Origin of the sequence: Pseudomonas sp. 67(2021) (assembly GCF_017491835.1) — a bacterium.
Lineage (GTDB): Bacteria > Pseudomonadota > Gammaproteobacteria > Pseudomonadales > Pseudomonadaceae > Aquipseudomonas > Aquipseudomonas atacamensis.
The window spans coordinates 1-50,183 of record NZ_JAFGYL010000029.1 but is presented as its reverse complement, the minus strand read 5'-3'; the positions used below and the strand labels follow the sequence as shown (position 1 = coordinate 50,183).

General features: G+C 61.8%; 47 protein-coding genes. 16 read left to right on the top strand and 31 right to left on the bottom strand.

The window, feature by feature from the left end:
- Window positions 1-339, top strand: a 339-nt coding sequence (locus tag J5M66_RS24725; RefSeq protein WP_207817507.1) for a DUF6124 family protein, incomplete at its 5' end; no start/stop codon positions are given.
- A 110-nt stretch (window positions 340-449) separates the two neighbouring features.
- Here J5M66_RS24725 and J5M66_RS24720 read toward each other — a convergent pair.
- The 8 genes from J5M66_RS24720 to cpaB are packed head-to-tail and all read right to left on the bottom strand — an operon-like array spanning window position 450 to window position 7,897.
- Window positions 450-722: a DUF3613 domain-containing protein gene (locus tag J5M66_RS24720; RefSeq protein WP_016771842.1), complete on the bottom strand. Its 273-nt coding sequence runs from the start codon at window positions 720-722 to the stop codon at window positions 450-452.
- Window positions 723-731: 9 nt separating this feature from the next.
- Entirely contained in the window at window positions 732-1,454 is a 723-nt protein-coding gene (locus J5M66_RS24715) for a tetratricopeptide repeat protein (RefSeq protein ID WP_016771841.1), read from the bottom strand.
- Window positions 1,455-1,477: 23 nt separating this feature from the next.
- Window positions 1,478-2,362: a type II secretion system F family protein gene (locus tag J5M66_RS24710; RefSeq protein ID WP_024011441.1), complete on the bottom strand. Its 885-nt coding sequence runs from the start codon at window positions 2,360-2,362 to the stop codon at window positions 1,478-1,480.
- A 1-nt stretch (window position 2,363) separates the two neighbouring features.
- On the bottom strand, window positions 2,364-3,248 hold the full coding sequence (locus J5M66_RS24705) for a type II secretion system F family protein (protein WP_207809452.1): 885 nt from the start codon (window positions 3,246-3,248) through the stop codon (window positions 2,364-2,366).
- Window positions 3,249-3,265: 17 nt separating this feature from the next.
- Entirely contained in the window at window positions 3,266-4,534 is a 1,269-nt protein-coding gene (locus J5M66_RS24700; protein WP_039763729.1) for a CpaF family protein, read from the bottom strand.
- On the bottom strand, window positions 4,531-5,721 hold the full coding sequence (locus J5M66_RS24695) for a pilus assembly protein (RefSeq protein WP_123443887.1): 1,191 nt from the start codon (window positions 5,719-5,721) through the stop codon (window positions 4,531-4,533). Before J5M66_RS24695 ends, J5M66_RS24700 begins: the two co-directional genes overlap by 4 nt.
- Window positions 5,718-6,935 carry a type II and III secretion system protein family protein gene (locus J5M66_RS24690; protein ID WP_123443886.1) on the bottom strand — a complete coding sequence of 406 codons (1,218 nt, stop codon included), beginning with the start codon at window positions 6,933-6,935 and terminating at the stop codon, window positions 5,718-5,720. Before J5M66_RS24690 ends, J5M66_RS24695 begins: the two co-directional genes overlap by 4 nt.
- Before the next feature lie 20 nt (window positions 6,936-6,955).
- A complete protein-coding gene (gene cpaB / locus J5M66_RS24685) occupies window positions 6,956-7,897 on the bottom strand; it encodes a Flp pilus assembly protein CpaB (protein WP_207809450.1) in 942 nt (313 codons plus the stop codon).
- 329 nt (window positions 7,898-8,226) lie between these two features.
- Between cpaB and J5M66_RS24680 the strand changes: the two genes are divergently transcribed.
- The 4 genes from J5M66_RS24680 to J5M66_RS24665 all read left to right on the top strand — a co-directional run bounded on the left by J5M66_RS24680 (window position 8,227) and on the right by J5M66_RS24665 (window position 10,264).
- Window positions 8,227-8,442 (top strand): Flp family type IVb pilin, encoded by a 216-nt coding sequence (locus J5M66_RS24680; RefSeq protein ID WP_130911677.1) that lies wholly within the window; start codon window positions 8,227-8,229, stop codon window positions 8,440-8,442.
- Between the two features lie 112 nt (window positions 8,443-8,554).
- Window positions 8,555-8,767: a Flp family type IVb pilin gene (locus tag J5M66_RS24675; RefSeq protein ID WP_110603764.1), complete on the top strand. Its 213-nt coding sequence runs from the start codon at window positions 8,555-8,557 to the stop codon at window positions 8,765-8,767.
- Between the two features lie 71 nt (window positions 8,768-8,838).
- A complete protein-coding gene (locus tag J5M66_RS24670) occupies window positions 8,839-9,246 on the top strand; it encodes a response regulator (protein WP_207809448.1) in 408 nt (135 codons plus the stop codon).
- A 523-nt stretch (window positions 9,247-9,769) separates the two neighbouring features.
- Window positions 9,770-10,264, top strand: a complete 495-nt coding sequence (locus J5M66_RS24665; RefSeq protein WP_207809446.1) for a hypothetical protein — start codon at window positions 9,770-9,772, stop codon at window positions 10,262-10,264.
- Here J5M66_RS24665 and J5M66_RS24660 read toward each other — a convergent pair.
- The 5 genes from J5M66_RS24660 to J5M66_RS24640 form a co-directional block, all read right to left on the bottom strand.
- The gene (locus tag J5M66_RS24660) at window positions 10,230-10,592 is read right to left on the bottom strand and encodes a DUF6124 family protein (protein WP_041479635.1); all 363 of its coding nucleotides are present in this window, start codon (window positions 10,590-10,592) and stop codon (window positions 10,230-10,232) included. The two genes, J5M66_RS24665 and J5M66_RS24660, sit on opposite strands and share 35 nt — an antisense overlap.
- Window positions 10,593-11,112: 520 nt before the next feature.
- Entirely contained in the window at window positions 11,113-12,783 is a 1,671-nt protein-coding gene (locus J5M66_RS24655; protein ID WP_125926214.1) for a POTRA domain-containing protein, read from the bottom strand.
- 134 nt (window positions 12,784-12,917) lie between these two features.
- Entirely contained in the window at window positions 12,918-14,492 is a 1,575-nt protein-coding gene (locus J5M66_RS24650; protein ID WP_122751749.1) for a collagen-like triple helix repeat-containing protein, read from the bottom strand.
- Window positions 14,493-14,795: 303 nt separating this feature from the next.
- Window positions 14,796-15,650, bottom strand: a complete 855-nt coding sequence (locus tag J5M66_RS24645) for a MaoC/PaaZ C-terminal domain-containing protein (protein WP_123443881.1) — start codon at window positions 15,648-15,650, stop codon at window positions 14,796-14,798.
- Between the two features lie 2 nt (window positions 15,651-15,652).
- Window positions 15,653-17,005, bottom strand: a complete 1,353-nt coding sequence (locus J5M66_RS24640; protein ID WP_207809444.1) for a 3-oxoacyl-ACP reductase — start codon at window positions 17,003-17,005, stop codon at window positions 15,653-15,655.
- A gap of 257 nt (window positions 17,006-17,262) precedes the next feature.
- On the opposite strand from J5M66_RS24640, the gene J5M66_RS24635 reads away from it, so the two are divergent.
- The 3 genes from J5M66_RS24635 (at window position 17,263) to J5M66_RS24625 (ending at window position 21,145) form a co-directional block, all read left to right on the top strand.
- Window positions 17,263-18,540 (top strand): acetyl-CoA C-acetyltransferase, encoded by a 1,278-nt coding sequence (locus tag J5M66_RS24635; protein WP_207809441.1) that lies wholly within the window; start codon window positions 17,263-17,265, stop codon window positions 18,538-18,540.
- Window positions 18,541-18,872: 332 nt separating this feature from the next.
- Complete coding sequence (locus J5M66_RS24630) at window positions 18,873-19,769, top strand: PA4780 family RIO1-like protein kinase (protein WP_016771829.1); 897 nt, start codon at window positions 18,873-18,875, stop codon at window positions 19,767-19,769.
- A gap of 167 nt (window positions 19,770-19,936) precedes the next feature.
- Window positions 19,937-21,145, top strand: coding sequence for an MFS transporter (locus J5M66_RS24625; protein ID WP_207809439.1), 1,209 nt, complete (start codon window positions 19,937-19,939; stop codon window positions 21,143-21,145).
- On the opposite strand, the gene cueR is transcribed toward J5M66_RS24625, so the two are convergent.
- From cueR to J5M66_RS24610, 3 genes are all read right to left on the bottom strand, one after another.
- On the bottom strand, window positions 21,099-21,512 hold the full coding sequence (gene cueR / locus J5M66_RS24620) for a Cu(I)-responsive transcriptional regulator (protein ID WP_016771827.1): 414 nt from the start codon (window positions 21,510-21,512) through the stop codon (window positions 21,099-21,101). The two genes, J5M66_RS24625 and cueR, sit on opposite strands and share 47 nt — an antisense overlap.
- On the bottom strand, window positions 21,509-23,902 hold the full coding sequence (gene cueA / locus J5M66_RS24615; RefSeq protein WP_207809437.1) for a heavy metal translocating P-type ATPase: 2,394 nt from the start codon (window positions 23,900-23,902) through the stop codon (window positions 21,509-21,511). Before cueA ends, cueR begins: the two co-directional genes overlap by 4 nt.
- A gap of 238 nt (window positions 23,903-24,140) precedes the next feature.
- Window positions 24,141-24,524: a hypothetical protein gene (locus tag J5M66_RS24610; protein ID WP_207809435.1), complete on the bottom strand. Its 384-nt coding sequence runs from the start codon at window positions 24,522-24,524 to the stop codon at window positions 24,141-24,143.
- Window positions 24,525-24,672: 148 nt separating this feature from the next.
- Between J5M66_RS24610 and J5M66_RS24605 the strand changes: the two genes are divergently transcribed.
- Entirely contained in the window at window positions 24,673-24,870 is a 198-nt protein-coding gene (locus J5M66_RS24605) for a cation transporter (RefSeq protein ID WP_125926206.1), read from the top strand.
- 87 nt (window positions 24,871-24,957) lie between these two features.
- On the top strand, window positions 24,958-26,154 hold the full coding sequence (locus J5M66_RS24600; protein WP_024011460.1) for a multidrug effflux MFS transporter: 1,197 nt from the start codon (window positions 24,958-24,960) through the stop codon (window positions 26,152-26,154).
- A gap of 17 nt (window positions 26,155-26,171) precedes the next feature.
- Here J5M66_RS24600 and J5M66_RS24595 read toward each other — a convergent pair whose 3' ends face one another.
- From J5M66_RS24595 to J5M66_RS24585, 3 genes are all read right to left on the bottom strand, one after another.
- Entirely contained in the window at window positions 26,172-26,345 is a 174-nt protein-coding gene (locus tag J5M66_RS24595) for a hypothetical protein (protein WP_168772664.1), read from the bottom strand.
- 152 nt (window positions 26,346-26,497) lie between these two features.
- Window positions 26,498-27,511: a zinc-binding alcohol dehydrogenase family protein gene (locus J5M66_RS24590; protein ID WP_207809434.1), complete on the bottom strand. Its 1,014-nt coding sequence runs from the start codon at window positions 27,509-27,511 to the stop codon at window positions 26,498-26,500.
- Window positions 27,512-27,543: 32 nt separating this feature from the next.
- Window positions 27,544-27,837 (bottom strand): putative quinol monooxygenase, encoded by a 294-nt coding sequence (locus J5M66_RS24585; protein ID WP_207809432.1) that lies wholly within the window; start codon window positions 27,835-27,837, stop codon window positions 27,544-27,546.
- A 119-nt stretch (window positions 27,838-27,956) separates the two neighbouring features.
- On the opposite strand from J5M66_RS24585, the gene J5M66_RS24580 reads away from it, so the two are divergent.
- From J5M66_RS24580 to J5M66_RS24570, 3 genes are all read left to right on the top strand, one after another.
- Complete coding sequence (locus J5M66_RS24580) at window positions 27,957-28,886, top strand: LysR family transcriptional regulator (protein WP_016771820.1); 930 nt, start codon at window positions 27,957-27,959, stop codon at window positions 28,884-28,886.
- Between the two features lie 317 nt (window positions 28,887-29,203).
- Window positions 29,204-29,938 carry a helix-turn-helix transcriptional regulator gene (locus J5M66_RS24575; protein WP_207809429.1) on the top strand — a complete coding sequence of 245 codons (735 nt, stop codon included), beginning with the start codon at window positions 29,204-29,206 and terminating at the stop codon, window positions 29,936-29,938.
- Between the two features lie 127 nt (window positions 29,939-30,065).
- Window positions 30,066-31,448 (top strand): MFS transporter, encoded by a 1,383-nt coding sequence (locus J5M66_RS24570; protein ID WP_207809427.1) that lies wholly within the window; start codon window positions 30,066-30,068, stop codon window positions 31,446-31,448.
- A gap of 131 nt (window positions 31,449-31,579) precedes the next feature.
- Here J5M66_RS24570 and J5M66_RS24565 read toward each other — a convergent pair whose 3' ends face one another.
- From J5M66_RS24565 to J5M66_RS24555, 3 genes are all read right to left on the bottom strand, one after another.
- A complete protein-coding gene (locus tag J5M66_RS24565; RefSeq protein ID WP_207809425.1) occupies window positions 31,580-32,533 on the bottom strand; it encodes an adenosine deaminase in 954 nt (317 codons plus the stop codon).
- An 80-nt stretch (window positions 32,534-32,613) separates the two neighbouring features.
- Complete coding sequence (locus tag J5M66_RS24560) at window positions 32,614-33,579, bottom strand: 2-oxoglutarate and iron-dependent oxygenase domain-containing protein (protein ID WP_207809423.1); 966 nt, start codon at window positions 33,577-33,579, stop codon at window positions 32,614-32,616.
- Window positions 33,580-33,723: 144 nt separating this feature from the next.
- The gene (locus J5M66_RS24555) at window positions 33,724-34,797 is read right to left on the bottom strand and encodes a BMP family ABC transporter substrate-binding protein (protein WP_016771815.1); all 1,074 of its coding nucleotides are present in this window, start codon (window positions 34,795-34,797) and stop codon (window positions 33,724-33,726) included.
- 287 nt (window positions 34,798-35,084) lie between these two features.
- On the opposite strand from J5M66_RS24555, the gene J5M66_RS24550 reads away from it, so the two are divergent.
- Window positions 35,085-36,176, top strand: coding sequence for a calcium:proton antiporter (locus tag J5M66_RS24550; RefSeq protein ID WP_056787779.1), 1,092 nt, complete (start codon window positions 35,085-35,087; stop codon window positions 36,174-36,176).
- Between the two features lie 124 nt (window positions 36,177-36,300).
- Here J5M66_RS24550 and J5M66_RS24545 read toward each other — a convergent pair whose 3' ends face one another.
- From J5M66_RS24545 to J5M66_RS24505, 9 genes are all read right to left on the bottom strand, one after another.
- Window positions 36,301-37,659 carry an 8-oxoguanine deaminase gene (locus tag J5M66_RS24545; protein ID WP_207809421.1) on the bottom strand — a complete coding sequence of 453 codons (1,359 nt, stop codon included), beginning with the start codon at window positions 37,657-37,659 and terminating at the stop codon, window positions 36,301-36,303.
- Between the two features lie 256 nt (window positions 37,660-37,915).
- A complete protein-coding gene (locus J5M66_RS24540; protein ID WP_130887050.1) occupies window positions 37,916-38,602 on the bottom strand; it encodes an SDR family oxidoreductase in 687 nt (228 codons plus the stop codon).
- Between the two features lie 277 nt (window positions 38,603-38,879).
- Window positions 38,880-39,806, bottom strand: coding sequence for an ABC transporter permease (locus J5M66_RS24535; protein ID WP_207809419.1), 927 nt, complete (start codon window positions 39,804-39,806; stop codon window positions 38,880-38,882).
- The gene (locus J5M66_RS24530) at window positions 39,806-40,912 is read right to left on the bottom strand and encodes an ABC transporter permease (protein ID WP_207809417.1); all 1,107 of its coding nucleotides are present in this window, start codon (window positions 40,910-40,912) and stop codon (window positions 39,806-39,808) included. Before J5M66_RS24530 ends, J5M66_RS24535 begins: the two co-directional genes overlap by 1 nt.
- 12 nt (window positions 40,913-40,924) lie before the next feature.
- A complete protein-coding gene (locus J5M66_RS24525) occupies window positions 40,925-42,472 on the bottom strand; it encodes an ABC transporter ATP-binding protein (RefSeq protein WP_207809415.1) in 1,548 nt (515 codons plus the stop codon).
- 534 nt (window positions 42,473-43,006) lie between these two features.
- Window positions 43,007-43,588 (bottom strand): YigZ family protein, encoded by a 582-nt coding sequence (locus J5M66_RS24520; RefSeq protein ID WP_207809413.1) that lies wholly within the window; start codon window positions 43,586-43,588, stop codon window positions 43,007-43,009.
- A gap of 7 nt (window positions 43,589-43,595) precedes the next feature.
- Window positions 43,596-44,246, bottom strand: coding sequence for a TetR/AcrR family transcriptional regulator (locus tag J5M66_RS24515; protein WP_016771809.1), 651 nt, complete (start codon window positions 44,244-44,246; stop codon window positions 43,596-43,598).
- 88 nt (window positions 44,247-44,334) lie between these two features.
- A complete protein-coding gene (locus J5M66_RS24510; RefSeq protein ID WP_207809411.1) occupies window positions 44,335-45,723 on the bottom strand; it encodes a nucleobase:cation symporter-2 family protein in 1,389 nt (462 codons plus the stop codon).
- 115 nt (window positions 45,724-45,838) lie between these two features.
- Complete coding sequence (locus tag J5M66_RS24505) at window positions 45,839-46,759, bottom strand: LysR family transcriptional regulator (RefSeq protein WP_016771807.1); 921 nt, start codon at window positions 46,757-46,759, stop codon at window positions 45,839-45,841.
- Between the two features lie 137 nt (window positions 46,760-46,896).
- Between J5M66_RS24505 and J5M66_RS24500 the strand changes: the two genes are divergently transcribed.
- Together J5M66_RS24500 and J5M66_RS24495 are read left to right on the top strand one after the other, a co-directional pair.
- On the top strand, window positions 46,897-48,246 hold the full coding sequence (locus J5M66_RS24500) for an aspartate aminotransferase family protein (RefSeq protein WP_016771806.1): 1,350 nt from the start codon (window positions 46,897-46,899) through the stop codon (window positions 48,244-48,246).
- A 74-nt stretch (window positions 48,247-48,320) separates the two neighbouring features.
- Window positions 48,321-49,814 (top strand): CoA-acylating methylmalonate-semialdehyde dehydrogenase, encoded by a 1,494-nt coding sequence (locus J5M66_RS24495; RefSeq protein ID WP_207809409.1) that lies wholly within the window; start codon window positions 48,321-48,323, stop codon window positions 49,812-49,814.
- Window positions 49,815-50,183: the final 369 nt, after the last annotated feature.

Below are 50,183 nucleotides of genomic sequence, written 5' to 3'. Positions count from 1 at the left end.
CCCTCATCCCCCGCCACCCCGCTCGAAGACGCCATGCGCGCCGACGATCTTGTGAAAAACCGCGAAGCGATAAAACGCGCGCTCGATTTCTATCTCTGCCCCGAACCCGCAAAACCGCACCCGCCCAGCGCGCTGTTCATGGTGGTGCCCAATGTCGATACCGAAAGCTTGTTGGCGCATGCCTGTGAGTCGCTGGCGTCAGCGAGTGCGATGGCGAGTAATTTCGCTGGCGAGTTGAGCGGGTTTCAGCGCAGCACGGCGTTGGCGATTCAGCAGATTGTCATGCTGGCCGAGCTAGCCGTGAATCGAGCGCTGGATCGGGTTGATCCGCAGACCTGACCTGCGACGGCGTTATCGTTCTTCGCGAGCAGGCTCGCTCCCACCGAAAGCACGCGGTCGACTGTGGGAGCGAGCCTGCTCGCGAAGGGGCCTTCAAGGGCTCCACCAGACTAATTCTTGCTCTCGATCTTCCCGCCCGCATCCGGATCGTAAAAATCCGGGATCTCGTACTGGTATTTCTTCAGCCAGCGCTGCATCGCCAGTTCGCGTTCGGTGGCTGTTGCACTCTGAGGTTTCGGCGAGGCGGCTTTGTTGCGGCTTTGCAGGACCAGCCAGCCTTCGGTTTCCTGTTGTTGCGCCGAGGCCGGGCCGGTGTCGATGGCGTGGGCGGTGAGGGGCAGGGCGAGCAGGGTCAGGTAGCACAGGCCTTTGCGGATGGTCATGGCTGTCTCCTATTCGAGCGTCGGCGGTAGCGGGTCGATGAAGGCGGCGACGCGGTCGCCGGGTGCGGCTTTGGCGTGGGCCGGGGCTTTGAGTTTTTCTGCGCGTTGCTGCGCTTCGGTGAATTGTTCCGGGGTCAGTTTCGAGCGGCTGACGATTTCCGCAGCTTGCGGCCAGTCGTTCTGGTAGAGCAGCAGGGTGACCATGTTCAGCGTCGCCAGTTGATTGTTCTGGCTCAGCTCGATGGCGGTGAGGAATTCGAATTTCGCTTCGTTGAGGCGCAGTTGGTTGAGGTAGACCACGCCGAGGTCGTTGCGAATTTTCTCGTCGGTGGGTGCCAGGCGCGCGGCGCGTTGCAGGTGGGCCTGGGCCTGGCCGTTGTCGCCACGGGCGGCGTAGACCTGGCCCAGGCCATGTTCGGCCTGGGCGGTGAGGCAGCCGCCGAGCAGGCTGCGGTAGAGCGGCTCGGCTTCGCTGCGACCGAGCAGGCGATAGACCTTGGCTTTGCGCAGGCGCACTTCGCTGAGGTTGTCCGGCAGGCTTTGCAGGTTGGCCAGGCTGGCGTGGAGCTTGCCGTCGCTGGCCAGATCATCGGCGAGGTTCAGCGACAGTTCCTGCTCCGACGTGAGTTTGCTGCAGCTGGACGGCGACAGCAGCGAGGTCCACGGCGCCTGGCCATCCGTGGCGCAGCCGCTGAGCAGCAACAGACTTGCCATGACTATCAGTACTTTCATCAAACGCTCTCCATGAGCCAAGGTCAGTTTGCGAACGCGCGGGCAATGGCGGTGAAGCCCGGGCCGGCCAGTACGATCAGCAGGGCGGGAAACAGAAACAGCATCATCACCACCGACATCTTCGCCGACATTTTCGAGATGTATTCCTGCAGCCGGGTCAGGCGTCGGTCGTCCAGTAATTGCTTGAGCGCCAGCAGTGATTTCATCGCACCGCCGCCCTGGTGGATCAGTTGCTGGAGGATCACGCAGGTGTCGGTGAATTCGTCCACCGCGAGCATCACCGCGGTCTTGTTCAGCTCCTGACCCAGCTCCAGACCCGAGTCGACGCGGCTGAGGATCAGGCGCAGTTCGCTGGTCAGCTCCGGCAGCAGTTTTTGCGCTTCGACGCTGAGCACGCGCAGCGCTTGTTCCACGGCCATGCCGGATTCAAAGAGGATGCGCAGCAGCGGAATGAACGTGGAAATTTCCACGGCGATGGTTTTCTGTCGGCGGGCGGCGGCGTAGGCGAGCAGGCGTTTGGGCAGTAGATAGCCGCCGCCTGCGGCGAACATCGGCGCCATCCAGCGGTGGCTGGTCTGCGGGAAAAACACTTCCTGCAAAAAGATCGCCAGCCCCAGAGCGAGCAGCGGCGTGCCGATCTGGCAGGCGGCGAAGAGCGCGCGTTCGTTGGCGCGGCGCCAGCCGAGGCGGCCGAGCAGGGTCTGGGTTTCGCTGTCGATGCTCACCGAGCCCCGGCCGAAACGGCTGTTGCCCAGCGCGCGCAGCCAATGGCCGAAACGGTTTTCCCGGACCAATTGGCCATGCAAGCGCTGATGCACCTGACGCACGCGGCGGCGCTCGGTGAGCAGGTGATTGCCCAGCAATAACAGCGAACCGAGGAACAATAACAGCGCGGCGAGCCAGACCATTTCAAACGCTCCGCAACATGCGCCACAGCGCCAGACTGCCCAGCACCTGCAACGCGGCGGCGCTGAGCAGCATGGTCTGGCCGCTTTCGTCGTGCCACATGCCGAGCATGTAGCCGGGGTTGGTCAGCATGAAGTAGCTCACCAGAATCAGCGGCAGCAAACCCAAAACCCAAGCGGTCATGCGCGTTTCCCCCGTCAACGCGCGCAGCTGTCGAGCGCCCTGATCGCGCTCGCGGATCAGTTTGATCAGATTCTCCAGCAGCTCACTGGCATTGCCGCCGTAGCGGTGATTGACCTTCAGGCCGAGGGCGAACATGCGCAATTCGTCCTGCTCGTAGAGTTCGGCAAAGTCGCTGACGGCGTCAGGCAAGTTCACCCCCAGTTGCACGTTGCGCTGTACCCGGCCCATGGCCGCTTTCAAGGGATCTTCACTGGCCTCGATGCCGCCCAGCACCGCATCGCTCAGCGTGCGCCCGGACTTGAGGCTGCGCACGGTGTGGTCGAGCAGTTGCGGCAGTTGTTCGATCATGCGGCGGATCCGCCGTCGGTAGCGAATGGCGATGTACAGCCGCAACGCCACGGGCGGGACGAGCAACATGATCAGCAAACCAACCCAGCTCCCGAGCAGAAATCCCAGGCCCATGGCCGCCGCCCACAGGCTCAGCCACAGGCCGAAACGCTCGCTCGGCCGACCCAGTCCTGCACGCAGAAACATCCGTTCCAGCCCCACCCACCTGGTCTGATCGACGGCCAGTTGCGGTTGCCCGGCGGCGAGTCGATTGAGGACTTTTTCCGTCGCGGTCTTGCGCAGGCCTTGCAGGAACAGATAGATCGACAGCCCGAGCAGCATCAGGCAAATGGCGATAAGAATGATCGGTCCCAGCATCTGCGTGCTCCTCGCCGTCAGCCCAGGTGAGCGTCTTGGCGCAGCTTGTCGCCGGCCGGGTTGACCGCTTCGCGGACAAAGCCGAACCCCGTGCGGCGGTCGAGGCGGAACAGGGTGTTGGTGACGTAGACGTCCTCGCGGATGCCGACCACTTCCACCACTTCGCTGACGCAGCGCCGGCCATCGGGCATGCGCGTCAGTTGAATGATCACGTCGAGGGCGGCGCAGATCATCTGGCGCAAGGTGCGTTCGGCGATCGAGCGCCCGGTCAGGCCGACCAGCGTCTCCAGGCGCAGCAACGCGTCCTGGGCATTGTTGGCATGCACGGTGCTCATCGAACCGTCGTGGCCGGTGTTCATCGCGGTGAGCACGTCGACCACTTCGACGCCTCGGATCTCGCCAAGAATGATCCGGTCGGGACGCATGCGCAGGGCGTTGCGAATCAGGTCGCTGGCCTTGACCTCGCCATGACCCTCGGCATTCGGCGGACGGGTTTCCAGACGCACCACATGCGGATGGCCGAGTTGCAGTTCGGCGACGTCTTCGATGGTCACCAGCCGCTCGTGCGGGTTGATCAACTGGCTGAGGATGTTCAACAGCGTGGTCTTGCCGGTGCCGGTGCCGCCACTGATCAGGATGTTGCAGCGCCTGCCCACGGCGTTCTGCAGGAATTCGAAAATCGCCAGATCGATGGTCTGCATCGCCATCAGGTCGGTGCTCTTGAGCATGTCCTTGCGGAACTTGCGGATCGACAGGCATGGGCCGTCGAGGGCAATCGGCGGGATGATCGCGTTGACCCGGCTGCCATCGGGCAGGCGCGCATCGACCATCGGCGAGGACTCATCGAGGCGGCGCCCGAGCGGCGCAAGGATGCGCTGCATGACCCGCTCGACGTGATGCGCATCGATAAAACGCAGATCGCTCTGATGCAAAACGCCGTCGCGCTCGATGAACACCCGGTGCGGGCCGTTGACCAGAATTTCCGTCACCGACGGGTCGCGCAGCAGGACTTCCAGTGGGCCGAATCCGGTGAGTTCGTCGACGATTTCTTCGCCGAGGCGCTCCATCTCGTAGCGCGAGATCGCCAGGTGCAAACGCGCGATGTATTCGGCAACCTTGTCGGTGACGAACTGCGCCAGTTGCTGGCGTGAACCTTCCAGCAGGTTTTTCCCTGACTCCTCGATGGCGTCGATGATGTAGCGGTGCAGGACCAGTTTCAGGCCTTCGTGATCGCTGTTACCGATCGCTCCGCGTGGCGTCGCGCCAAAGAGTTTTTCTGCGCTCATGAGTGACCTCGCAGACGATCAAACCAGGTGACTTTTGGTTTGCTCAAGCCTTCGGAACGCTTGGCCAAACGTTCGCCGAGGGCGCGCAGGCTCTGGGTGAGTTTCTCTCGCGGCGCCAGTTCGAACAGACTCACGCCCTGGTTTTTCGCGTTCAGGCGCACATCGGGACTGAACGCCAGCACGGCGATGACTTCCAGATTGAAGGTCTTGCCCAGGGTATCGGCATCCGGCGCAACGTTGCTCAGGTAGCGATCGATCAGTAAGCGCCCGTGCTCGAGTTTCATGCCTTTCTCGCGCCACTGGTTGAGCACGGCGAGGTTGCGTCGGCAGTTGAGTACGTTCTGGTCGGTGTACCAGAGCAGTTTGTCGCAATGGCTGACGAAGGTGCGCAACGCTTCACTGTCGGCCTGCCCGGTGAGGTTCACGACAATGTGCTGGAAGTGCTGGCGCAGGGCGCTGAGGAGCATGTACAGCTCGGCGGCACTGGTGGATTCCAGCGGCTCGTCGCTGTTGGCGTAAGCAAGAATTCGCAGGCCGTGCTCGGCGCTGGTGAAAGCGCTGTCGATCAGCGTGGCGTCGAGGCGGCGCAAATGACGCAGGGCATCGCCGAAGTGAAACGAACTCTCCAGACCCAACAGCGCCAGACTATCGCCACGCGGCAGACCGAGGTCGAGCAGCAGGGTTTGCTGGCCGCTTTTCTGCACGACCATGGCCATGTGATTGGCGATCAAGGCGCCGTCCGACGCGCCTTGCACACCGTACAGAACGGTGAGGCCGCCGAGCTGGGTGCTAGGTGTAACGGCCGGCAGACGCTTACTCAGGCGCCGCACCAGTCCGGCGACTTCGCTGGAACGCGAGCCATAGGCCACGAAATCCCGTGCGCCGGCGCGCATCGCATTGAGCACCAGCTGATTGTCCATGCCGTCGCCGAGAGCAACGATCGCCAGCATCGGCTTGGCTTCCAGCGCACCTTCGATCAGCGCGCTCTGCGCCACGACGTGCTCGCGATCAAGGCCGACGAAGACCAGATTGGCGAACGTTACATCGACCAGTGCGAGCAATTCGTCGAGGCTGCCGGCACCGGCGCTGATGACCTGGCCGAGTGGCGCGAGAGCGCTTTGCAGCCATTCCAGATCGGTGCTGTTGCGGGTGATGGCGAGGAAGGTCTGGCTGAGATTCTGGTTCATTGCGACAACCCGCTGCGCTTGTCGAAGTTGCCGTTCTCGAGGAAGAACATGCGATAGAAATTCGGGTCGTAATTGCGCAATTTCTCTCCCGGCAACGACGGCAGTCGCGCGTCCGCCGCCAATGGCTGGACCAGGTGCGGGGTGACGATCATCAGCAGTTCGCGCTCTTCGCGCTTGATCTGCGAACCCTTGAAAAACGCGCCGAGGATGGGAATATCGCCCAGGCCGGGAAACTTGTTCACTTGCGAGCTGTTGGTGGTGCTGATCAAACCGCTGATGACGAAACTTTCGCCATCACCCAGTGACACGCTGGTATCGGTGCGGCGGATGGTCAGCGCCGGAACGGTGGTGCCGGCGATGTTCACCGCGTTGGCAAAATCCAGTTCGCTGACCTCCGGGGCGACTTTCAAGGCGATGCGGTCGCGGCCGATGATGGTCGGCGTCAGGGTCAGGCGGATGCCGAACTCCTTGTACTCGATCGACACGCTGTCGCTGCCGGAACTGGGCACCGGAATCGGGATTTCCCCGCCGGCCAGGAAGCTCGCACTTTGCCCGTTCAGTGCCACCAGACTTGGTCGCGCCAGGGTGTAGGCGAAGCCGCTGGTTTCCAGGGCGTTGATGATCGCCATGGTCTTGCCGCCGACCCAGGAGAAGTTGAACAGCGAGTTATCCACCGGCAGGCGCGGCTGCGGTACGCCGTCAATCGGTGGCAGCGTGCCGGGCGAGCCGAACAGGAAATTGCCGCGCGTGCCGATCAGCGACGCCGTGGCTTCCTTGAGTTTGGTGCGGCTGACTTCGACGAAACGGATGTCGGTCTGCACCTGCGATGGCAGGGACGGATCGTCCGACGGCACGCTGCTGGTCAGCGCCGTGGTCGCCGCGCCTTGGACGAAGACCATGGCTTGTTGCGGCTGCGCCGAGCAGGCCGTCCAGACCATCAGGCTGGTCGCGCCGGGGCCGACGCCCGTGAGCAAAAAGGACGAACCGCCATTGGCATGCACGTCGGCAATTTTCGGATCGCCCACTGCCAGCCGAGTGATTGCCACCGGTGACTGCATGTCCTGCTGGAAGCCTTCACCGATTTCGATCACCGAGGGCAGGCGCGGCAGTGCCGAGCAATTGCCCACCGCCGCGAGGGCGGTATTCATCGTCAATGCCAACAACAGCAAGGCCCGGAGCGCCGGTTTCAATGTCGGTCTGAGTCGACTCTGCATGCACGTGAATCCTTGCGCAGTCATGGGGTTTGTTGGCTGATCTGGTTGCCGCGAATGATTTCCACCGCAGGCCTGGGCGCCGCGCCGGCACTGGCGGTGGCAGGTGTTTTTTGCGCGCTGCCCAGGGCGAGTTGAGTGAACTGGAAGAGCTGGCTGTTGGCGCGATCCAGATGCGCGGGCGATTGCGCTTCGCCGGCCCAGTATTTCGCCAGCCGTTGTTCTTCGCTGCTGCGCACCGCGAGACGCAAGGTGCCGACTTGAGTGGCGAGCATCAGGCGGCTGAGCAGTTGTTCCGGCACCGCCAGCACCACGGTGCGTGCGGCGATGCGGCGCTGGTCCTGTTTGAGTTTTTCTTCGGCGCTGAGGTTGGGGGAAACCGGTTGGCCGTCGTTGGTCAGGCCGTACTGATCACCGATCCCGAGCACGCGCAAAGCCGGAACGGCGATCTGCGCCGACTGCTGCAGATTGCTCGCGTCCTCGCGCAGATACAGCAGCACATCAACGTAATCGCCCGGCAGCAACTGCCCGGCGGCACCGATCACTTCATCGACGGCCACGGTCAGTGCGCGCTCGTCGCGGCGAATCATCCGCGCCAGCGCACCGCCAGCCTGGAAGCTTTCGTCATTGAGCCAGGTGCCGGCGCTGAGGTGGCGCCAAGGCGTGCGGCCGACTGCTTGTTCAATGCTGGTCAGGCTGCCGGCCGGTGCGCTGCGCAGTTTTTCCACGGTCACATCGGCGGCGGTCAACGGCGTGAACGGCGCTACATCGTGGAGCAGCACCACCACCGGTTGGCGGGTCTGGTCTTCGGCAATCGCGACAGTCTGTTCAATGCTGACCGCTGGGGCGACGGGCGCCTCGGCGACCGGGGCCGGCTGACGACTGAGCACCAGCCCCCAGTAACCGACAAAAACCGCGCCGAGCAACAGCAGCGCGGCAAGGCCCATGGTGACGCGACTGTTCATGACGGCTCTCCCTTTCCTGCTGCACAACCGACGGCATTTGCTTGTGAAGGGCTTACTCATTCGGCAGCTATGAACATGCAACTATTTCGCTATTTCCAAGCTAGCTGATCCAAGCAAAAGCGCCATTAATGACAGGCAAATAACCCACCAAAAGTATGAGTCCTGGCCAATTTACGGCAGGAAGTGGCCGAGACACATTGGCATTAATGCTTTGTGATTAATGCGTTCTTACAGTTGTTGGGCGGGGGTTTGTTGACAATGCTCAAGTGGCCCGGTGGAACCTTGCCGCGGTGGTGATGTCGGCGCCAGAGGCGCGAAGGAGTGGAGCTATGTTTGGTGTAACTTTCGATTATCTGCTCGCCAGGGCTCGCGCGTTTGCCCGCAGCGAAGAGGGTGCTTCAGCGATTGAGTATGCGATTGTGGTGGCGATGGTGGCAGTTGTTGTCGTCGTGTTCGTGACGCCGATCGGCGCGAAGGTACTCGCGATATTCAACTCGGTACTGACCTCGCTGGGCGGTACAGCGCAAGTGCGTCCGACCACTTGATGGCTATCTCTTCTTCCTGTTCGGTGTCTGTGCGTAAGTGACAGGTGCGCCCAGGCATTGACAGGACCTCCGTTTGCCAGCGTCCGACCATGTCGGCGCGAGGAGAATGTCCATGCTGCTTGATTATTTGCTGACGCGGGTTCGAGCATTTCTGGCTAGCAGTGACGGTGCCTCTGCCATCGAATATGCGATTGTCGTGGCGATGGTTGCCGTGGTGGTTGTGGTGTTTGTGACACCGGTTGGCGCGAAGGTACTGGCGATTTTCAACAGTATCCTGGTGTCGCTCGGTGGCACCGCGCAGACGGCTCCGGTGCAGACGCCCTGATTGAAGTGCCGGTCGCGTCTGGCCAACGGCGCGCTACACTGAGATTTACTTTCAGTATTTCGGGGCTGCCCATGAATTCTCCCTCGCTGCCGCGCCAACAGTTGCTTCTGGTTGACGATGAAGAAGACGCGTTGCTGGAGTTGGCGGAGTTGCTGGAGGGGGAGGGGTTTGTCTGTCATACCGCGACGTCGGTGAAGCTGGCGTTGCATCTGTTGACCCGGCATCCGGATATTGCTTTGGTGATTACTGATCTGCGTATGCCCGAGGAGTCGGGCATGTCGTTGATCAGGCGGTTGCGTGAGCATACGTCGCGGGCGCATTTGCCGGTGATTGTGATGTCGGGGCATGCGGATATGGAGGATGTCAGCGATATGTTGCGGTTGCAGGTGCTGGATCTGTTTCGCAAGCCGATTTATCACGTGAGGTTGTTGGAGACCCTGGATAATCTGTTTCCCAAGCCTCGGGTTCAGGCTGGGTGAACTCGGCGGCCTTTGGGCCGACCGTGTTCTTGGGGGGTGGGTGAATATCCGTTGCTGCGGGTGTGGCGGCTGGCGGTTTCGCCCTTACGGCGAGTCACCTTTTTCAAACGCCAAAAAGGTAACCGAAAAGGCTTGCTCCTACGTTCGGCCCTCGCAGGCTCGGGTTCCTTCGCTCCGGGACTGATCCGGGCGCAGCGGCTACGGTTTGCTTCGCTGCACCTCCTTCCGCTGTGTTCGACTGCGTCGAACGGTCGCTGCGCTCCCACGCCCGGATCAATCCCTCCACTCAGCCTTCCGACGTCGCCGGTGGATCAAGATCAAGAGCACTCGAGCTTGCGCTCATTGTTGAGTGGTGCGGCTTCGCCGCGGGCAGCTGCGCTGCTTTGCTTTTGCTTTTGTGGGAGCGAGCCTGCTCGCGAAGGCGGCCTGATAGCCGACCTGTTTCTCACTGAACGCACCCGATCAAACTGTGGGAGCTGGCTTGCCAGCGAAGGCGGCCTGCCAGCCGACCTGTTTCTCCCTGATGTACTCGATTCAAACTGTGGGAGCGAGCCTGCTCGCGAAGGCGGCCTGCCAGCCGACCTGTTTCTCGCTGATGTACTCGATTCAAACTGTGGGAGCGAGCTTGCTCGCGAAGGCGGCCTGCCAGCCAACCTGTTTCTCACTGAACGCACCCGATCAAACTGTGGGAGCGAGCCTGCTCGCGAAAGCGGCCTGCCAGCCGACCCATTTCTTCCTGATGTACATCAATCCTGTGGGAGCTGGCTTGCCAGCGAAGGCGGTCAGCCAGCCAACCTGTTTCTCACTGAACGCACCCGATCAAACTGTGGGAGCGAGCCTGCTCGCGAAGGCGCCCTGCCAGCCAACCCATTCCTGCCTGATGTACATCAATCCTGTGGGAGCTGGCTTGCCAGCGAAGGCGGCCAGTCAGCCAGCAACGCTCTGCCTGACTCACCACCTGCGCAATCAACCTCTTGCTCTTGTCACTCCGGCACAAGCCTGTCCAGTACGCGGTTGACCGCCAGTTCGCCCAGCATGATCACTTGCTGTATTCCCAACAGGGAGCTGCGCTGTGGTCCATCGATAAATCCGGCGAGGTCGCTGGCCATGATGCTTGCCGAGGCCAGTGATTCGCAGGCATGGACCAACAGGGTTTCGTTGTCCGCAGCCGGGTCGACGATGAACAGGGTGCTGGGTTTGCGCGGTGCGGCAGGGTCTTTGATGAGGCGGGGGTTGAGGTAGTAATCGATGGCGCGGTCGGCGGCTTCCTTGAGTTTTTGCGCTTCGACGAGCGGGTCGGCGAAAGTCGGATCGGCAAGGGGTGGATCGGGCGTTATCTTTTTCACGGGCTCAGTCTCCTGATGGAGTAGGGCCGCAACCCGTTCGCGACTAAACGAAAGGGAGGCAGCTGCACGCAGGTTAGTCGACCGATGAGCCACGAAATCGGCGCGCCCGAAGGCGCCCTGCGCACAGCCACCATCAAGTGCAGGTATGCAATACCTGGCTGACAGGAACCTGTGCGTCGTGGACAAGCGGGCGACTAAACCCGACCACTGATGAGCAGTGGCAGACAGACGATAGAACCCGCGCCCCAGGCGCACAAGCCGGCGGATTCTGGCGTAGCCGTAGGCAACGGCGCAAGGATTTGTGGGCTGTTGCGAGGTAACGGGGCGTGTGTTTAAACGGCTGGTTTAAGCGCTGCGATAAATCGGTTGAATAGCCGAACGCTTTCGCGAGCAGGCTCGCTGCCACAGGGACGGCGGTTGTGCTCAGACACCATGAACACCGCCGAATCTGTGGGAGCGAGCCTGCTCGCGAAGGCGGTGCGTCAGTCAAAAAAATCCTGACTGACACACCGCTCGGCCCTTACAACTGGTAACTGAAACTGATGCTGTAGCGAGGCTTGCGATTCAACGTGTCCAGCGCTTCATCGGACATGGCCTTCGCCACTTCCAGGGCGACGTTGTAGTACTTGGCATCGCCGAACCTCAGCCCGACGGCTGTCGATGACAGGTTGTTGGCCTGCACCGGCAGTTGGTTGAACCAGCTGCGCGAGCGGTCGACGACGACGTAGGGTTGCAGGATGCGCACCCAGTTGCCGTCGCGGTTGAAGCTGTAGTTGACCTCGTAAGCGACGCCCCAACCCTTGTCGCCCGAGGCCTGGTCGTCGGGGTAGCCACGGCCGAAGTTCTGCCCGCCGAACACGGCGCGTTCGCTGTCGGGCAAGGTGTCGTCGCTCCAGTACAGCGCCGCCGAGAGCACGCCTTGCCAGTTGTCGAGGAACTTGTCGCTCTGCACGCCGGACAGTCTGACGCGGAAGAAATCCAGGTCGATGTCGTCGTAGTTGGTGTGCGCGCCGAGGCTGTCGAAGCCCTGGTAGACGCCGGCACTGAGGATGCGCAGTTGGCGGGCGTCGGCCTTGCGCCAGTCGCCTTCGAAAGCCAGGGCGCGGACGTCGGTGCGCAGTTCGGTGCTGAAGGGAAAGTTGATGCCGTCGTAGCGCGTCTTGTCGTCGACCGCATACAAGCGCGAGCCGGCGGTCAGCAGTTCGTTGGCGGAGGCGATCAGGGGCGTGCTGAATCCGATCGAGTAGCGATCGTTCTCGCGGTGGGTACTCAGGCGTCCGCCACCGCCGACCAGCACTTCGGTGTCCGGGTCGGCGCGGTAACGCGAGGCCGAGACGTTGAGTTGCGTGCCTTCGGTATCGAGGAACTGGCTGTAGTCGAGACGGTAGTAATGTTCTTTGTCGTCGCCCGGTGGGAACAGGCCGCTGAGGCTCAACTGTTCGCCCATCGACGTCTGCGAATTGCTGCTGATACCGAGCAACGCCTGCGGGCCGTTGCGGTTGTCTTCGGTGGTGCTCAGGGTGCTGGTGAACGGTTTGCGACTGGCCTGGGCGACCAGTGTGGTCGCGCCATCGGTGGTGCCCGGTGGCGGCACTTGCGCTTGAATGGTGACGCCGGGAATGCGGCTCATCAGCGTGGTGTAGCGCTCGAAGGTCTTGCGCGTCAGCGGGCGTTCGGCCTGGATTTTCGCGGCGAGTTTGTCGAGCAGACTTTTGACCCGGCCGATGTCGCCCTGCATCTGGATATCGCGCACGTAGCCCTCGACCAGTACCACCCGCGCCACGCCGTCATCGAAGTTCTGTTGCGGCAGGAACGCGTAGGACAACAGATAGCCGTCCTGCTGATAGCGGCGGGTGATGTTGCGCGTGGCTTCGATCAGTTCGGCAAGGCTGGCCTGGCGGCCGATCAGGGGCTTGTAGATTTCCGCGAGTTCGTTGAGCGGGTAGATCGTGCCGCCTTCGATCTGCACGGTCTTGAGGTCGACCTTGGTTTCCATCAGCAGTGGCTGTGCGGCGGTCGCACCCGGGTCCGGCACTTGCAGCGGCGCCGCGCTCGGCCGATAGGCGTCGGCGGGCAGGTTGGGTACGGGGAGGTTGCGGATGGTTTCGTTACTGTTGAGAAAGCTGGGCAAGGTGTCGGCGAGGGCAGCGGAACTGAGGCTCAGGCACAGCAGGGATGCCAGTACGCGCATAGGACACTCCATGGTCAGAACACAGCACAGGGCAAGTTTTTCCTTAGAAAAAAGGCGGAAGACTCGTGGGAATCTTCCGCCCTCAACCAAGCGTAGGCGCTGTAGGTAAGGCCGTCGAATCGGCCAGGTGCAATTCAGCGTTTGTTGCCGCCCAGCGCGCCGGTCAGGCCGCCGAGTACCCCGCCCAGACCGCCAGTTGTGCCGCCAGTGGCAGTGCCGCCGTTGACCAGGCCACCGACCGCTGCCACGGTGCCGCCGACGTTGGTAACCAGACCGCCGACAGCAGTGGTGACCGGATTGTTGGTGGCGGCAATCGCTCCGCCGAGATTGCCGACGGCGGCGCCCACCTGATTTGTAAGACCAGCGACCGGAGTGCCGAGACCGGTAGCGGCGCCGACCTGTTGAGTGACAGTGGTGACCGCGCTGGTGACCGGATTGAGGCCCGCACCGACTGCGGCGCCGACACTGGCCAGCGGCGACGTGGTTGCAGTGATCGGTGTGCCCGAGCCGCCGAGTACGGTGTTGATCGACGCAATCGTGTTGCCCAGCCCGCCAGCGGTGACGCCGCCGGCACTGACCACGCCGCTGGTGCTGCCGGCATTCAGACCGCTGCCGACGTTAACCACCGCACCACCGACAGTTTGCAACAGACCGGTGCCGCCCAGCCCGCCACCGATGCCACCGATGCCGCCAGTACCCGAGCCAGTGCCATTGGACACCAGGCCGCCCGCTTTGCCGACCGCCGTGCCGGTGTTGCTCAGGGCGCCGCCGAGGGTGTTGGTCAGGGCATTGCCGCTGCCTGCGTCGGTGACTTTGCCGCCAAGGCTGTTCACCGTGCCGCCCACTTTCGAGATCACCCCTTTGAGCGGATCACCCAGACCGGTGGCATCGCCGAGTTTGTCAGTGGTGCTTTCGACCATGGCGATCACCGGCACCAGGCCGCTGCCGACCTTGTTGGTCAACTGGCTGGTCGGGCCGCTGCTCAGTGAGGTGTTGAGGGTGTCGCCAAGCATGGTGACTTTTTCACCGATGCCATCAACCAGCGGCGCCACGCGGGTGACTACGCCGCCCACGACGGGAACGCTACGGGTCGCGGTGTTGAGTTTGACGCTGAGGTCCGACACGCCGTCGCCAACATCGGAAACCACGCCGCCAACCGAGGCGACGGTGGTGGTCAGGCCATTGGGGTCAGTGGCCAGTTTGCCGATGCCATCAGTGACGCCATCGCCCAAGGTGCTGACCACGTTGCCGGTGGTGTTGGCCACGCTTTGCACGATGCCGCCAGCGACCGGAACAGTACTCAGTGAATCGCCGATCTGGCCGACGCCATCGCCGACACCGCTGACGGTTTTGCCGACATCTTGAACAAGTGTTGTGGTCACCAGCGAAGGTGCAGCGGGATTGGTCGGGTTGGTGGGATCGGTCGGGTCTGTCGGATTGGTTGGGTTGGTCGGATCGGTGCCACCGCCGGTACCGCCAGTGCCACCGGTTCCGCCGCCAGTGCCGCCGGTGCCACCAGTGCCGGCAGTATCGCCGCCGGTTCCGCCGCCCGCGCCACCGCTGCCATCGGTGCCCGCCGTGCCGTCCGCCGTCGAGCTGCCCGAACTGCTGCGATGACCGCCACCGCCGCTGCTGCAGCCGACGAGGCCGACCGAAAGAATCAGTGCCAGCGCGATTGCCGATTTGGACCACATCACTTGAGTTTTCATGATTGAGATTCCTGCACCTGTCACAACGTTACGTTGCCTTCGATGGCTCGCCGATCTGTCGTCGGCGATGCCTCGTCCGTGGCTGTAATCTCAGTCGACGGCAGGTTTTTCACCATTCTCAAGTTGGTATTAACCCCTTTATATAGAGGGCCCGGCGCAATGCCGAAGGACTAATACCCAGGTAATAAACGGGCAAAAAAAAGCCTTGATATTCAAGGCTAGTTTTTTTGCAGAGCGGCGGGCAGGGGGCGGAAAAACTTAAGTGATATATACACAATTAACGGGTTTTTCCGCCCCGCCAGATCAGGCGATCGGTTGCCACTGACCGACCATATGTTCCAGGTCGCCGGCACCGATCAGGCGCAACTCACCGCTGGAACCCGCGGCACTGGCCAGCAATGTCACTTCACTGGGCAGGCGCACCGGTTTGCGAAAGTGCACGGCGATTTCCAGGTTGGCTTTGGGCAGGTGATCAGAGAGTGCCGCCAGTGTGCGCGCCTTGTTCCAAAGTCCGTGCGCGATCGCGGTGGGAAACCCGAACAGTTTGGCGCTCGGCGCACTCAGGTGAATCGGGTTGTAGTCGCCGGAGACTTTCGCATACTGGCGACCGATATCGGCCGGCGCAGTCCAGCGCGCCACTTCGAGCAAGTCCTGTGACGGCTGCCATTCCTGAGCCAGCGCTTCGCCCTCGTGTTTTACCCCGCGACAGAGCATCCGGCTTTCGGCTTCCCACAGCGGCCCGAGCTGATCGTCGAGGGTGGTCAACAGATCGAACGTCGCGCCCTTGGCATGCGGTTGCAGATTGTGCACACGCACGCTGACTTGCGCGCGACTGATCGCGCCCATTGGCCGCAACACGCGGATGCGGTTGCTCAGGTGAATCAGCCCCAGCAGCGGGAACGGAAAGTCCCTGGCCGTGAGCAATTGCATCTGCAAGGCGAAGGCGAGGATGTGTGGATAGGTCGGCGGCAGCAGGCCGTCATCGACGAAGCCGCAGACTTTGCGATAGGCCGCCAGTCGTTTGCCGTCGATATCGACCCAGCAGCGCAGGCCGCTGTCGGGCAGTTGCGTACCGGTGATTTTGCGTCGCGTCGCTGCGCGCGAGTACAGCGCGGGCAGACTCGGTTCGCGATCCAGCGTGTGCCATTCAATGCTCATGCTCAGGCCCCCAGAACACTTTGGCCGCAGACCCGCAGCGCTTGGCCGGTGAACGCGCCCGTGCCCGGTTGCGCCAGCCACGCCACGGCTTCGGCGACGTCCTGCGGCAAGCCACCCTGGCCCAGCGAACTCATGCGCCGCCCGGCCTCGCGCAGGCCGAACGGAATGTGCGCAGTCATTTGCGTTTCGATGAAACCGGGGGCGACGGCGTTAATGCTGATGCCGCGTTCCAGCAGCGTCGGCGCCCATGCCTGGGCCAGACCGATCAGGCCAGCCTTGCTCGCCGCGTAGTTGGTTTGCCCGCGATTGCCGGCGATGCCGCTGATCGAGGCGAGCAGGACCACCCGTGCGTTGTCGCGCAGGGTGCCGCTGTCGAGCAGCGCCTTGGTCAGCACTTGCGGGGCATTGAGGTTGACGGCCAGCACCGCGTCCCAGAATTCCGGGGTCATGTTGGCCAGGGTTTTGTCACGAGTGATGCCAGCGTTGTGCACGAGGATGTCGAGGCCGTCGGGCAACTGTTCGATCAATTGCGCGGCGGCGTCATCGGCGCAGATATCGAGGGTGATCGCACGGCCGCCGAGGCGCGCGGCGAGGGCTTCGAGATCGGTCTTGGCCGGCGGTACGTCGAGCAGAATCACCTCGGCGCCATCCCGGGCGAGGGTTTCGGCAATCGACGCGCCGATTCCGCGTGCAGCACCGGTGACCAACGCCTTGCGCCCGGCCAGCGGTCGGGTCCAGTCAGTCACTGGCGTGGCGCACGCGGTCAGGCGAATCACCTGGCCGGAAACGAATGCACTTTTCGGCGAGAGGAAGAATCGCAGCGGGCCTTCCAGTTGATCTTCGGCACCTTCGCCGACGTAGATCAGCTGCAAGGTGCCACCGCCGCGCAGCTCTTTGGCCAGCGAGCGCGAGAAGCCTTCGAGTGCTCGCTGCGCACTGGAGGCGAACGGATCACCCAGGGTTTCCGGCGCGCGGCCGAGAATCACCAGATGCGCGCTATGGTCGAGATTTTTCATCAATGGCTGGAAGAATTCGCGCAGTTGCTTGAGCTGGTCGGTGTGTTGCAGAGCGCTGGCGTCGAACACCACCGCTTTGATTTTCGGCCCGTGGCCGGGGATCCACGCGGTGGCCAGCGAGGGCTCGGTGCCGTAGCTGTAGATCGCATCGGTCAAGTGGTTGGCAAACCCGCTGATCCGTTCGGCCAGCGGCCCGCCACCGAGCAACAGGGCGCCCTCGATCGGCCGCAGACGCCCCGCCTGCCAGCGTTCCAGCCGCACCGGCGACGGCAGGCCCAAGGCCCCGACCAGACGATGGCCGAAGGATGAGTTGGCGAAGTCGATATAGCGGTCAGACATGGAACGCTCTCCAGAAGTTGGGGTTCAAAGTGTGGACTGTCCACGGCAATCAATCGTTCGATCGGCGCAATAAGGCCTACGCTTGAACACTCAGGTTTAGCAGGTCTTGCAGATAAATGCGGTTCATGTGGGAGCGAGCCTGCTCGCGAAGGCGCCGTATCAGACGTTGAAGTGGCTGAATGTGCCGGCCTCTTCGCGAGCAGGCTCGCTCCCACAGGGATTGGGCAAATTTCGACCATTTGGAACAGGAGTTATCCATGACCCAGCTGCGCCGCGTCGCGATCATCGGCGGTAACCGCATCCCTTTCGCCCGCTCCAACGGGCCGTACGCCACTGCCAGCAATCAGGCGATGCTCACCGCCGCGCTGGAAGGCCTGATCGAACGCTACAACCTGCACGGCCAGCGCATCGGCGAGGTGGTGGCAGGCGCGGTGCTTAAATTGTCACGGGATATGAACCTGACCCGCGAATGCGTGCTCGGCTCGCGCCTGTCTCCAGCGACGCCGGCCTATGACATTCAGCAAGCCTGCGGCACTGGTCTGGAAGCGGCGTTGCTGGTGGCCAACAAGATCGCCCTTGGCCAGATCGACTGCGGCATCGCTGGCGGCGTCGACACCACTTCCGATGCGCCGATCAGCGTCAGCGAAGGCCTGCGCAGGATTCTTCTACAGGCCAACCGCGCCAAGAGCACCGGCGACAAACTGAAAACCCTTTTGCAGTTGCGGCCCCAGCATCTTATTCCCGAATTCCCGCGCAACGGCGAGCCACGCACTGGCCTGTCCATGGGCGAGCACTGTGAGCTGATGGCGCAGACCTGGAATATCCCCCGCGAAGAACAGGATCAACTGGCCCTCGAAAGCCACCACAAACTCGCCGCTTCCTACAGCGAAGGCTGGCACAACGATCTGATGACGCCGTTCCTCGGCCTGACCCGCGACAACAATCTGCGCCCGGACCTGACCCTGGAAAAACTCGCCACGCTGAAACCGGCCTTCGAGAAAAGCGCCAAGGGCACGCTGACGGCCGGCAATTCCACGCCGCTCACCGATGGCGCTTCGGTGGTGTTGCTGGGAAGTGAGGAATGGGCCAAAGCGCGCGGCTTGCCGATCCTCGCTTATCTGCGCGACGGCGAAGCGGCGGCAGTGGATTTCGTCAACGGTGCCGAGGGCCTGCTGATGGCGCCGGTGTATGCCGTGCCACGCTTGCTGGCGCGCAACGGCCTGACCTTGCAGGATTTTGATTACTACGAAATTCACGAAGCCTTCGCCGCGCAGGTCTTGTGCACGCTCAAGGCCTGGGAGGATCCCGAATATTGCCAAACCCGCCTGGGGCTCGACGCACCGCTGGGTTCGATTGATCGCAGTCGGCTCAATGTGAAGGGCAGTTCGCTGGCAGCGGGGCATCCGTTCGCCGCGACGGGCGGGCGCATTGTCGCGAATCTGGCCAAGCTGCTGGATGCGGCGGGCAAGGGGCGAGGGTTGATTTCGATCTGTGCGGCGGGCGGGCAGGGTGTCACCGCGATTATCGAACGCTAAGCAGTATTCCAATGTGGGAGCGAGCCTGCTCGCGAAGGGGTCGTGTCAGTCGCCATCATTCTCTGCCGACAGACCGCTTTCGCGAGCAGGCTCGCTCCCACGGGGTTTCCGATGCATGTGCATGTCAGATTCTGTCGCAAATGCCCTTGCCGACCGATACCAATCAATGCCACGGTCTCGGCTATGATTCGCCCGGGTCGCTGCGATTGATCCGGCACAGTGTGTGCATCCTCAAGGTTCACAGGTCGGCAACCCCTCCCCGTCGGGCGAGGATTGCCGTATAACGAGTGACATTCGCGTGTTTGGTAATAAAGGACCCACAATAAAAGCTGATGAAGACTCCAAAACGCATTGAACCCCTGATCGAGGACGGTCTGGTCGACGAAGTGCTGCGCCCACTGATGAGTGGCAAAGAGGCAGCTGTTTATGTAGTGCGCTGCGGCAATCAGTTACGTTGCGCCAAGGTCTACAAGGAGGCGAATAAACGCAGTTTCCGCCAGGCGGCCGAGTATCAGGAAGGCCGCAAGGTTCGTAACAGTCGTCAGGCGCGGGCCATGGCGAAGGGGTCCAAGTTCGGTCGCAAAGAGACCGAAGACGCCTGGCAGAACGCTGAAGTGGCGGCGCTTTTCCGTCTGGCCGGCGCCGGTGTGCGGGTGCCCAAACCCTATGACTTCCTCGACGGCGTGCTGTTGATGGAGCTGGTGGCCGACGAATTCGGCGACGCCGCGCCGCGTCTGAATGACGTGGTGCTGGAGCCGGATCAGGCGCGCGAATATCACGCGTTCCTGATTTCGCAGATCGTGCTGATGTTGTGTACTGGTCTGGTGCACGGTGACCTCTCCGAGTTCAACGTGCTGCTGACCCCGACCGGCCCGGTCATCATCGACCTGCCCCAGGCAGTCGACGCTGCGGGCAACAACCACGCGTTCAGCATGCTCGAGCGTGACGTTGGCAACATGGCTTCGTACTTCGGCCGTTTCGCGCCGGAATTGAAGAAGACCAAGTACGCCAAGGAAATGTGGGCGTTGTACGAAGCCGGCACCTTGCACCCGAACAGTGTGCTGACCGGCGAGTTCGACGATCCAGAGGACCTGGCGGATGTCGGCGGGGTGCTGCGCGAAATCGAAGCGGCGCGCCTCGACGAGGAACGCAAGCAAGCCATTCGCGCGGCGGACGACGCGCCGAAAGGCAAACCCGAAGAACCGCCTCCACCGCCGTGGATGCAGTGATCGCGTGATGAAAAAGCCCGGCTTCGGCCGGGTTTTTTGTGCCTGCGCACTTTCCGCAAACGCGAGCGTGCCCTTGTAGGAGCTGCCGAAGGCTGCGATCTTTTGCCTTTGCTTCAAGGACAAGATCAAAAGATCGCAGCCTTCGGCAGCTCCTACAAGGACCGTATGTGAGTACCCCACGCAACACCCACCTGATCGTAACCGCCCGGCTGATCTCCGATTTCGGCGCCTTCCTCAACATGGTCGCGCTGGCCACCTACGTCTACCTGCTGAGCAACAATGCCATGAGCGTCGGCATCTTCCTTGCCAGCCGTGTCGGTGGCGGAATCTTCGCCAGTCTGCTCGGCACGCGCTTCTACCGGCGCTGGCAGGGCCGCGCGCCGCTGATTGCGTTCGATCTGTTGCGTGCTGCACTGCTGGGACTGCTGTTGATCACACCGGCGAGTCAGCAGGCATGGCTGTTGCCGTTGATTGCCTTCGGCCTCGGCTTGGGCAATTCGATGTTCGCCATCGGCCTCAACAGCCAGTTGCCGCGTTTGATCGCGCCGGCGCAATTGCTCAAGGCCAACGCCTGGATCACTTCAGCTTCTTCTGCGGCGATGGTCGGCGGCAGTCTGGTGTCGGGGTTGCTGGTGGCTGCTTTCGGTTTCGAAACGGTCTTCGCCCTCAACGCGCTGACCTATGTGCTCGCGGCGCTGCTGATCATGCCGCTGCGTTTCGAAAAAACCGATGTCAGCGAACAACCGGAACGCGGTGAATGGTTTGCGCTGCGGCAGGGCCTGCGTTCAGCGCCTGTGGTCGCGGCCATGCTCGCGGTGACCATGGCCGACACCTTGGGCAGCGCTGCGCACAACGTCGGCTTCCCGATCATTTCGAAACTGCTCACGCCCGAGGCGGCGAGTACGACCTTGGGCCTGGCGCTTGCGGTATGGGCCAGCGGCAAGCTGCTCGGCGCACGCATCGCCAGTCACCTGAAAGGCTCGGAGAACAGCCACCTCGAAAGAAGATTTTTCTGCGGCGTAGCGCTGATGTCCTGCGGTTTCATTCTGATGTTCCAGCAGCACAGCCTCTACGGTCTGCTGCTGTTCGCCTTGCCGGCGGGGCTTGGCGACGGGGTTTCCGAAGTCAGCCTGATGTCACGGCTGCAACGGGAACCTGCGGCGTTGCGCCTGCCGATTTTCAGCGTGCTGACCTTGCTGCAGATGAGCGGTTTCGGCATCGGCATGTTGGTCGCTGCGCCGTTCTATGCGTGGTGGACGCCGGGGGCCGTGGTCATGCTGTTCCACGGCATTCCCCTGGGTACGTTGTGCGTGGTGACGCTGCTGGGGATCAGGCGCGAGCGGGTTGCGCGCAGCAGCCCGACGCCAGTTCCTTGAGGATCGGGCAGTCCGGGCGATGGTCGCCGCTGCAATGCTCGACCAGATCCTGCAGGGTGTCGCGCAACTCGCCGAGCTCGCGGATCTTCTGATTCAGCTCGTCGATGTGCTGGCGCGCCAGTGCTTTCACATCGGCGCTGGCGCGCTGGCGATCCTGCCAGAGGGTCAGCAGCTTGCCGACCTCTTCCAGGGAAAAGCCCAGATCCCGCGAGCGCTTGATAAACGCCAGCGTGTGCAGGTCATCGCTGCCGTACACGCGGTAGCCGCTGTCGGTGCGATTGGCCGCTTTGAGCAGGCCGATCGACTCGTAATAACGAATCATTTTTGCACTCAGGCCACTCTGTCGGGCTGCTTGGCCGATGTTCATCGGTGTTCCTCCAGGTCCTTGGGTTTCCAGGTTTTCAACAGTAGCGCATTGCTCACCACGCTGACGCTCGACAGCGCCATCGCCGCACCGGCCAGCACCGGATTGAGGAAGCCGAACACCGCCAGCGGAATGCCGATCAGGTTGTAGACAAAGGCCCAGAACAGGTTCTGGCGAATCTTCGCGTAGGTCTTGCGACTGATCTCCAGCGCCGCCGGCACCAGTCGCGGATCGCCGCGCATCAGGGTGATACCGGCCGCGTGCATGGCGACGTCGGTGCCGCCGCCCATGGCGATGCCGATGTCTGCGGCGGCGAGGGCCGGGGCGTCGTTGATGCCATCGCCGACCATGGCGACCACGCCGGTTTTCTTCAGCTCGGCCACCGTCGCGGCTTTGTCGGCAGGCAGCACTTCGGCGTGGACATTTTGGATGCCCAGAGCCTCGGCCACCACCCGTGCGCTGCCACGATTGTCGCCGGTCAGCAGGTGGCTCTGGATATCCCGCGCGGCGAGTTGTTGCACAGCTTGCAGAGCGCCGGGTTTCAGCGTGTCACCGAAGGCGAACAGACCCAGCACCTTCGGCTGAGGACTTTGTTCGATCAGCCACGACAATGTGCGGCCTTCGCGTTCCCACGCTTCGGCGGATGTGCTCAATTCACCGGCACTCAAGGCGCTTTCGTCGAGCATCCGCCGATTGCCCAGCGCCAGGCGCCGGCCATCCAGCGTGCCGGCGATGCCGCGTCCGGTCAGCGACTGGCTGTCGCTGACATCGGGCACGTTCAAGCCGCGTTCAGCGGCTGCATCCAGCACCGCTTTGGCCAAAGGATGCTCGCTGCCACGCTGCAACGCACCGGCCAAGGTCAGCAGATTATTTTCGTCACCATCGACCGCGCTGAAGTGCGCGATTCGCGGCGTGCCAGAGGTCAGCGTGCCGGTCTTGTCGAACACCACGCTGCTGACTTCATGGGCGCGCTCCAGCGCTTCGGCGTCCTTGATCAGAATGCCGTGGCGCGCGGCGACGCCGGTGCCGGCCATGATCGCCGTCGGAGTGGCGAGGCCGAGGGCGCACGGGCAGGCGATCACCAGCACGGCGACGGCATTGATCACCGCCGTTTCCAGCGGTGCGCCGTACAGCCACCAGCCGATCAGCGTGGCCAGGGCGATCAGCAACACGGTCGGCACGAAAATCTGGCTGACCTTGTCCACCAGTTTCTGGATCGGCGCTTTCGCCGCTTGCGCGTCTTCGACCAGACGAATGATCCGCGCCAGCACGGTTTCCGCGCCGAGCGCCTGGGTGCGCACCAGCAAACGACCCTCGCCGTTGATCGCGCCGCCGGTGACCTTGTCGCCCGGCTGTTTCGGCACTGGCAGGCTTTCGCCACTGATCAGCGCTTCGTCGGCGTGGCTCTGGCCTTCGACGACTTCGCCATCCACCGGGAAGCGTTCGCCGGGTTTGACCAGCACCAGATCGTCGAGGCGCAGGGCGCTGATCGCAACGTCCTGCTCACGCCCGTCGATGACTTGAATCGCGCGCTCCGGCCGCAACGCTTCGAGGGCGCGAATGGCGCTGGCGGTCTGACGTTTGGCGCGGCTTTCGAGATATTTGCCGAGCAATACCAAAGCGATGACCACCGCCGAGGCTTCGAAATACAGATGCGGCATGCGTCCGGCCGCGCTGGCCCATTCATAGACACTCAGGCCATAACCGGCGCTGGTGCCGAGGGCGACGAGCAGGTCCATGTTGCCGGCGCCGGCGCGCACGGCTTTCCACGCCGCCACATAAAAGCGTGCGCCGAAGATGAATTGCACGGGGGTGGCGAGGGCGAATTGCGCCCAGGCCGGGAGCATCCAGTGAATGCCGAACGGCTGCAGCAACATCGGTAACACCAGGGGCAGAGCGAGGGCGATCGCGCAGATCAATGCCCAGCGCTCGCGATGCAGGCGTTTTTGCTGGTCATCGGACTGTGGCCGTTCAGCTTGCCAGACGCTGGCCGAGTAACCGGCCTTGCTCACCGCGTCGAGCAGGGTTTGCGTATCGACCTGGCCGAGCAATTCGAGGTGCGCACGTTCGTTGGCCAGATTGACGCTGACGCTGCTCACGCTTGGGACTTTGCTCAGGGCACGTTCGACGCGACCGACGCAGGACGCGCAGGTCATGCCGTCGATGCTCAATTCGACGGTTTGCCGGGGCACGCTGTAACCGGCGCGCTCCACGGCTTGCATCAGCGCCGGGAGGCTGTCGCCGGGCGCCTGTACCCGGGCCTTTTCGGTGGCGAGGTTGACGCTGACGGCACTGGCGCCGCTGACCTTGCGCAGCGCCCGCTCGACACGCCCGGCGCAACTGGCGCAGGTCATGCCGGCAATCGGCAGATCGAAAGTGGTGGATTCGGACATCGGTCGCGCTCCCTGTAGTGGATGTCTACAGGATCAACCTTGCCATGCGGGCAAGGTCAAGCACCATTCCGCAAGATGTTGATCGTTCCCACGCTTCGCATGGGAATGCCTCCTGTGACGCTCCGCGTCACGCTTCGGGACGCAGAGCGTCCATGGCTGCATTCCCACGCAGAGCGTGGGAACGATCGGCGATTCTTGTGGGAGCGAGCAGGCTCGCTCCCACAGGTTAGGAATTTGCTCAATAACCGAGATCGGCGCGCTTCAGATACATGCCGTCCTGCGTCATCGCTATCCGGTACTTCTGGATCTCACCCGCTTGCAGTTTAATTTCCTGCGAGCCCGGTGCGAGCATGCCGGGGTTGCAACCCGGTGCCTGGCCCGGCAGCAGTTTCAAGCGCAGCGAAACCTTGCCCGGCGGCAGGTTGAACGAAGTGCTCTGCTCCTGGAACAGGCGCGCCGACAGCTGGTCCTGGATGTACACGCCGATCTCGCACGAGGTCGCCACTTCGAGACGTTCGCGGGAAATGATCAGTACCGCGTAATCCTCGCCGGCGGCTTGCACCTGCGGGACGGCGGCGAAAAGGCTGAGCAAGCCAAACAGGCTCAAAGCTGACCAGCGCATGGCTGAATCTCCTGAATTCCAGTCATTGATGCATGCAGCTTGGCCGAGCGCGGCGCCGAATGCCAGCCCGGCAGTTTTTCGCAGAACTTGACCTTGCCATCGTGGCAAGCTTGAGACTGCCGGCAACCTCACTCAAAGGAGTCTTCCCATGCAAGTGTTCAACGTTCAGGGCATGTCCTGCGGTCATTGCGTCAAAGCCATCACCACTGCGGTGCAGGCGCTGGATCCGGCGGCCAGCGTGCGCGTCGATCTGGCGGCCAAGGAAGTCGGCGTCGAAAGCGCGCTGAGTGCCGACGAGGTGATCGAAGCGATCCGCGAAGAGGGTTATGAGGTGAAGCTCGTCTGAAATTGATCGTTAGCGAGCTATCGGAATGTTCAAGGCGTCCGGGCGCGGCTAGACTGTCGGGCTGCGACTTGCCCACCTGGATGCCTGATGAATTTCCGCACGATTTTGATACTCGGCGCCTTGAGCGCCTTCGGTCCTTTGGCGATCGACTTCTATTTGCCTGCCTTCCCGGCCATGGCACTGGCGTTCGGCACCGATGAGCAGCATGTCCAGCTGACGCTGGCGGCCTACTTCCTCGGTCTGTCGCTGGGCCAACTGGCGTACGGGCCGATTTCCGATCGTTTCGGCCGGCGGCTTCCGCTGCTCAGCGGTGTCGCCCTGTTTACTCTGGCGTCATTGGCCTGCGCCTACGCGCCGAGCCTGGAATGGCTGATCGGCGCGCGTTTCGTCCAGGCACTCGGTGGCTGTGCGGGGATGGTGATCTCCCGTGCGGTGGTTGCCGACAAATGCGATGCGGTGGGCTCGGCGAAGGTGTTTTCCCAGTTGATGCTGGTGATGGGCCTGGCGCCGATTCTGGCGCCGATGCTCGGTGGGCTGCTGGTCAACACCACGGGTTGGCAGTCGATCTTTCTGGTCCTCACCGGATTCAGTGCGGCGGCAGGTCTGGCGGTGGCGTTGGGTCTGCCGGAAAGCATGCCGGCCCACGTGCCGCGCCAACCGTTGTCCGGTGCGTTGCGCCAGTACGCACGGCTGGTCAAGGATTCGGTCTACCTCGGCCACGCCCTGACCGGCGGCATCGCCATCGCCGGCATGTTCGCTTACATCGCCGGCTCCCCGTTTGTGTTCATCAAGCTCTACGGCGTACCCGCCGAGCACTTCGGCTGGCTGTTCGGCACCAACGCGGCAGGGTTCATTCTGGTGGCGCAGGTCAATGCTCGTTTGCTGGCCAAGCGTGGTCCGGCGTTTTTGCTGGTGCGCGCGGTGTGGGTGTACTTCCTCGCCGGGCTGACGTTGCTGGCGGTCAGCGCGATGCGTCCAGAGGCATTGTGGCCGTTGCTGATTCCGCTGTTCATCTGCATTGCCAGCCTCGGCTGCATCATTCCCAACGCCTCGGCTTGCGCAATGAACGGTCAGGGCGCCCGCGCCGGCAGTGCGTCGGCAATGCTCGGTTGCCTGCAATTCAGCATCGCCGCCGGTGCCGCCGCGTTGGTGGGGGTGTTGCACGATGGCAGCGCCGTGCCGATGGCCATGGTCATCAGCCTGTGTGGTTTGCTGGTGGTGAGCGTCGCGCTGCTCACCCGGCGCTTGCAGAATGCCCGGGCGCTGGCGCAAGCCCAGGTCTGAACGCTCGACTTTAGAACTCAGCCGGCGGCGCGCTGCTGGGTGGGTTCGGGAATCCGGTGGGGCGCGCAGAGTCGCGCTTCGAGGGTGCGAGTGAAGGCCAGAGCCTCGGCTTCACTGCGAAAGGTCACGACGTGCTGGTCCAGACGCACCTGCCATTGGGACTTTGCCACTTCTTTTATCAGGATCTTCATTGCTGACCTCCCTTGCGTAAAAGATGTATCGCAGAGGCTTCGATTGTAGACCTCGATACCCGCGTAATTGTGACAAGGGTCAAGCAACCGACTGACGGCAAAAAGCCCCGCAACCGCTCTGGCATCACGAGCGGTTGCGAGGCTTTATTTTTTTAGAAACCTTCTAAAACAATTTTCCCCTTGGCCTTGCCGCTTTCCAGCAGCTCATGGGCACGGCGCAAGTTGGCCGCGTTGATCACACCGAAGTGCTCGCCCAAAGTCGTCTTCAAAATGCCGGCGTCGATCAGTTCGGCGACGCGGTTGAGCAGCTTGTGCTGTTCGATCATGTCCGGCGTTTCGAACAGCGAGCGGGTGTACATGAACTCCCAGTGCAGCGACAGGCTCTTGCGCTTGAGCAGGCTGATGTCGAGGGACTTCGGATCGTCGATCAGCGCCAGCTTGCCTTGCGGCGCGAGGGCTTCGACCAGTTGCGCCAGATGCTGGTCGGTCTGGGTCAGGCTGGCGACGTGGGTCACGCTGTCGATGCCGGCGCGTTTCAATTCTTCGCTCAGCGGCTGGCTGTGATCGATGACCAGATCGGCACCGAGTTCACTGACCCAGTCACGGGTCTGTGGGCGCGAAGCGGTGCCGATTACTTTCAGGCCGGTCAACTGTTTGGCCAATTGAGTGAGGATCGAACCCACGCCGCCCGCCGCACCAACGATCAGCAGGCTCTGACCCTCATCATTGCTGCCTTCGCTGATTTGCAGGCGCTCGAAGAGCAATTCCCACGCAGTGATCGCGGTCAGCGGCAGCGCGGCGGCTTCGGCAAAACCGAGGGACTTGGGCATCTGACCGACGATGCGCTCATCGACCACGTGCAACTCGCTGTTGCCACCGGCCCGGGCAATCGAACCGGCGTAAAAGACCTTGTCACCGGCCTTGAACAGGGTGACGTCGCTGCCTACAGCCTTGACCACACCGGCAACGTCCCAGCCCAGCACTTTCGCCGCGCCGTTTTCCGGTGCCACGTTCTGCCGCACTTTGGTATCGACCGGGTTGACCGAGATGGCTTTGACCTCCACCAAGAGGTCGCGCGGGCCGGCAACCGGTTCTGGCAGTTCAATGTCCTGCAGGGACTTGGCGTCGCTGATCGGCAGGGACGCGTAATAGGCAATGGCTTTCATAAGTGGCTCCGTACAGTTGATAGAAGGAGGAATCAGGCAATTTTGCCGAGGCGTTTGAGCTGGAAGTGTTCGATGGTGTGGCCGGCGCCGGCCTGAAACTTCTGAAAATGCGCGCTGGCGTTGTGCGCCTCAAGAATCTCGTCACTGGCCCACTGTTCGATGACATAAAAAACCTGTGGATCGGCAAGGTCGCGGTGCAGGTCGTACTGGCCACAGCCCGGCTCGGCGCGGCTCGGTTCGACGAGGGCACGCAGCGCCTGTTCGAGAACGTCTTGCTGGCCGGATTTAGCGGTCAGGGTGGCGATAGCGGTAAAGGGCTGGGACATGCGTGGACTCCAGAATCGGAATGAATTCGATGGAAGCCATCATTGGCTATTTCTCTGCGCGATAAAACCGGCTAAAAGAGCAGTCTCTTTCAATATTTTTTTGATAATCGAGGCTGCGCATGCTGCGTTTTGATGACTTGCAGTTGTTTGTTCGCGCGGCGGATCTGGGCAGCCTGTCGGCGGCGGCACGGGTGATGGACATGTCTGCGGCGGTGGCCAGCGCGGCGTTGAAGCGCATCGAGCAGCAACTCGGTGCCCGGCTGCTGGCGCGGTCCACCCGCAGCCTGCGCCTCACCGCCGAGGGCGAAGGCTTCCTCGAATATGCCCGCGCCGCCCTGAGCAATCTCGACGAAGGCCGTCGACTGCTCGCCAGCGGTCAGGATCAGGTCAGCGGGATTTTGCAGCTTTCGGCGCCCTCGGACTTCGGCCGCAATCTGCTGCTGCCGTGGCTCGACGCGTTCCAGCGTGAACACCCGAAACTGACGGTGCGCCTGCTGCTTGGCGACCGCATCGCCGACCTGTTCCGGCAACCGGTGGACATCGCCCTGCGCTACGGCGAGCCGGAAGATTCCAGCCTGATCGCCTTGCCCATCGCGCCACACAATCGCCGCGTGTTGTGCGCATCTCCCGATTACCTGGCCCGGCATGGCGAGCCGCGCCAGCTCGAGCAACTGGCCCAGCACAACTGCCTTTTGTACATGCTCGGCAGCCGCGTCCACGACCACTGGAGTTTTCACGATGGCAAGCGCGAAGTCGGCCTGACCGTGAGTGGCGACCGCTTCAGCGATGACGCCGACGTCGTGCGGCTATGGGCTTTGGCCGGTGCCGGTATCGCCTACAAATCCTGGCTCGACGTCGGCGCCGATGTGCTCGCCGGACGCCTCAAAGTGCTGATGCCGGAACTGCTGTGTGAGCGCGCACCGCTGAATCTGTTGTGCGCCCATCGCGCACAATTGAGTAAGCCGGTGAACCTGCTGAGGGAGATGCTCGCCAGCCGATGCGCCGAATTGAGTAGCCAATTTCCCGGTTTCCTCAAAGTTGATCATTAGTCGCAGGCAATTAGAGAAATTTCTGTCAGGAACAATCGCCACCTGCCCAGGCCCAGGCGCAGGACGTCTGGCTTAACCCGCTTATACTAGCGCCCGCCTCATGCCTGCACTGACACCCGGCGCGCAGACCCCGTAACGCGTTGCCGGCTTTTGGTGACGGTTGCTACTTCTGCTGCCAGGTTGTGTGCCGGAGCAGCTGGTGTCGGTGGCATCCCTTGCCACCGATCCCGGGCGATTTTCGCGTGTTGGCCGATGCCCCATAACCGGCCAGGATGTCTCCGAGCGGTAGACGATACGATTCAACAGGGAGTGAACATATGGAACATGCACCGTGCATCAGCCAGATCGCGACATTGCTGGCCGAACCCAAGCGCAGCGCGATGATGTGGGCGTTGATGGATGGCTCGGCCCGGCAAGCCGAAGAGCTGGCGCTGCTGGCCGGGCTCTCGCCGTCGTCGGCCAGTGCGCATCTGGGACGCCTGTCCGCAGGGGGGCTGTTGAACATCGAAATGCGTGGGCGCAAACGCTTCTTTCGCCTGGCGGCACCGGAAATCGGCGCGGCGATCGAAGCACTGGCCAGCGCCACCATTGCCAGCGCGCCACGGCAAATCCCTGATGCGCTGAAACGCACGGCTCCCATGGTCAGACCACAGGCGGCGCCGTCTTCGCTGTTGCGCGCGCGGTTCTGCGACGATCATCTGGGCGGTACTTTGGCGGCCGACCTGTATCAGCGCCTGCTCGATGCCGGCTGGATCGAACAGCTTGAGCAGCGGGTGGTGGTGACGCACAAGGGCTCCACCCGACTGGCCCAGCGCGGAGTGTTCATCCAGGCCCTGGCCCACCGCAACGTGCAGGTCGCCTGCGCCTGCCCGGACTGGAGCGAGCGCCGTCCGCACATGGGCGGCTCACTGGGCGCGGCGCTGTTGCAGTTGTTCATGCAGTCCGGCTGGCTGACCTTGCCCAACGATTCCCGCGCCTTGCAGTTGACCGCCACCGGCCAGCGCGAAATCCATCGCTTTGCCAAGGAAACCGAGCTGGAAACAGCGTTCTAGAGCGTTGCTCGGCGATGAGCTGAAGGCTGACGTCGTCCACGGCTGTGAACAGGTCGCATCCAGTACGACCTCTGAATGACCATCGCGCACACTCGATCCGGGGATTTTCCGGATGGGGGAGCACAACATGAATACACAACGCTTTAATGCGGCTGAACGCCTGGAACGGCTGCCGCTCAGCGGTTATCACCGCGTCATTTTCATCATCATCGCCTTGGCGTTTTTCTTCGACTCCATGGATCTGGCGATGATGACTTTCCTGCTCGGCTCGATCAAAGCCGAGTTCGGCCTGAGCAGTGCGCAAGCAGGGCTGCTGGCCAGCTCGAGCTTCTTCGGCATGGTGCTCGGGGCGTCGCTGTCGGGAATGCTCGCCGACCGCTTCGGGCGCAAACCGGTGTTTCAGTGGAGCATCGTGTTGTGGGGCGTGGCCAGTTACCTGTGTTCGACGGCGCAGACGGTGGAGACGCTGACGCTGTTTCGCATCCTGCTCGGAATTGGCATGGGCATGGAGTTTCCCATCGCACAGTCGATGCTCTCGGAGCTGATTCCGGCACAACGACGCGGGCGCTACATCGCGCTCATGGACGGCTTCTGGCCGCTGGGTTTTGTCGCGGCGGGCGTGCTCTCGTACTTCCTGCTGCCGCTGATTGGCTGGCGCGATATCTTCCTGGTACTGGCGGTGCCGGCGGTGTTCGTTCTGGCGATCCGCCTTTTCATCCCTGAGTCGCCGCGCTGGCTGGAACAGGCCGGGCGCGACGTCGACGCGGACAAGGTGTTGAACGGCATCGAAGCGCGAGTGCGTGCTTCGCTGGGCGGTGCAGCCTTGCCGGAACCGGTTCGTTTGCCACGCACGGTGACGCCACCGGGCAATTTCTTCTCGGCGCTCAAGCAGATCTGGTCGCCGCAGTATCGCCAGCGCACAACGATGATCTGGAGTCTGTGGTTCTTCGCATTGCTGGGTTTCTACGGGCTGACTTCCTGGCTCAGCGCATTGCTGCAGCAGTCGGGTTTCGCCGTGACGCAGTCGGTGTACTACACGGTGCTGATCTCGCTCGGCGGGATTCCCGGCTTCCTCATGGCGGCGTGGCTGGTCGAGCGTTGGGGGCGTAAACCGGTGTGCATCGTCACCCTGCTCGGCGGCGGGGTGATGGCGTTTCTGTATGGGCAGAGCGCGGTGTTCGGCGGCAACGTCGCGTTGCTGATCGGCACCGGATTGTTAATGCAGTTTTTCCTTTTCGGCATGTGGGCGGTGCTCTACACCTACACGCCAGAGCTGTATCCGACTTCAGCGCGGGCAACCGGCTCGGGATTCGCTTCGGCGATCGGCCGCGTCGGCTCACTGCTCGGGCCACTGGTGACCGGGCTGGTGTTCCCGATTACCGGGCAGGGCGGGGTGTTCGCGCTGGGCGCGGCGTGCTTCGCGATAGCGGCGGGCGTGGTGTGGCTGTTCGGGATGGAGACGCGGGGCAAGACCCTGGAAGAGCTTACTGAAACCGAAGTCACTGGCTAACGCTGATCAAAACTGTGGGAGCGAGCTTGCTCGCGAAAGCGGTGTATCAAACAACATCTGCGTTGGATGACACACCGCATTCGCGAGCAAGCTCGCTCCCACGTTGGGTTATGCAGGTGATGCGGTGTTGCTTACGGTTTTACCAACCGCGCATCCAGGCTGTTCTGCGCCAGGCGCTTGGCCTGATCCTGGGTCATGCCCAGATGCTCGTGCAGCGCATGGAGGTTCTCGGTCACGTACCCGCCGAAATAAGCCGGGTCATCGGAGTTCACCGTGACCTTCACGCCGCGCTCAAGCATGTCGAGGATGTTGTGCTGCGACATGTGATCGAACACGCAGAGCTTGGTGTTCGACAGCGGGCACACGGTCAGCGGGATCTGCTCGTCGATGATCCGCTGCATCAGGCGCTCGTCTTCGATGGCGCGCACGCCATGGTCGATGCGCTGGATTTTCAGCAGGTCGATGGCTTCCCAGATGTACTCCGGCGGGCCTTCTTCACCGGCGTGGGCGACGGTGAGGAAGCCTTCGTCGCGGGCGCGATCGAAGACGCGTTTGAATTTGCTCGGCGGGTGGCCCATCTCGGAACTGTCGAGCCCGACCGCGACAAACGCATCACGGAACGGCAGCGCCTGATCGAGGGTTTTCTGCGCTTCGTCTTCGCTGAGGTGGCGCAGGAAGCTGAGGATCAAACCGCTGCTGATGCCCAGTTGCGTCTCGCCATCCTTGAGCGCGGCGGCGATGCCGTTGAGCACCACTTCGAACGGGATGCCCCGGTCGGTGTGGGTCTGCGGATCGAAGAACGGTTCGGTGTGGATTACGTTCTGTGCTTTGCAGCGCAGCAGGTAGGCCCAGGTCAGGTCGTAGAAGTCCTGCGAGGTGCGCAGCACATCGGCGCCTTGGTAATACAAGTCGAGAAATTCCTGCAGATTGTTGAAGGCGTAAGCCTTGCGCAGGGTTTCGACGTCGCTCCACGGCAGGGCGATCTTGTTGCGTTCGGCCAGGGCGAACAGCAGTTCAGGCTCCAGCGAACCTTCCAGATGCAGGTGCAGTTCGGCTTTGGGCAAGGCGTTGAGCCAGTCGTACATAGTCTTTTCTCATCAGGTGCAATGCCGGCATTCTACAGAGGCTGGCCGCAACAATTGGCAAAACCTGACCAGGTGATCGATCAAACCGCCTCTTGTTCACGGCGATAGGCGTAGGTATCGGCGAAGCGCGACAGCAGGAATTCGGCACAGGTGGTGGTCGGATATTTCGCCGGATGCTGTGCGTCCTGGCAACCGGGCAGGCATTCGATGCGCGTGTCCGGGTGCGGTTCGGCGAAGAACGGCATCGAATAGCGATCCACGCCCAGCGGGCTGATCACCCGGTGCGGGGTCGAGCGATAACGGTCGTTGCTCCAGCGCGCCATCATGTCGCCGAGGTTGACCACGAACGTGCCGTCAATCGGTGGCGCGTCGATCCATTCACCATTGACGTTCTTCACCTGCAAACCGCCGGCGCTGTCCTGATAGAGCAGGGTGATGCAGCCGTAATCGGTGTGGGCGCCGGCACCTTGTTGCTCGGCGGAGCTGGCGGTGTGACGCGGCGGATAATGGATCATGCGCAACACGCTGACCGGGTCGACAAAGCGCGAATCGAAGAAGTCGCGCTCGATGCCCAGCGCAATGGTCATCGCCCGCAACAGGGTTTGCGCCAGCGCCTGCATGTCGAGGTAATGCTGCTCCATCAGCGTTTCCCAGCCGGGTTGCGCCGGATGCCGATTGGGGCCGCGCAAAGGTTTTTCCGCGAGCACCTCGGGATGTTCGTTCGGCAGGTGCAGGCCCATGTCGAAGGTTTCTTTGAGATCGCTGGGTTTGTTCGGGTCCAGTTGCTCGGTGGCAATCGCACCGTAGCCGCGATGATGGCGGGTCTGGGTGATGTCGATTTTGAGTTTTTCTGCAGCGGGCAAGGCAAAGAAGCGTTGGGCGTGATCGAGCAGGGCGTCGATGCGCTGCGCCGAGATCGGATGGCCCTTGATGTAGAAAAAGCCCCATTCGCGACAGGCTTGGTCGATTTGTTCGGCCACCGCAGGCCAGGCGTTTTTGTCGTCGCCATAGAGCGGGCTGATATCAATGATCGGAAGCTGATCCATACACAATCCTTGAATACGCTGTGTTGCCAATGTGGGAGCGAGCCTGCTCGCGAAGAGGGAGTGTCAGACAACATTTTTGTTAATGACACACCGCTTTCGCGAGCAGGCTCGCTCCCACAGGGTTCTGTGTGGTGAATCGGGGGACTACTTCGGCATCTCGGCCTTCATGCCCTCAACGTAATAATTCATCGAAGCCAGTTCCGCATTGGTCGCGCTCACGCCCGCGGGGATTTTTTCCACACCGGCCTGATCCTTGATCGGCCCGGTAAACGGCTGCAATGCGCCGCTCTTAATGTCGGCGATCAACTGCTCGGCTTCGGCTTTGACCGGCGCCGGCACCAGATCGCTGATCGGCAGTTCCACCGTGCCTTCCTTCAACCCGCCCCAGTAATCCTGAGATTTCCAGGTGTGATCGATCACGCTCTGCGTCGCCTGAATGTAGTGTGGCGCCCAGTCGTTGACGATCGAGGTCAGCACCGCTTTCGGGCCGAAGTGGGCCATGTCCGAGGCATAGCCCACGGCATACACGCCGCGCCGTTCGGCAGCCTGAATCGGCGCCGGGCTGTCGGTGTGCTGGAACACTACGTCGACGCCCTGATCGATCAGCGCGTTGGCGGCGTCGGCTTCCTTGCCCGGATCAAACCAGGAGTTGACCCACACCACTTTGATTTCGGTGCCAGGGTTGTACTTGTTCAGGGCCAGCTGGATGGCGTTGATGTCGCGGATCACTTCCGGAATCGGGAACGAGGCGACGTAGCCGATCTTCTTGGTCTTGGTCATCTTCGCCGCGAGGAAACCGCCGACGTAACGGCCCTCGTAAGTGCGCGCCAGGTAAGTGCCGAGGTTCTTGTCCTGCTTGTAACCGGTGGCGTGTTCGAAAGTGACCTTGGGGAATTGCTTGGCGACTTTCACTGTCGGGTTCATGTAGCCGAAAGACGTGGTGAAGATCAGGTCATATTTGTCCTTGGCCATGTTGCGGATCACCCGCTCGGCGTCGGCGCCCTCGGCGACGTTTTCCACGTAGTTGGTGGTGATCTGCGTGCCGAGTTTTTCCGCCAGGGCCTTGCGCCCCTGTTCGTGCTGATACGTCCAGCCGTGGTCACCGATCGGGCCGATGTAGACGAAACCGACCTTCAGCGGATCGGCAGCGCTGGCGCTCAGGCTGATTCCCAGACCGATGGCGGCGTACAGCAGTTTGTGCAGCGGACGTATTGGCATGAACCCGAACTCCATTTTGTTGTGTGTGCTCAGGGCCAATGCAAATTGCTGACCAACAGGACAACAAACACATTTGAAAACGCGGCGCGGCCTTCGCGAGCAGGCTCGCTCCCACAGCGGACGCATTTCAATGTGGGAGCGAGCCTGCTCGCGAAGAGGCCGGCAAGGCCAATAAAAGTGCATGCCTGAATCCAGCTGCCATCGCGTGGTGCGTAAAGATGTAACGAAACGTTAGTGGCGCGCGGCAGTCAGTAGCTTCATCAGCTCTTTTCGGCAAAAGGCCCGTCATGCTCTCAATCCTCAAACAAGAAAGCTTCCTGCTGCTGGCAGTCCTTGCCGCGTGCGTCGCTTATCCACTGGAACACTGGCTGCTGCACAGCGGCCAGATCGTCGCGCTGGGCGGCGGTCTGCTGCTGATCGCCTTTATCGTCGCCGCTTCGATGCGCGTCGCTCATCACGCCGAACTGCTCGCGGAAAAGGTCGGCGACCCCTACGGCACGATGATCCTCACGCTCTCGGCGGTGCTGGTCGAAGTGGTGATCCTGGCGATCATGATGAGCAACGAAGCCTCGGCGACGCTGGTGCGCGACACGATTTATTCAGCGGTCATGCTCGACATCAACGGCATCCTCGGCCTCGCCGCTTTGATGGGCGGGATCAAACACGGCGAGCAGTCCTACAACGACGATTCGGCGCGCAGCTATAGCGTGATGATCCTTACCGCGATGGGCGTATCGATGGTGGTCCCGGAGTTCATTCCCGAGGCCAACTGGAAGATGTATTCGGCGTTCACCATCGGCGCGATGATGGTGCTCTACGCGCTGTTCCTGCGCATGCAGGTCGGCCCGCACAGTTACTTTTTCAGCTACAGCTACCCGGACAAACGTCGCAAGAAGGAGCCGGTCGAGCAGGAGCCGAAGCCGGTCAGCCTGGCGCTGTCGATCGGCATTCTGGTGTCGGGGGTGGTGATCATCGGCGCACTGGCCGAGGTGATGTCCAAGACCCTCGATCTGGGCCTGGAAGGCACGGGCGCGCCGCCGGTGATCACGGCGATTCTGGTGGCAGCGATTTCCGCCGCGCCGGAGATTCTCACCGCACTGCGTGCAGCACTGGCCAATCGCATGCAGTCGGTGGTCAACATCGCGATGGGCGCGTCACTGTCGACGGTGATTCTGACCGTGCCGGTGATGGAAGCGATGGCGCTGTACACCGGCCAACCATTTCAGATGGCGATGACTCCGGTGCAAACGGTGATGATCTTCATCACCCTGATCGTCAGCGCAATCAACCTCAATGACGGCGAAACCAACGCCATTGAGGGCATGACGCACTTTGTGCTGTTTGCCACATTCATCATGCTGTCCCTACTGGGCCTTTAGGGCTGGCAGATACCCATGTGGGAGCGAGCCTGCTCGCGAAAACGGTGTGTCATCCAACAAACATGTTGTCTGACACTCCCTCTTCGCGAGCAGGCTCGCTCCCACAGTTTTGAACGGCGGTGAGTCAGGTACCGGCGATCAGTTGGCGAGCGGCTTGGCTGTGATCGGCGATCAAACCTTTCAGGTCCAACCCCTCAACCTGACCATCAACCACACGCCACTTGCCGCCAATCATCACCCGATCCGCCCGATCCGCGCCGCACAACAACAGCGCCGAAATCGGATCGTGGCTACCGGAGAAGCGCAGTTCATCGAGCTTGAACAACGCCAGATCCGCCTGTTTGCCCACGGCGATTTCGCCGATGTCGCTGCGACCGAGCAGGCTCGCCGAACCCTTGGTCGCCCAGCCCAGCACGCGCTCGGGGGGGATCTTTTCGGCGCCGTAACGCAGGCGCTGGATGTACAGCGCCTGACGCGCTTCGAGGATCATGTTCGAGGCATCGTTGGACGCCGAACCGTCAACGCCAAGACCGAACAGCGCGCCGGCGTCGGTCAGCTCGATGCTCGGGCAGATGCCGGACGCCAGGCGCATGTTCGAGCTTGGGCAGTGGCAGATGCCGGTACCGGCCTGGCCGAGGCGGGCGATTTCGTCGGGGTTGAAATGGATGCCGTGGGCCAGCCAGGTTCGCGGGCCGAGCCAGCCGACGCTGTCCAGATAATCGACGGTGCGCAGACCGAAACGTTGCAGGCAGAAGTCTTCTTCATCAAGGGTTTCAGCGAGGTGGGTGTGCAGACGCACATCGAGCGTGTTCGCCAGATCAGCACTGGCCGACATGATTTCCGGGGTCACCGAAAATGGCGAACATGGCGCCAGGGCGATCTGTATCTGCGCGCCGTCGCCACGCTCGTGATACTCGTGAATCAGCCGCTGGCTGTCGTCGAGAATCACCTGGCCTTCCTGCACCGTTTGTTGCGGAGGCAGGCCGCCGTCCTTCTCGCCAAGGCTCATCGAGCCGCGCGTGAGCATGGCGCGCATGCCCAGTTCACGCACCGTTTCGACCTGCACGTCGATGGCGTTTTCCAGACCATCCGGGAACAGATAGTGATGGTCGGCAGCGGTGGTGCAACCTGAGAGCAGCAATTCGGCCAGCGCCACTTTGGTGGCGAGGGCGAGTTTTTCAGGCGTCAGCCGCGCCCATACCGGGTACAGGGTTTTCAACCACGGAAACAGCGGCTGATTGACCACCGGCGCCCAGGCGCGGGTCAGGGTTTGATAGAAGTGGTGGTGAGTGTTGATCAGGCCCGGCAGGATCACATGCTCGCGGGCATCGAACACTTCATTGCACGGCGCCGACGGCTGCTGACCGGCAGCGAGGACTTCGACGATCACACCGTCTTGCACGACAAGACCGCCACGGGCATCAAGCTCGTTGGAGGTGAAAATGGCGAGGGGATTTTTTAACCAGGTACGGGTCGCAGGCATTGTGGCCGGCTCCTCTGAAAGTTGGGTTCAGGGTTGCCAGCTCAGTGTTGCCCTGTCTGCTGATCCAGGGTCGCCGCAAAGGACGAGGCGCGCAGTTTCAAACAAATCGCCGCGCCGGGCAAGCGCCACCCGACCATTCACCATCACTCCCTGTGGGAGCGAGCCTGCTCGCGAAGGCGTCATGTCAGTCGATACAGATTTACCTGACAGATCGTATTCGCGAGCGGGCTCGCTCCCACATCGGGATTTTCAGTGCTTACCAGGCAATCGTTTCACCCTTGTAATTGACGAAGTGATGCCCGCCCTTGCCGGTGAATGCATTGACCTGGTCAATCAGCCCGCGAGTGCTGGTCTCTACATCCAAGTCAGCACCTTCGCCGCCCATGTCGGTCTTCACCCAGCCCGGGTGCAACGACAGTACGGTGAGTTTCTGTTCACCCAGTTGCGTGACAAAACTGTTGGTCATCGAATTCAGCGCCGCTTTGCTCGCCTTGTACAACGCCAGCTCCGGCGCGTCGGGCATGGTCACGCTGCCGAGCACCGAACTCATGAACGCCAGCACGCCGCTGCCTTCGCGGATCTGCCCGACGAAACGCTGGGCCAGATTGATCGGCGCCACTGCGTTGGTGAAAAACAGTTGCCCGACCTCGGCCAATGTCGCGCCGCCCGGCGTCTGCACGTCCGGGCCTTTGACCCCGGCGTTGACGAACAACAGATCGAAGGTTTCGCCCTTGAGTTTCTGGCTTAGAGCGATCACCGCTTGCTGATCGTCCATGTCGAGCTTCTCGATGCGCACGTCACCCAGCGCTTGCAGCGCCTCGGCCTTCTGCGGATTGCGCACTGTCGCGGTCACTTGCCAGCCATCGCCCAGCAGGGTCTTCACCAGACCGAGGCCCAAGCCGCGGGAGGCGCCGATGATCAGTGCGTTTTTTGCCTGAGACATGATGGGTTTCCTTGAAAGTCAGCATTCAGGATTCAATGGACACGCCTGACCAAGGCGCAGTTGCAGCGCTTGGCGAAAAACAGGCTTTGATCCCGGAGCATACTCCAGGCCTCTTGAGTTTCTCGAGGGTGTTTGATCAGAAACAATCATGAGGCGTGGTTCAAGTGTTGCCTGTGCGGACGCCTTCGCGAGCAGGCTCGCTCCCACGCTTGCCCGCGTTCACTCAGATCCCTTGTGGGAGCGAGCCTGCTCGCGAAGAGGCCCGCTCTGACAACGATCAGTGTCCCGATTGCCACGGCTGCCCCAACGAAACCGGAGCATACAATCGCGTACGCACGGCATCGCGGGACAGCAGCACCAGCACCAAAATCGTCGCCACATACGGCAGCATCGCCAGCAGGCTCGAAGGAATCGCCAGTCCCAATCCCTGTGCCACCAAGTGCAGGATGCTGGCGAGGCCGAACAGATACGCCCCTAGCAGCAAGCGCCTCACCCGCCAACTGGCAAACACCACCAGCGCCAGAGCGATCCAGCCGCGCCCTGCGGTCATGTTCTCTGCCCACATCGGTGTGTACGCCAGCGACAGATAAGCCCCGGCCAGCCCGGCCATTGCTCCGCCGAACAACACCGCCAAGGTGCGCACGGTCAGCACCGGCAAGCCCATGGCGCTTGCCGCATCCGGGTTTTCACCGACCGCTTGAATGATCAGGCCGACACGACTTTTGATGATCACCCACGCCACCAGCGCAAACAGCGCGAACGACAGATACACCAGCAGATCCTGGGCAAACAGCATCCGCCCGATCAGCGGGATCTCACTCAGATACGGAATCGCCAAAGGCTCGAAACCTGCCAGCGGCTTACCCACCCAGGCCGCGCCGACAAATGTCGACAGGCCCACGCCGAAGATCGTCAGCGCCAGCCCGGTGGCCACCTGATTGGCGTTGAACACCAGCGCGACCAGGGCAAACAGTGACGACAACAACATCCCGGCCAACATCGCCAACAGCACACCCAGCCACAGGTTGCCGCTGTTCAGCGCGACGATGAAACCGATCACCGCACCGAACAGCATCATGCCTTCCTGGCCGAGGTTGAGGACGCCGCTTTTCTCGCAGATCAACTCACCCAATGCCACCAGCAACAGCGGCGTGCCGCAGCGGACCATCGCGTAGAAAATATTGCTCAACAGATCGATATCCATCACAGCGCTCCGGCGGTTACGGCACGGGTCGAGGCGCGCCGGGTCCAGCGCAGTTTCAGGCGTGGCCGATAGAGAATCAGCACGTCACAGGCGAGCAGGAAAAACAGCATCATGCCCTGGAACAATTGGGTGATCGCTTGCGGCAGATTGAGCGACATCTGCGCGCTCTCGCCGCCGATGTACAGCAGCGCCATGAGCAGACTGGAGAACAGAATGCCAAGCGGATTCAACCGTCCGAGGAACGCCACGGTGATCGCTGCGTAGCCATAGCCCGGCGACACCTGCGGCACCAATTGGCCGATCGGCCCAGTCACTTCGCAGACCCCGGCGAGCCCGGCCAGACCACCGCTGATCAACAGCGCCAGCCAGATCAGGCGCTTCTCGCGAAAGCCGACAAAACCTGCCGCACGCTTGTCCAGCCCGAGCACTTTGATCTGGAAGCCGATGAAGCTTTTCTGCAACAACACCCACACCGCAACCAGCGCGAGCAGGGCGAAATACACGCCGGCATGCACGCGGCCGTCCTCCAGCAGCAGCGGCAAGCGACTGGCGTCGCCGAACATCGCCGACTCGGGGAAATTGAAGCCCGCCGGATCCTTCAACGGCCCGTGCACGCAGAACAGCAGCAGGTTCAACGCGATGTAATTGAGCATGATGCTGGTGAGGATTTCGTTGGCGTTGAAGCGCGTGCGCAGCCATGCGGTGAGCCCGGCCCATGCGGCGCCGGCCAGCGTGCCGGTCAGCAGAATCAGCACCAGCGCCCAGCGACTTTGCATGTCGATAACGTTCACTGCCAGAGCACTGCCGGCCAAGGCGCCAAGTAGAAGTTGGCCTTCGGCGCCGATGTTCCAGATCCGCGCCTGATAGGCCACCGCTAGGCCGAGTGCGCAGAGCAGAATCGGCAGCGCCTTGACCAGCAATTCAGACACGCCATACAAATCGCTGACCGGTGCGATCAGCAGCGTGTGCAAGGTTTGCAGTGGGTCGTGGCCCAGCGCGATGAACAACAGCGAGCCGCAGCCGAGGGTCAGGGCCGCCGCCAATAACGGCGAGCACCACAGCATCAGGCGCGATTGCTGGCCACGGGGTTCGAGAGAAAGCAGCATGTTGAAACTCCGTTAAACCGAAGCGGCGCGAGGTGAGTGATCGAACTGGCCGGCCATCCACGCGCCGACATCGCTCAGTTGTGTAGCGCTGGTGTCTTGCAGCGCCGAGAGACGCCCGCCGCACAGCGCGCCGAGGCGATCGCTGATCTGGAACAGCTCATCGAGGTCTTCGGAAATCACCAGAATCGCCGCGCCGGCATCGCGCAGGGCGATCAAGGCGCGATGAATGGTGGCGGCGGCACCGACGTCGACGCCCCAGGTCGGGTGCGCGGCGATCAGCAGTTTCGGTTGCTGAAGAATTTCCCGGCCGAGGATGAATTTCTGCAAGTTGCCGCCGGACACGCTGCGCGCAGCGGTTTGCGTGTCCGGGGTCTTCACGCCGAAACGCTGGATGATCTGCTGCGCGAGGGCTTCGACTTTGCTTCGTTGAATCAACCCGTGGCTCACCAGTCCGTGCTGAAAAGCACTGAGCAGGGCGTTATCGGCCAGACTCAACTCCGGCACCGCGCCGTGGCCGAGGCGTTCGGCCGGCACGAAGGCCAGACCGAGTTTGCGCCGCGCATCCGGGCGCAGGTCAGCGACGTTTCTATCTGCGAAGCGCAGGGTCGCCGCTTGCGCACGAGGCAAGGGCTGTTCGCCACTGAGCAGGGCGAGCAGCTCATCCTGACCATTGCCCGCGACCCCGGCGATGCCGACGATTTCACCGCTGCGCACTTGCAGGTCGATGTCGGTCAGCGAGCAACCGAACGGATCCGGGTTGTGCCAGCTCAAACCCTGCACCTGCAGAAACGCCGCGCCACCGCTGACCTTCGGATACTCGCCAATCAAAGCCGCCGCTTCACCGACCATCATTTGCGCCAGTTGCTGGTCCGAACATTCGGCGGGCACGCAATGCCCGGCAACCCGGCCGCCGCGCAGCACCGTGGCGCTGTGGCACAAGGCGCGCACTTCACCGAGCTTGTGGCTGATAAACAGAATGCTGCAGCCCTCGGCGGCAAGGCGCCGCAGGGTGATGAACAATTCGTCGGCCTCTTGCGGCGTCAGCACTGAGGTCGGCTCGTCGAGAATCAACAGGCGGATGTCCTGCATCAGGCAACGGATGATTTCCACCCGCTGGCGCTCGCCAATCGACAGGCTGTGGACAAGTCGCTCCGGTTCCAGGGCCATGCCATAACGCCGTGATACTTCGCGGATCTTCGGCTCCAGTTGCTTCGGCGTGCCGGCCGCCGCGCCCATCGCCAGGGCAATGTTCTGCGCCACGCTGAGGGTTTCGAACAGGGAGAAATGCTGGAACACCATGCCAATGCCCAACTGCCGCGCCTGCGCCGGATTGCGTATCTGCACGCGCTGCCCCTGCCAGAGCATTTCACCGCTGTCGCACTGGGTGACCCCGTAAATGATCTTCATCAACGTACTTTTGCCCGCGCCGTTTTCACCGAGCAGGGCATGGATCTCACCCGGCGCGATGCTCAGGTCGATGGCGTCGTTGGCCAGACAACCGGGGTAGCGTTTGCTGATCTGGCGCAGTTGCAGGCGCGGTGGGGAAGGGGCGATGGACATGACAGGCTCGACTGACTTGGAGTTGTGCCTGTGGATAAAGCAATTTCCTGGCCATTGAGTCAGGAACGCTTGCGGAGCCAGTCCGCAAGTGCCGACAGCAGCGCATCGGCGGGTGTTTTGTCTTTCAATCGAGCACCAATTCAGCGCAAAGCCATTGAACAGGCTCCAGTTTTGCCCGCTCGCAGTTGGTTAAAAAACGAGCAACTGCCTGGGAGCCAGACAGATCCAGCAGCTGCGGCGGTCATGAACGGCTTATCCACAGGTTGCTCCACAGTAATTGTGCGCAAGCGCCGAGGGCGGGCATAAGCACTGCGATGCTTTGTTCTAATGGTGATAAACGAAGGTAACTGTTTGTTTTTACGCTGGATTTCCCTTTCGTCGGGTCAATTGAACGAAAATTGAACAAATCGCGCAAAGCCGCATGACAGAAGGGTTACAGCGGTATGTGCTCAGGTTATCCACAGTCGGGTGCACAGCAGGTGTGGGCAAGTCTGTGGAATAAGGAAAACGAGGGATGCCCTAAAAGATCGCAGCCTACCGCTGCAACAAAATCCGCCCACGGCTCAGATCCGCCAACTGACTCTGCAACACGTCGATCTGCGCTTCCCCCACCGCCAGCTTCAACTCAACGCCATTGGCTGTGAAGTTCTCCTCCACCACCAATCCACCGAGATCGGCCACGCGCAACTTCACCAGCGCCAACTCGGCAAATCCGCAGGCGCAACTGAGCGGTACGCGGCTGATCAGCTCGATTTTGTCCGCCGCTTGCAGGCACTTGTTGGCGCCACCGCCATAGGCTCGGGCCAAACCGCCGGTCCCCAGTTGAATGCCGCCGTACCAGCGAATCACCATCACCGCGACCTGATCGCAGTCCTGCGCCTCGATCGCCGCCAGAATAGGGCGCCCGGCCGTGCCGCCCGGCTCGCCGTCGTCAGTGCTGCGGTATTGCGCGCCGAGTTTCCACGCCCAGCAATTGTGCGTGGCATTCAAATCGCTGTGCTGCTCGAAAAACGCCTGCGCATCGGCGGGGCTGCTGATCGGCGTCGCCAGAGTGATGAAACGGCTTTTGCGAATCTCTTCGCGGTACTCGCAAAAACCGCTGAGGGTGAAAGGCATAAACGTCTTATAAAGAAGGAGTGAGGCCGCAGCCTTTGAGAATGATGCGGATCAGGTTGTTGCCGGCGTCTTCCATGTCTTGCTTGGTCAACTTGCTGCGCCCGGTGACGCGGCAGATCTGCGTGGCGAAGTCGGCGTAATGCTGGGTGCTGCCCCACAGCAGGAAGATCAGATGCACCGGGTCGACCGGGTCCATTTTGCCCGCATCGATCCACGCTTGAAACACCGCCGCGCGCCCGGTGAACCAGGTGCGGTAATCCTGATTGAAATATTCGCTCAGGCATTCGCCGCCGCTGATCACTTCCATGGCGAAGATTCGCGAAGCCTGTGGCTGGCGCCGCGAGAACTCCATCTTCGCACGGATGTAGCGGGTCAGCGCTTCGGCCGGGTCATCCTCGGCAGTAAGGGTGTTGAAGGTGCTGTCCCACAACTCGATGATGTTGCTCAGCACCGCCACATACAAACCGAGCTTGTTGGTGAAGTAGTAATGCAGGTTGGCCTTGGGCAGCCCGGCATTCTGCGCGATGGTGTTCATGCTGGTGCCTTTGAACCCGTGACGGGCGAACTCGTCTTCGGCGGCTTTGAGAATGGTCTCTTCGTTCTTCTGACGAATGCGGCTGGCGGGTTTGCCGCCGTGGGCTGGGACTTCAAAGGTCATAGGCACTTCCGGGATTGTCTGTGGGTGCAACCAGTTGCGTTGATAGCGCACCCACAGGCATCCGACAAGTCCTGGCGCGGAAAAACAGTTACGCCTGTTCGATCTTGTTCAGTGACGCGGGGCTTTTTGTCTCAACAGTTTTGCCTTCCGGCAACAACAGACACAGGACGATTGCCGTCAGCCCGCCGCTGGTGATCGCCGAGTCGAACAGGTTCTGCAGCAGTTTCGGCAGCAGGTGCAGCAGGTTCGGTTGCGCGGCGATGCCGAGGCCGACGCCGAACGAAGTGGCGATGATCAACATGCTGCGCCGGTCCAGCGGCGACTGCGCGAGAATGCGCACGCCCGCCGCCGCCACAGCGCCGAACATCACCAGCGTTGCGCCACCGAGCACCGGTTTCGGGATTTGTTGCAGCACCGCACCGATCATCGGGAACAGGCCGAGGCAGAACAGGATCGCGCCGATGTACAGGCCGACGTAGCGGCTGGCAACGCCGGTCAATTGGATCACGCCGTTGTTCTGCGCGAACGTTGTGTTGGGGAAGGCGCTGAATGTCGCCGCGATCATGCAACTGACACCATCACCGAGCACGCCACCTCGCAAGCGGCTTATATAAGAAGGGCCGCTGATCGGTTGGCGGGCAAGCATGCAATTGGCGGTGAGGTCACCGACGGTTTCGATGGTGCTGATCAGGTAAATCAGCGCGACCGGCAGGAAAGCGGTCCAGTCGAAGTTGAATCCGAACTTGAATGGCGTAGGAAAACTCACCAGTGGCAAGTCAGGCAACGGCTGCGGGACCAGTTTCCCGCTGAACCACGCCGCGAGGCTGCCGAGCACCAGCCCGATGATGATCGCCGACAGGCGCACCCACGGCGTATTCGAGCGGTTGAGCAGAATGATTGTCAGCAGCACGAACACGCCCAAGGCCAGATTGCCCGGCGCGCCGAAGTCCGGCGCGTTGAAGCCGCCACCCAGATCGGTGATGCCGACCTTGATCAGGCTGATGCCGATCAGCGTGATGACGATGCCGGTCACCAGCGGTGTCACCACTCGGCGCAACTGACCGATGAAGCGGCTGAGCACGATCTGCACGATTGCGCCGAAAAAGCACACGCCGAAAATCATCGCCAGGATATCTTCCGGGCTGCCGCCGCGCTGCTTGACCAGAAACCCGGCCGACAGCACCGCACCGAGAAACGCGAAACTGGTGCCTTGCAGACAGATCATCCCCGCGCCAATGCCGAACGGTCGCCGCGCCTGGATAAAAGTGCCGACGCCCGAGACCATCAGCGCCATGCTGATCAGGTACGGTAGATGCGCGGTCAGCCCGAGCGCGGAACCGATCACCAGTGGCGGGGTGATGATGCCGACGAAACTGGCGAGCACGTGTTGCAGTGCGGCGAGAATGGCGGCGAGTGGTTTGGGGCGGTCGTTGAGGCCGTAGATCAGTTCACTGGATGAATCGGAATCTGGCTGCATGGCTTTGGCTTCTTGAAGGAGAGTTATCCCTTCTCTGCAAAAACCTGTCCACTTGCTCAGGTTATTTCTGGATTCTGTCGATGAGGCCCTGCCGGGCTGGGCTCTGCGCGCTTATCTATCGCGTCGCGGCCAGGCTCTCGAGGAAACTTTCCAGCACCAAATGAGGGCGCCGCCCCTTGCGCGTGACCGATGCCAGACTCAAATCGTAAAAACGCGTGCCGGCCTTGAGCGCACGCAAGCGCCCCTGCTGTACCCAAAGATTGGCGTAGTGATCCGGCAGGTACCCGATGTAGCGCCCGGTCAGAATCAGAAACGCCATGCCTTCACGGTCAGAGGCACTGGCGGTGCAGTTGAGCGCCTGATAATGCGCCTGAATCTCCGCCGGCAAACGAAAGGTCGGCGCAATCGCGTCCTGACTGTCGAGGCGTTGATCATCGAGTTGCTTGTCGTCGACATAAAACAGCGGATGACCCACCGCGCAATACAGCAGCGAACGCTCGCTGTACAACGGCTGATATTCCAGTCCCGACAAGGCGCTGGCCTGCGGCACCACGCCGACATGCAGACGCCCGTCGAGTACGCCTTGCTCGACTTCATTCGGCGCAATCATGCGGATCTGAATCTGCACATCCGGCCCGCGCTCCTTCAATTGCGCGAGGGCGTGGGTGATGCGCATGTGCGGCAGGGTGACCAGATTGTCGGTCAGGCCGATGATCAGCTCGCCGCGCAGGTGTTGGTGCAGACCGTTGACCTCAGTGCGGAAGCTTTCCAGCGCACTCAACAATTGCAGCGCTGATTGATACACCTCACGGCCTTCCTCGGTCAGGGAAAATCCGGCCCGGCCGCGCTGGCACAAGCGCAAGCCGAGGCGCTGTTCCAGATCGCTCATCTGCTGGCTGATCGCCGAGCGGCCGATGCCAAGCACGGTTTCCGCTGCGGAGAAGCCGCCACACTCCACGACACTGCGAAAAATCCGCAGCAGGCGTATATCAAAATCACTGACCTGGGCCAATGGATCGGCGCGGCGGCTGCTCATTTTTTGTTCTCTTTGTTTAGCAATGATCTAACTGAAGGTTAGAAGAGTTGGATTTCACCGACTTTATCGCCGTGGCAATTTAGCTGCAACAACGCTTTCCATCTCCCTGACGCTTATGCCCTGCGAGGTTTTGCCCGATGAACATGCCTGAAAACGCGCCGTCGCCACTGGCCAGCCAACTGAAGCTGGACGCGCACTGGATGCCGTACACCGCCAACCGCAACTTTCAGCGCGACCCGCGTCTGATCGTCGGCGCTGAAGGCAGCTGGCTGTTCGATGACAAGGGCCGCAAGATCTACGACTCGCTGTCCGGTCTGTGGACCTGCGGCGCCGGGCACACCCGCAAGGAAATTCAGGAAGCCGTTGCGAAACAGCTGGGCACTCTCGATTACTCGCCGGGTTTCCAGTACGGCCATCCCTTGTCGTTCCAACTGGCAGAGAAAATCACTGAACTGACCCCGGGCAATCTGAACCACGTGTTCTTCACCGACTCTGGTTCCGAGTGCGCCGATACTGCGGTGAAAATGGTCCGTGCCTACTGGCGCCTGAAAGGCCAGGCGACCAAGACCAAAATGATCGGCCGCGCCCGTGGCTACCACGGTGTGAACATCGCCGGCACCAGCCTCGGCGGCGTCAACGGCAACCGCAAGCTGTTCGGTCAGGCGATGATGGACGTCGATCACTTGCCACATACGCTGTTGGCAAGCAATGCGTTTTCCCGCGGCATGCCGGAGCAGGGCGGTATTGCTTTGGCCGATGAGCTGCTCAAGTTGATCGAACTGCACGACGCTTCCAACATCGCTGCGGTGTTCGTTGAACCGATGGCCGGCTCTGCCGGGGTACTGGTTCCGCCGCAGGGTTACCTCAAGCGTCTGCGCGAGATCTGCGATCAGCACAACATCCTGCTGGTGTTTGACGAAGTGATCACCGGCTTCGGCCGCACCGGTTCGATGTTCGGCGCCGAGAGCTTCGGCGTGACCCCGGACCTGATGTGCATCGCCAAACAAGTCACCAACGGCGCGATTCCGATGGGCGCGGTGATTGCCAGCTCCGAGATCTACCAGACCTTCATGAACCAGCCGACGCCGGAATACGCCGTGGAATTCCCCCACGGCTACACCTATTCGGCGCACCCGGTGGCCTGTGCCGCCGGTCTTGCGGCACTCGATCTGCTGCAAAAGGAAAACCTGGTGCAGAGCGTCGCCGAAGTCGCGCCGCATTTCGAGAACGCGTTGCACGGCCTGAAAGGCTCGAAGAACGTCATCGACATCCGCAACTACGGCCTGGCCGGCGCGATCCAGATTGCCGGGCGTGACGGTGATGCCATCGTGCGTCCTTTCGAAGCGGGCATGGCCTTGTGGAAAGCCGGGTTCTACGTGCGCTTCGGCGGCGACACCCTGCAGTTCGGCCCAACCTTCAACAGCAAGCCGCAAGACCTCGATCGTCTGTTCGACGCGGTCGGCGAAGTGCTGAACAAGCTCGACTGATTTTTCCCTCTATATATGTACAAAAGTGCGGGCGCCTCTCACGGCGCCTGCGGACCAGAATTCAGGAGTGTTCGATGAGTGTTATCCCGCATTTGATCAATGGCGAACTGGTGACCGAAACCGGTCGCGCGGTAGATGTGTTCAACCCGTCCACCGGCCAGGCGATCCATAAACTGCCACTGGCCAGCCAGGCCACCATTCGGAAAGCCATCGATGCCGCCAAGGCTGCGTTTCCGGCCTGGCGCAACACGCCGCCGGCCAAACGCGCCCAAGTGATGTTCCGTTTCAAGCAACTGCTTGAGCAGAACGAGGCGCGCATCTCGCAACTGATCAGCGAAGAGCACGGCAAGACCCTGGAAGACGCCGCCGGTGAATTGAAGCGCGGTATCGAGAACGTCGAGTTCGCCTGCGCCGCCCCGGAAATCCTCAAGGGCGAGTACAGCCGCAACGTCGGCCCGAACATCGACGCCTGGTCGGACTTCCAGCCGTTGGGCATCGTTGCCGGTATCACCCCGTTCAACTTCCCGGCCATGGTGCCGCTGTGGATGTACCCGCTGGCGATCGTCTGCGGCAACTGCTTCATCCTCAAGCCATCCGAGCGCGATCCAAGCTCGACGCTGCTGATCGCTCAGTTGCTGCTGGAAGCCGGGTTGCCGAAAGGTGTGATGAGTGTGGTCCATGGTGACAAGACGGCGGTGGACGCGTTGATCGAAGCGCCGGAAGTCAAAGCGCTGAGCTTCGTCGGTTCGACACCGATTGCCGAATACATCTACGCCGAAGGCACCAAGCGCGGCAAACGCGTGCAGGCACTGGGCGGCGCGAAGAACCACGCGGTACTGATGCCGGATGCCGATCTGGACAATGCGGTGAGTGCACTGATGGGCGCGGCCTACGGTTCCTGCGGCGAACGCTGCATGGCCATCTCGGTGGCCGTGTGTGTTGGCGATCAGGTCGCGGACGCGCTGGTGGCGAAACTGGTTCCACAGATCAAAGCGCTGAAAATCGGTGCGGGTACCTCGTGCGGTCTGGACATGGGGCCGTTGGTTACCGGTCAGGCGCGTGACAAGGTCAGTGGTTATGTGGATGACGGTGTGGCGGCGGGCGCGACCCTGGTGGTCGATGGCCGCGGTCTGAGCATCGCCGGTCATGAAGACGGCTTCTTCCTCGGTGGCTGCCTGTTCGACAACGTCACTCCAGAGATGCGCATCTATAAAGAAGAGATCTTCGGGCCGGTGCTGTGCGTGGTGCGGGTGAACAGCCTGGAAGAGGCGATGCAACTGATCAATGATCACGAATACGGCAACGGCACCTGCATCTTCACCCGTGACGGCGAAGCGGCGCGGCTGTTCTGTGACGAGATCGAAGTCGGCATGGTCGGCGTCAACGTGCCGCTGCCGGTGCCGGTGGCTTATCACAGCTTTGGCGGCTGGAAGCGTTCGCTGTTTGGCGACCTGCATGCGTACGGTCCGGACGGCGTGCGCTTCTATACTCGTCGCAAGGCAATCACCCAGCGCTGGCCGCAGCGTGCAAGCCATGAAGCTTCGCAGTTCGCATTCCCTAGCTTATAAGTAGCTGGATGTGCAGAAGGCCGACCTTTCAGGTCGGCCTTCGCGTTTTCGGGGCTTTTTTACCGATATGACAGAAATATGAAAATAGGTGTTGACGGCAGATTCCAGAGGTCTATAATTCGCCCCACTTCCGGCGCAGTCGAAACGGAAAACTCCTTGAGATTCAAAGAGTTATGCAGCTTTCGACAGCGACTTGCTTCAGGTCATCGAAGCCTAGAAGGAGTTGAAAGAGCGGTGATGTCTGGCTCTTTTAACGGTTCGATCTTCTCGGTCGAAAGCGGAGAAAAAGAGGTGTTGACAGCAGCGATTAACGCTGTAGAATTCGCCTCCCGCTAACGAGAGATCGGAAGCGCAAGTGGTTGAAGTTGT

Bases quoted from the DNA above. Each gene is read 5' to 3' on its own strand.
- J5M66_RS24720 (WP_016771842.1), bottom strand. From the start codon at position 722: ATGACCATCCGCAAAGGCCTGTGCTACCTGACCCTGCTCGCCCTGCCC.
- J5M66_RS24715 (WP_016771841.1), bottom strand. From the start codon at position 1,454: ATGAAAGTACTGATAGTCATGGCAAGTCTGTTGCTGCTCAGCGGCTGC.
- J5M66_RS24710 (WP_024011441.1), bottom strand. From the start codon at position 2,362: ATGGTCTGGCTCGCCGCGCTGTTATTGTTCCTCGGTTCGCTGTTATTG.
- J5M66_RS24705 (WP_207809452.1), bottom strand. From the start codon at position 3,248: ATGCTGGGACCGATCATTCTTATCGCCATTTGCCTGATGCTGCTCGGG.
- J5M66_RS24700 (WP_039763729.1), bottom strand. From the start codon at position 4,534: ATGAGCGCAGAAAAACTCTTTGGCGCGACGCCACGCGGAGCGATCGGT.
- J5M66_RS24695 (WP_123443887.1), bottom strand. From the start codon at position 5,721: ATGAACCAGAATCTCAGCCAGACCTTCCTCGCCATCACCCGCAACAGC.
- J5M66_RS24690 (WP_123443886.1), bottom strand. From the start codon at position 6,935: ATGCAGAGTCGACTCAGACCGACATTGAAACCGGCGCTCCGGGCCTTG.
- cpaB (WP_207809450.1), bottom strand. From the start codon at position 7,897: ATGAACAGTCGCGTCACCATGGGCCTTGCCGCGCTGCTGTTGCTCGGC.
- J5M66_RS24680 (WP_130911677.1), top strand. From the start codon at position 8,227: ATGTTTGGTGTAACTTTCGATTATCTGCTCGCCAGGGCTCGCGCGTTT.
- J5M66_RS24675 (WP_110603764.1), top strand. From the start codon at position 8,555: ATGCTGCTTGATTATTTGCTGACGCGGGTTCGAGCATTTCTGGCTAGC.
- J5M66_RS24670 (WP_207809448.1), top strand. From the start codon at position 8,839: ATGAATTCTCCCTCGCTGCCGCGCCAACAGTTGCTTCTGGTTGACGAT.
- J5M66_RS24665 (WP_207809446.1), top strand. From the start codon at position 9,770: ATGTACTCGATTCAAACTGTGGGAGCGAGCCTGCTCGCGAAGGCGGCC.
- J5M66_RS24655 (WP_125926214.1), bottom strand. From the start codon at position 12,783: ATGCGCGTACTGGCATCCCTGCTGTGCCTGAGCCTCAGTTCCGCTGCC.
- J5M66_RS24650 (WP_122751749.1), bottom strand. From the start codon at position 14,492: ATGAAAACTCAAGTGATGTGGTCCAAATCGGCAATCGCGCTGGCACTG.
- J5M66_RS24645 (WP_123443881.1), bottom strand. From the start codon at position 15,650: ATGAGCATTGAATGGCACACGCTGGATCGCGAACCGAGTCTGCCCGCG.
- J5M66_RS24640 (WP_207809444.1), bottom strand. From the start codon at position 17,005: ATGTCTGACCGCTATATCGACTTCGCCAACTCATCCTTCGGCCATCGT.
- J5M66_RS24635 (WP_207809441.1), top strand. From the start codon at position 17,263: ATGACCCAGCTGCGCCGCGTCGCGATCATCGGCGGTAACCGCATCCCT.
- J5M66_RS24630 (WP_016771829.1), top strand. From the start codon at position 18,873: ATGAAGACTCCAAAACGCATTGAACCCCTGATCGAGGACGGTCTGGTC.
- cueR (WP_016771827.1), bottom strand. From the start codon at position 21,512: ATGAACATCGGCCAAGCAGCCCGACAGAGTGGCCTGAGTGCAAAAATG.
- cueA (WP_207809437.1), bottom strand. From the start codon at position 23,902: ATGTCCGAATCCACCACTTTCGATCTGCCGATTGCCGGCATGACCTGC.
- J5M66_RS24610 (WP_207809435.1), bottom strand. From the start codon at position 24,524: ATGCGCTGGTCAGCTTTGAGCCTGTTTGGCTTGCTCAGCCTTTTCGCC.
- J5M66_RS24605 (WP_125926206.1), top strand. From the start codon at position 24,673: ATGCAAGTGTTCAACGTTCAGGGCATGTCCTGCGGTCATTGCGTCAAA.
- J5M66_RS24600 (WP_024011460.1), top strand. From the start codon at position 24,958: ATGAATTTCCGCACGATTTTGATACTCGGCGCCTTGAGCGCCTTCGGT.
- J5M66_RS24595 (WP_168772664.1), bottom strand. From the start codon at position 26,345: ATGAAGATCCTGATAAAAGAAGTGGCAAAGTCCCAATGGCAGGTGCGT.
- J5M66_RS24590 (WP_207809434.1), bottom strand. From the start codon at position 27,511: ATGAAAGCCATTGCCTATTACGCGTCCCTGCCGATCAGCGACGCCAAG.
- J5M66_RS24585 (WP_207809432.1), bottom strand. From the start codon at position 27,837: ATGTCCCAGCCCTTTACCGCTATCGCCACCCTGACCGCTAAATCCGGC.
- J5M66_RS24580 (WP_016771820.1), top strand. From the start codon at position 27,957: ATGCTGCGTTTTGATGACTTGCAGTTGTTTGTTCGCGCGGCGGATCTG.
- J5M66_RS24575 (WP_207809429.1), top strand. From the start codon at position 29,204: ATGGAACATGCACCGTGCATCAGCCAGATCGCGACATTGCTGGCCGAA.
- J5M66_RS24570 (WP_207809427.1), top strand. From the start codon at position 30,066: ATGAATACACAACGCTTTAATGCGGCTGAACGCCTGGAACGGCTGCCG.
- J5M66_RS24565 (WP_207809425.1), bottom strand. From the start codon at position 32,533: ATGTACGACTGGCTCAACGCCTTGCCCAAAGCCGAACTGCACCTGCAT.
- J5M66_RS24560 (WP_207809423.1), bottom strand. From the start codon at position 33,579: ATGGATCAGCTTCCGATCATTGATATCAGCCCGCTCTATGGCGACGAC.
- J5M66_RS24555 (WP_016771815.1), bottom strand. From the start codon at position 34,797: ATGCCAATACGTCCGCTGCACAAACTGCTGTACGCCGCCATCGGTCTG.
- J5M66_RS24550 (WP_056787779.1), top strand. From the start codon at position 35,085: ATGCTCTCAATCCTCAAACAAGAAAGCTTCCTGCTGCTGGCAGTCCTT.
- J5M66_RS24545 (WP_207809421.1), bottom strand. From the start codon at position 37,659: ATGCCTGCGACCCGTACCTGGTTAAAAAATCCCCTCGCCATTTTCACC.
- J5M66_RS24540 (WP_130887050.1), bottom strand. From the start codon at position 38,602: ATGTCTCAGGCAAAAAACGCACTGATCATCGGCGCCTCCCGCGGCTTG.
- J5M66_RS24535 (WP_207809419.1), bottom strand. From the start codon at position 39,806: ATGGATATCGATCTGTTGAGCAATATTTTCTACGCGATGGTCCGCTGC.
- J5M66_RS24530 (WP_207809417.1), bottom strand. From the start codon at position 40,912: ATGCTGCTTTCTCTCGAACCCCGTGGCCAGCAATCGCGCCTGATGCTG.
- J5M66_RS24525 (WP_207809415.1), bottom strand. From the start codon at position 42,472: ATGTCCATCGCCCCTTCCCCACCGCGCCTGCAACTGCGCCAGATCAGC.
- J5M66_RS24520 (WP_207809413.1), bottom strand. From the start codon at position 43,588: ATGCCTTTCACCCTCAGCGGTTTTTGCGAGTACCGCGAAGAGATTCGC.
- J5M66_RS24515 (WP_016771809.1), bottom strand. From the start codon at position 44,246: ATGACCTTTGAAGTCCCAGCCCACGGCGGCAAACCCGCCAGCCGCATT.
- J5M66_RS24510 (WP_207809411.1), bottom strand. From the start codon at position 45,723: ATGCAGCCAGATTCCGATTCATCCAGTGAACTGATCTACGGCCTCAAC.
- J5M66_RS24505 (WP_016771807.1), bottom strand. From the start codon at position 46,759: ATGAGCAGCCGCCGCGCCGATCCATTGGCCCAGGTCAGTGATTTTGAT.
- J5M66_RS24500 (WP_016771806.1), top strand. From the start codon at position 46,897: ATGAACATGCCTGAAAACGCGCCGTCGCCACTGGCCAGCCAACTGAAG.
- J5M66_RS24495 (WP_207809409.1), top strand. From the start codon at position 48,321: ATGAGTGTTATCCCGCATTTGATCAATGGCGAACTGGTGACCGAAACC.